Below are 57671 nucleotides of genomic sequence, written 5' to 3'. Positions count from 1 at the left end.
GGGTCGTAACCTGAGCTTCTCGTATTTTTACCAAACCGCTGTGCTGAGTGCCGCGCTTGCCTTGCAAAATGCCAATGTTACGGCCGAATCGATGGGGCTCGGAGCTGTTATTATCGGCGGAATTAACGAGGCCCTGCCTGCACTGGACGAATGGCTTGACCTGCCGGACTTCGTCATTCCTTTGGTCGGTCTTGCAGTAGGTGTTCCCGACGAGTTCCCCGAGCAAAAACCGCGGTTGCCACGGTCTGCCGTATTTTTTGAAAACCGGTATGATCCCGATCTTAAAGCAAAGGTCGAAAGATATGACCGGGAAATCGAGGAGTACTACGACGCGCGAACGAATAACAAACAAAAGGCAACCTGGTCCGGAAAATTCATCGCCATGCTGGATAAAGATTTGCCGTTGGGCGGGTATACGGAATACGTAAAAAGCAAAGGATTCGATTTGAAATAGTGAGAATTGTGTATAACGAGCATGTTGACCTTATCCTATAGCTTCTTATCCCTGAAACGCAAAATCCACAACCGGATTCGGTTGTGGATTTAACATATGTGCTTTTTATTGATTATGACTTCCGCACTGGTCTGATATACTTCCAAAACCGCTCCGGATTATGATAAAAGTAAATTATTCTACCGGGGGAAGTGTCAAAGCAGTAACCGGTGCCTGCAAAATCAAAAGTTGCCATTGCCTTTTCCATCTTATCCTCCACACTACGATTTTCCTGCTCATAATCGAATGGCCCATGTTCAAAAACAATATACTCGGCTTCGGGAACATCAATCATAAGCATTTGTGGTGGTACTTCGCCTTTATAATCAAAAGGAAGACGTGCACCATAACACTCTGTACGTGGAATACCCCAATCGCAGAGTCTGCCGTCCGGGTCGTTAATGTACGCCATAATCTGACCGCTGCTGCCGTTAGATTCGCTCCCACCATCGTCATCCAATTTGCCCTTGATACTATCAAGTAAGCCGCAAATTGTTTCGTTGTCCTGTCCCGGAATAAGACTTTGCTTTTGCCAAAAATCCCAATACCCATTACTCTCATAGTTTTTAATGTGCAAAAATTTGTGTGCGGGAATGGTTACAAAATAAATTTTAACATCGTCTGTAGATTTCATCATACCAATCTCTCCAAATCCGAATAAGTAGCGGTCGAAAGGGTTTATTTTTGTACGAAGTGCGACAGGCATAGGCTTTTTTCGGTATTCACTTGGAGTTACACCATATGTTCCCTTGAAAGCTCTGGTAAAGGCTTCATGTGATGAAAAACCATAATCAAAAGCAATATCCAACATGCTTTTTTCACTATCCCGAACCTCTTTTAGTGCAAAGGCTAATTTCCTATGCCGCAGATAATCCCTAAATTGCATACCCGATATCTCCTTGAATTTTCTCGTAGTATGAAACTCGGAATAACCCAACTTGCGAGAAAGAAACCGTAGCGTTATGGCTTCACCGTTATGATGTTTAATACATTCGTCAATTTCATCAACGATTATTTGGATTTGCTTGTGCCACTCGTACATTCGTCTGTTCACCTCGTTTCAACCACTCTATAGTCATTTTAGAGTAATGGAAATTGCATCGCTTGATCTTACTTGCGGAAAAGAGAGGATATATTTTATTCCTTAACTTGCCTAATATAAATTTTCAGCGCTTACATAATATCAAACACTAAGCACAGATAAGGAAACTACTCTGCCTTGGATAATATCAACGTTATCATTCAATGACAACTCAAACGTTTTGGTCCTAACCAAACACCAGCCCCACCTAAATAAACAAATACACTTTACTTCAAAGACTTTCCTTCCACAATGAAATAACTCTCATTGTTTCGAATTATCATATCCTATAGGCATACCTTTGCTTAGCACTATGTATACCATCAGTGACTGTCACTGGTTACATTAACAACACATGCTTCAATCCCAATCACAGCAAGACTTGTTAACCGCAATGCCCCCTGTTCCATCCTTTAAAATGAAAAAAGACACCCTCTCGGGTGTCTTCAGGCTGTCGAGAAAGTCTCGACAGCCTTCTTTATGAATTAATTATTTAAGACGACACCGCGTTAATGTTGTATAATATAGGTAACTATTATAGAACGGATGGTGTTCTGTATGCTACGTTCCAACCGAGAAAAACAACAAGTCTACGAGTTTGTTTCCATAGAAGATTTGGTCCCGCAAGATCATTTGCTGCGCAAAGTAGATAAACATATCGACTTTTCCTTTATCAATGAAAAAGTTCGGCCCTTGTACTGTGCGGATAATGGACGACCCGCGATTGACCCTGTTGTTTTGTTTAAGATGATATTTCTCGGATACTTTTATGGCATTCGTTCCGAACGCCAATTAGAACGTGAAATTCAGACCAATTTAGCTTACCGATGGTTTCTAGGCCTCGGATTAACAGATAAAGTGCCCGACCATACAACTATTAGCTGGAATCGGCGAACTCGGTTTAAAGGTACGAACATTTTTCAGGATATTTTCGATGAGATTGTCTTGCAGGGCATTTCCCACCGGATGGTTGGCGGACGTGTTCTGGTGAGTGACTCTACCCACGTGAAAGCAAATGCGAATAAACACCAGTACACAAAACAGCAAGTGCTGCAAAATACCAAAGATTACGTGGACGAGCTAAACGCCGCCGTTGCAGAAGACCGGAAAGAGCACGGAAAAAAGCCCTAAAACCTAGAGAGGAAGTGACTGAGGACAAAGAAATTAAAGTAAGCAAGACGGATCCGGACAGCGGATATATGATTCGGGATGGCAAACCAGAGGGCTTCTTTTATCTGGACCACCGCACGGTGGATACAAAGTACAATTTTATTACGGACGTGCATGTCACACCGGGAAATGTCCATGATTCTGTTCCCTATTTGTCGCGTTTGGACCGTCAGCGAGAACGTTTTAAATTTGAGGTCGAAGCTGTTGCATTAGATTCAGGTTATTTAACTACGCCAATTTGTCGAGGTTTACAAAGCAGAAATATTTTCGCGGTAATTGCTCACCGAAGATTTCATCCGAAGCAAGGTTTGTTTCCGAAATGGAAATTCACGTTTGATGCAGAGCGAAATATTTACGTCTGCCCTGCAAGCCATGAATTGGGTTACCGAACCACAGATCGCAAGGGTTATCGGCAGTACGCGTCCGATCCAGAGCATTGCAAGAACTGTCCCTTGCTGGACCAATGTACGCAATCCCGAAACCACCGGAAGGTGGTAACCCGACATGTTTGGGAAGACAGCAAGGACTGGGTACGGAATAACCGGCTCAGCAAGTCCGGCAAACAGTTATACCGTAAACGAAAAGAAACGATAGAGCGAAGCTTCGCGGATGCTAAAGAGCTCCATGGGTTTCGCTATTGCCGTTTGCGAGGGCTACCAAACGTCAGAGAACAAGCACTGATGACGGCAGCCGTACAGAATATGAAGAAGATGGCGATCCACCTGGATCGCCTGGAGTACCGGGTTTAAACCCCTAGTTTCCCGATTTTATATCTGCCAAAATAAAAAGAGAAACCCGATGTCATGAAAATGACTGGGTTTCTCGACAAGCTGAAGACACCCTCTCGGGTGTCTTTTCTGTGTGCTCCATATGGAGGCGAGGGGAGTCGAACCCCTGTCCACAAAAAATTGGATAATCTTAACTGATACCTCTTCTTGTTAAAACAGCTTATTTCGTAAGGTTTTTTTACAATTTATTTATTAATTCATGTTATATGTTGTTACCCATTATTATGCTTTATTATGTCTTTTGTCTACGAAGTGTCTACAGAAATCGGACAGGAGTTTTGTACAAGAAACTATATATTATTGAGTCATTGCACAAGATAATTATCCTATATAGATTATAACAAATCTAGTATCTCATAGTCATCCTTATTAATCAGCCGACTTGTACATTTTTACGGCGTTCTTAAGGCCTGACTCATTGCACTGATAGTATTCTTGTGAGTTTTGTCAAAAACATGTGTATAAATCCTATTAGTTGTACCTATATCTGAATGCCCTAACGCTTCTGATATTGCCTTAAGATCTACTCCCTCAGCATACAATATACTTGTAAATGTATGACGAAGCTCATGAAATCGTATTCTCCTTAAATTATTTTTTTCCAGGAAGTCTTTAAACTGTTCTGTCACTGTGTTTACTCTATATGGCTTTCCATTCTCATGGACGTATATATAACCTGTATTGTGGTACCCTTCTCCAAAGACTTTTTTGAATTCTGATTGCTTTTCTTTACATGCTTGTAGAAGTTCAAGTAACTCATCTTCGATATATAACGTTCTCCTACTTTTCTCTGTTTTTGGTGCCTTCACAATAACATTTTTACCCGCAGATGTTCTTACTTCTTGTATATGTATTACCCGCTGATCAAGATCTACATATTTCCATTTTAGCCCAACAATCTCTCCTCTTCTTAATCCCATATATCCTGCTAAAAATATAGGTAATTCCAATCTCGTTCCTTTTACAAGCTGTAAGAGTTCGCGTAACTGTTCCTTTGTGTAAGATTGACCTTCAAACCTCTTTCTGCGTGGAAGCGACACACCATCTGCCACATTTCTATATACAAGCTGCTGTTTCAAAGCATATGATAGTGACTTTTTAGCACATGCATGATGTTTATGAACAGTATTTGGTGATAACTTTTTGGTTTCCATCAAATATTTATAATATTCCTGCAAATGACCTGACTGTAGCTTCTGTAACTCTACTTGACCTATATGGTCCTTCATATGTTTCAAAATATTTTTATATCCATACACAGTAGTCTCTTCACAATTATATTGAACGTAATTGTCCATCCAGTGATCCAAAAACTCAGAAAATATCATTTGACTAGACTCAACTAACATGCCCCTCTGTTGATTATACTCAAATTCAGCTAGGACCTTTTTCGCTTCTGCCTCTGAGGTGGCTGTTACATAAGTGCGTTTGCGCTTGCCACTAAAGTCTTTACCTGTTTCCATTGTTATTCTATATTTGTTACCTACCTTTTGTATGCTCCCTGCCATCTGTGCAGCCCCTTTCTGCTATCTTTATAAGAGGAATGAGTAGTCCTTCTCATTACCCCATATCCTTGGTCTAATGGAGCATCCTGAATGTTATTATTCTAGACGTTAATATCCTCTCCATCATTTCCATCGAAGTTTTCTAACCATTTTGTAAAACCTAAAGCCGGAATCAATATTCTATTCCCAATTCGCTTCTTCGGAAAGTCCTCACTATTCACCAGCTTATATATTGCATTTCTTCCCAAGGGCAACATTTCATATAAATCTGAGACGGTATAGCAAATATCACGATCCCTTAACACCATCTTCTTTTCCTCCTTCTAGTAATAATATATATTTTCAATATGAGCTTAAACGTAGCACCATGAAGCCTTAATGTAGACACCACTGTCTACGTTTGAACTAACACAATTCCTTTAAAATAGGCTTGTTTCTCCCAAACGTAGACAATGTAGCCATCTAATCTCACTCTTCTTATATATTTTATAAGAATCCTCTTTGTCGCCTTGGAACTACTATACTTAAAGCCTTCTGGACCAGCTATTTAGTTTTATGAGGTACTAACTTAATCCCCTTATACCCTATTAATGGATTGCCACCAAGGCGAAATTTTGCCTGTAATACTCCCAGTTTCTTGATTTCAACATAGAACTCTTCTTTTGTAACAACTCTTGAGCCATCGCTTCGAGTATGATAAACATATGCGTCATAAAGATTTTTTCTATGAATGCTATAGGCGTGGTTTCCAGGGTCAACAATGCATCTCTCTCTAATAAACTCTGAAACACTGTTTAGTTCCTCTGAGTATGATTCTTTAAACCGTATGGCATCCTCACTTTCTTCAAAAACCAAATCATTATCAAGAAGATCATACATACCCTGAACCGCCCACTTCACTATAAAATACTTTTCTTCAAGTAGTTTCTCCATCAGTCTCTTATCTCTCTTTTCTTCTGGAATTGTATTATTGAATGTAAGAAACAATAAACGATCAATAAAGGCTGAGGTACCATCCATCTTACTAAGTAATGGCATACTATTCCCACATGCTACAAGCTTTGTCTTCGCATAAAAGCGGAAGGGGTGCTCACCTTTCCGTTCCGCTGTTAACAAGTCTCCGCCAGTCACTGCTTTAATTATGTCTGTCCCTTTAAGGGCCGAACTTTCATCCATCTCAGCAGTTACATTAAGCTTAGATTTGAACAACTCAGCTGTCATAAACCTATTCTCTCCTAGCTGTTTGAGGCTCATGGCTGTTGTATGATTTTCTCCAATCAGCATTCTATATAGCCAAAGCCAGACACTTTTCCCAGTGTGCGGAGCTCCTACTAAAACAAAGAATTTTTTTGCCCTCCACTCATTACTAATGATATAGCCCATTACTTGCTGTAACGACCTCTGCTTTCTATGATCCCCTTCTGTACAATCATCTAGAAATTTCAAGAAATTTCTGCCCTCAGCTCTTTTGCCACTTGCATAAATTCTTAATCCAGAGGTTTCTTCAAAATCAGCATCAATATAGCTAGTAAACATAAACTCAGAGCTATGAGCGAGCACCTCCCTCTTCTGAACGTCCAAGACACAATCCCTAAAGTTGATCAGATCCATATAACTATCAAAAGAATTAAATTCAACGTGCAAGTCTGGATTGCTCCTCAGGCGATGAATAACCTCAATTATTTTATTTTTTGATAATTTCATATCAATTTCTGGAGGTAGTGTTTTTCGAATAGCAACGTATACTTGAGATTCATTTATTTCCTTGTAGTATCCATGCTTTTCATCATAAATGTAAATTGTATCGTTGAAGCATTTAATTACATTCTCATTGATGAACGTTTGCGTCACCACATAATCTAGTGGAACGCTTTGCTGGGATTCCTCTTCATTTTTTAAGGGTTTCTCTTCATTTGCCTTTTCAATTAATTCCTTTGCCTCATTCTTACCTAGTGTATTCGTAGTTGATATCTCCCCAAAATGTCTACTTTGATTACTTAAAAAGGAATCAGAGGCGCTCCCGCCTCCTAAAGACAATTGCATTTCCTCAGCAAGGGTATCCATATTATGAGATCTAGCGTAATCTTCATCTAATGAGCCTCTCGTAAGCTTTTGAATTTCTTCATATTCATTGCTAAAAGGCAAATCCTTCTTTGTTAAATAAGAATCACTTAACTCACGACTTGACGGGAACTCGAGCTTAGCATACTCTAATGAATTTACACGCTCTTGACTTTTCATTTTTGCCGACTTTCCATTTGACGCAAGCCTTGTGGAAAATGTTTAAAGTTATGAGTTAATATGCTATATGCAAGTGTCCTTATAGGACCTTTCATTTTATCCGAGGTCAAAAAAATATGGCTTATTTTGTCCCTTATAAGAAATCCATTATAAAGAGAAAGTTGGCAAAACTTGGGCGTCTCAATAAATATTATTAATTGCGCCTCATCGCTACTATCACTAGTAAGTCTATAGTTTTCCCCTTGACAATTAACATGGAACTTAACCGATCCTGGCTTTCTTAAATCCGTAAATACCCGCAAGAACTGTGGATCATTATCCAATTCCTCGTTTCCCACGGAGAAATGCTCTTCGCCGTATATACCATTGCAAATGCTCTTGTTGTTGTTTATGAAGGCCACAAATAGATTTGCTTGTTCAATTTCTTTGAAATCTAAGCAAACAATAGACTCTACAGAATCACAAGCAACCATTTGAATATCCTCATGTTCCTTCATCAGAATCAGCATTTTTTCTTCCTTCTGCGTTAATTGATTCAGTAGTCTTTGTTTCATCTTTCATATCTCCTTTGTGAGTTTATTTGGTAGGGCATAGGGCGCCTCTGTGATTAAGAATACTCAAAGGAGGAATTAACAAATAGATAAAAAACGATATGTAAAAAAACCTCTTTTAACCTTACTTTTTTTTTGAAAATATGATAAAATGAATATTTTTTATACGTCTTACAAAAAAATATAAGGAATGATTTCAGTATACTGAAATCATTCCTTAACTTAGGTTCGCCTACAACTAATAAATAGAGTAATTCCAAAAATCAAACTTTTCCGTGGTAGCATCAGATATGTCAGGAATTAACCCTCTAGACTCATCAAGGTATATATCAAACTTATCAATATTACCACCATTATTAACTAAATATTTGTAAGGGTCTTTATATACATGCATTAAGTCATTTTTGTATATTTTGTCTATTTTTCCGATTACCTCTAGAATCCTCTTCATTTTTATAAAATTTGGATCTAAAACACCTACCCTATTATTTAAAGAATATGAAGGCTTCACATCTATAATAGCTTCTGCTTCTGCTTTTGCTTCTTTAATAAAAGAATCCGCCTTTATGTTTCTGAAGTTTCGTTCACTTTCCAACCTTATGAAGTAAGATTCCATAACTGGAATAGTAATAACCGCCATTTGAATTATTGACTTCATCATATCTTGCAATAGGACTAATCTCTTTGAAGATTCACAAGTTAGTAAATATGAATGAATTAATCTAGCTAAAAGTGTACGTCCATTAATATTAGGAAGTAAAGCTGTCACGCATAACAAATCCGTATATTTCCCCCAATACTTTTCTTCATTCTTTACTTCTACAGGAATCATTTTTATAGCATCATTTCCAATTCTAGAGATCTCAGAAGCCAACCCCAAATTATACTCTCTTTCAAATAAGAGTAGGTTAATCGACTTATTAGGGTCTTCCATACTGTTTAGTACAGACACAAAATTGTTGTAATAATTAATATGAAATCGTTCATTTAATTCCTTGGTTAAACTGTTAGTTTCTAAGTCTTTATCCTTTTCAAGTTTAGTTTTTTCAATCATATTCGAGGTATGCTTTATGGTTTCTTCCCATTTTCCTTGTTCTTTTTTTATTATTGAGTCCAAATGATCCCTTTTCCCCCCCTTCAAAAACGTATGCGAGCCATAATTTATAGCTACGTACCCTATCATTGAGGATATGCATTTGGGACAATTGCCACTCTTCAAACTCAAAAAGTCGCCATTTCCATCCAAGTCGTAAAGAAGTTCCTTAATACTTATTTTAGTCTGAATTTTAGAAAGTCTAGTGTCTAAAGAATTTTCTAAAATGGATCTTAAAAATTTATTATCTACAGTCACTCGTTCACCCATTTTACATTCTGAAACCATAATTGAATTAACCAAAATATGATCCCTCAAATCCTTAACAATAATCTTCTTTAATGAGCTGCCTGTAAATTTCGAGCCCTCTTGATTCCATGCTCCTTCTATCATAGTTCTTATCTTCTCGGGGATAAGATGATTTGTTTCTTTTACAACAAAATCTGCTAATTCTTCAAGAGTGTCTATGCTACTCGGACACTCTGTGGTGAGATTATACACTTTTAACATTTCTGACTCTAAAGCATTTGAATTAATATGTAGCATACTAAGATTATCCCCCTGTAAAGTTCTTATACTAATCAATTCTTTAACTGACTATTCTTCTTTATTATAAAATCTACAATTGCACTCCGTTGAATACGGTAAGAATTTTTGATTTTGAATGATTGGATTTCACCAGAGTTAACCAAGCCATAAGCGGTATTCATTCCTATGCGTAAATACTCAGCAAGTTCTTCCACGGTAATTATCTCATTATATTCGTCATACATACTGTTTCACCAACCTTTATTTAGATTAGTTCATTGTTCACCTTTTGTCTTTATTTTACTTTACATGAAATTATATAGACTTATTTAATCGTAATAATAAACTCAATATAACGAGAATTAGTACAGAATATACCTGGTATTCTGCTCACATATAAAAAAAGAGTAGGCGTAATTTTATTATGCCTACTCTTGATATTTAGTTTTTCGCAGTCAGCTTCTCCAGTACATACCTAATTTCATTGTTATTCTTCGTCTTTATAACTACTGCCTCAACCTGCCCCCGTAATTCTGCTGTATCATCTTCAGGATTATAAAGTTTCCCACTCAATCTAAGCTTATTCTGCCCTAAGTCATATACCGTTTCTACTTTCACATAATTTATTTGTGCTCCATCGGCTCCGTCAAATATATAGCCTTTTCCATTATATTCATATCTATCTACCGACTTATGATTTATAAACTGAATATTGAAGTACTTATAGATGGAATCTTCTACATTCTTTTTCGAAATAAATAATAATCCATCTTTCGCACTACTTATTCTTGTATCGTAATTATTCATATAATTATGCCAGATTCCAAAATGAATTAGATCCGTACTATTAATCTTCTTTGAATCAAATCTATCCAAAAATACCTCTGTAAAATTACTTAAAAATACGCCCATCTTTTTAGATTCTGTTGATGTTACCTTTATTTTTTTATAGAGCTTAAACGTTCCATTAGGGAAAGAATATTCCGAAGAATCATTCCCTTTCCACGTTATCTGAATATAATCTTTCTGTAACTGAATGTTCATTTTTCCTTTATTATAGTCATCTTTAAAGTTAAACGATGCTTGGCCCTTTGTATTAAAATAGACACTACCATAAACTACGTGACTACGCATTTTACCAATCCCATTTAAATAACTCTCTCTTGTATCATCTCGTGGTATAAAAGTATCCTCAGAAGCCTCAACACTCGCCTTTTTTCCATTATCCTTTATGGTAAGTCTCATTTCATCCATACCATAATTCCCAATATCACTATAGTTACTCCACTCCCCACTATAGTTAGTTGCTGCAATTACTTTAGTGTTAGTAGTAACCTGTATTAAAAGCATCATGAGACAACATAGTATAGCAATTCGCTTTTTCAATATCCTTCTCCTCCATCTCTTTATTCGAAATGACTACCAACACATACCACCCAATAAATGGTATTCAGGCTATTCTAACCTATCGGCTATTAACTGCACAACAAGAAAAAAAGTATAGCATCAGCAGTAAACGTCTACTGTACTACACTCTTTCACTATTACTTTTTATTTTTTGCAATAAGAAACCCAATACCCGATAACAGCGCTGTGATTGATCCAATGATAGCTGCTATACCAATATCACCTACCATCATACCACCTAATACTATTCCAATAACTCCAAGAATCAACAACAATATCCCTATAACCTTCATTTTTACCTCCAATAATGAATTATTTCATAAGTTCAATAGCAACTGCATCTACTTGTGGAATTGTAATATTCCCACCTATGGTTGCCTCATATGTAATCAAACCTTTTGATTCTCCCCAAATTGTGACTATATCATCTTCAAGAATACGAGACTCATCTTTATCTCTCTTATAGAATACGTAGATAGTATCTTCATATCCAAATTCATTACTAGTAACATTTATTCTGTATTGCGCCTTATTACCCGATTCCATAACTTGAACTACTTGACCAACAAAGACCAACTTCTTATCCAAATACTCTTTTGGGTTTCTAGCCAACTCTTTATAAGGATATTGTTCCGCCTCCAATTTAAAATCCTCCAAATTGAACGGATTTTCTGTTGGTTCAGTGATCTTTCTCTCCCCATTTGACTGGGAAGTAGCTTGTTGTGTTGATTCATCATCCCCAGCAAATATCCCAATTAACAAGAAAATCACAAAAAGTGCACCAATAACAATGAGCAAAGACTTTAAGCAACCACCCTTTTTCTCCTTTTTCGGGATTGAAGCATTTATTTCTTCAACTCCACCTGAGTGTAAAGATAAGCTTGATCCGCAACTGTTACAAAATTTTGCGGTATCGTCGTTAAGCGAATGACACCTTGGACAGTTCAATATACCCCCTCCTCCTTACCTATATTCTTCCAAAATAATTATATCTGTAGTCGTCGAATTATGTCAATTACTATAGTAACTATTAAAAATATATACTATTGTGCGTTGTTGCCATTTGCTTTACCACATATGGTTTCCATAGTGACATGGTTATTGTAGGAGGGAAAGAATGTGAGTAATATTTCCATTACCGTCGGGGAGAAAATCCGTGAATTGCGTCAACAACGAGGATTCAGTCAAGAAAAACTTGCATTTAAGGCAGGAATAACCCCGTCTTATATGGGTCAAATTGAACGTGGTGAAAAAAGCCCAACAATAGATACTTTAGATAAAGTAACAAGGGCTTTAAATATCGAACTCTCGGATCTATTTGTTTTTACTTCAAATGAAACTAGTGATTTGGAAACTACGCATATTGATAAAATAACTTATCAACTATTAGGACGTACTCCTTATGAGCAAGAAGAAATTTTTAACTTTATTAAGCGACTGCTTAAATTTAGAGATAATAAAAACTAAGTACACCTTAGTGTATTATCACATTAGACTATTTTCTTTTAGACTATAAAAACTATGGCCTCCTATAATTAGATGATCAAGTAGCTCAATTCCTATTATACTTCCAGCCTCAACAAGACGTTTAGTCATATCAATATCTTCTGTACTTGGCTGCGGATCGCCTGAGGGGTGGTTATGCACAGCTATTATAGAAGCACTGCATCGTTTAATTGCCGCACGAAACACCTCCCTCGGATGAACTATTGCTGAATTTAAAGATCCTATTGAAATGACCTCTTTAAAAATCAGATGGTTCTTTGTGTTTAGAAATAAACATATGAAATGCTCCTTCTGTAGGTATCTAACATCTGGCTCTATTAACTCAAAAACATCACTGGGACTTCTAATTACAGTACTATTATTAGAAGGTACTACACAGGATTTTGCAAGTTTGAGTAATGCAATGATTTGTCTAGCCTTTCCCCTTCCGATCCCCTTTATTTGTATAAGTTCTTGCTCCGTCACATCCATCAACTCATTAGTTACTGGGAATCTCGAAAATAACTCTTCAATGATGTAGCTACCTTGTTTTTCACATAGAGAATCAGTTAACAGGGTTCTTAATTCGCTATTATTAGTGTAGCCCATATTTAATACCCCTCCTTATAATAATTTGACAGCTAGAACAGTTCATCATCTGATACCTCTTCATCCTTAAAGATTGAACTTGTAACTATCACTATCCAAACAATAGATACTACCCACCTTGAGACTTTATTTAGAATAATATTCAATACGCATCGCTCCCTAAATTACATAGAAAAGTCGAGAGTATTTATACTCTCGACTTTTCTATGTGTGAACTGACTCTCATGAGGACTACCTATCAGCATAAGTATCACATGTATAATATAGATTTATATAGCTTAAAAAAACCAAACTATTTATTAGTACATAATCACTGAACCATCATTCAACTCCACTAATACTGTCAAAAGGAAGTCCATTCAATATCATAGAGCTTCTAGAGTGAACATCTTCACACTGTTGAATAGGAATATATTTAACCTCCCTTGGTATTCAAAATCCTTAATTGGGAAAGTTATCTTATTCCTCTACTACTCACCGAAATCTCTGATATGTACTTGTAGTTTTCCAAACCCCACCTTTATAATTTCCGAAGAAGATCCTTTTAGCTGCCATTATAATTACTCCTCTATATTAAATATGATGATATGAGTGAATATACTGTTTATTTTCAGTATAATAAAGAAAAGAAGTAACAAAGGAGATTTCAATGATGGGCTATCAATCTGAAGCACAACTCGAAAAAAATTTACATACACAGCTCGTTAATCAAGCCTATCAACCTGTAAAGATTGCAGATTATGATGCACTCCTTGCAAACTTTAAAAATCAACTAAATCAATTTAACGAACATAAACTAGATGGGCAATCATTAACTGATATTGAATTCAAACGTATTTTAACGCTAATCGAAGGCAAAGGTATATATGATTCAGCGAAGATTTTGCGCGATAAGTTATTGATTGAACGTGAAGATGGTACAGAGTTATATATAGAACTCATGAATACAAAAGACTGGTGCAAGAACTTATTCCAAGTAACGACGCAAACATCAATGAAAGGCACATATACAAATCGTTATGATGTCACTATTCTTATTAATGGTTTGCCGCTTGTACAAATTGAACTGAAACGTCGCGGTTTAGATTTTAAAGAAGCGTTTAATCAAATTCAACGTTATCGTCGTCATACATTTACTGGTCTGTATCGATTCTTACAAATCTTTGTCGTAAGTAACGGAGTAGATACGAAGTACTTCTCCAACTCAGATTATGACATTCAGTTTGGCTTTACGTTTTTCTGGACAGATGAAAACAATGAACTCATTACAAACTTACAAGGTTTTGCGAGCACATTCCTAAAACCATGTCACTTAGCAAAAATGATTAGTCGCTATATGGTCATTAACGATACAGACAAAGCCTTAATGGTCATGCGTCCTTATCAAGTGTATGCAGTAGAAGCATTGGTACAACGTGCAACGGAAACGAATAATAACGGCTACATTTGGCATACAACCGGTTCTGGTAAAACCTTAACCTCTTTTAAAGCTGGGCAAATTTTGGCCGATGAGGAAAACATCAAAAGGGTATTCTTTCTTGTCGATCGCCAAGATCTAGACAGCCAGACGATTGCAGAGTTCAACAAGTTTCAAAAAGGCGCGGTTGACCGTACAGACAAAACCGAAATCCTTATTGAACAAATACAAAATCCAATGAAGCGGTTCATTGTGACAACGATTCAAAAAATGAATAATGCAGTTAAAAATCCTAAATATGCAAATGTCATGGAACCATACAAACAAGAACATGTTGTGTTCATAATTGATGAATGTCATCGCAGCCAATTTGGTGATATGCGAAAGGAAATCGATCAACATTTTCAAAATGCACAGTATTTCGGATTTACGGGAACGCCACGATTTGTCGAGAACAAGAGTCAAGATGGACGTACAACTGCCGATTTATTTGAGAAGTGCCTGCACCATTACCTCATTAAAGATGCGATTCGTGATGGGAATGTACTTGGATTTTCTGTAGAATACATTCGTACTTTCAATGCCAAGATTGACGAAAGTGATGATACAAAAGTACAAGCGATTGATACAGATGAAGTATGGCATGATGAACGACGGTTAAATCTCATAGCTGACCATATTATTGATAATCATCTACGACGTTCGAAGAGTAAAGGTTATTGTGCATTGTTCGCAGTGGACTCCATTCCAACATTAATTAAGTATTACGATATTTTTAAATTGAAGAATCCCAACCTAAAAATTGCAGGTATTTATTCATATGGGCAAAATGAGGAAAGTGATGGAACAGGTGAACATTCTCGTGAAGCATTAGATCGTATGATTGCAGATTATAACAAAATGTACGACACAGACTTCTCGACAGAAACAGGGGATCGTTATTTTTCTGATGTATCAAAAAAAGTAAAAATTGCCCAAGTTGATATTTTACTTGTCGTAAAAATGTTCCTAACTGGATTCGATAGTAAGCCACTCAATACACTCTATGTAGATAAGAACATGGTGTATCACGATTTGTTGCAAGCATACAGCCGTACAAATCGTGTAGAGAAAGCGACTAAGCCATATGGTAATATTGTTTGCTATCGAAATTTAAAAGACAATACAGATGATGCAATTAAGTTATTCTCTAGAACAGACAATGTGGATACCGTTCTAATGGGTAGCTACGATGAATACTTAAAAGCGTTCAAAGAAGCTGTGAAAAATTTACGAGCAATTACAGTCATTCCAGAAGAAGTAGACGAGCTAGATAGAGAAGAAGATAAACGTCAATTTATCATTGCGTTCAAAAATGTGACGAAATTGCTTCAACGTTTACAGTCGTTTTCTGATTTTGAGTTTGATGAAACAGAGCTAACGATTTCACAGCAATCCTATGAAGATTTCAAGAGCAAATACTTCAAGTTATACGAAAATTTTAAGCGTAGCGAACTACCAAAAGAATCGATATTACATGACATCGACTTTGAGTTGGAGCTAATGCACACAGACAAGATTAATGTCAGTTACATTTTGAATCTGATATCGAGCCTTAACACAACAAATGAAAAAGAACGTGACAAAGAGATTCGTTTCATCAAACAAGAATTAGACCATGCCTCTGATCCGAAGTTACGTCTCAAAATTGAATTGATTAAAGGTTTTTTAGATAAGGTTGCACCAACGTTAGCGCCTAATGAATCTGTTATAGATGCATACAATCGTTACGAAGAAGAAATGAGTGAGCAGGAACTCTCAACCTTTGCGAAAGAAGTAAATATTGAAGACAGTGTATTACGTGAACAAGTATCAACGTATGAGTATTCCAATTTAATCGAAAAAAATGCAATCATGGACTCTTTATCAGGATCATTCTTGAAAAAAAACAAAACAATCAAAACCATTACATCATTTATACGTGACTTTACCGAAAAGTATGGTGCATAAACTTTATTTCAATAGATTAAAGAGCGCTAATCCAGCGCTCTTTCTTGTTATTTTATAAAATATCAAATAAACATCCATTAAAGTATTGATATTTTTTGAAATATCAATTATATTTAACTTTTATAATGTGATATATTAAAAAATATCAGGGAGATTTGCAATGAAACTATATCAAATTGCTGAATTTACACAAGGTGCATTTACAAACCGCTTAGAAACTTTATCTTCTGATATTGAAACAGCAAAAGTTAAACCCCTTTCATTAAAGGAATTTAACGAGACACTTGGTTTAGCTTATCGAATTTCAAATGAAAAAAATGTGGAAATTTCTGTACCGAAAGAAAAATTGCTACCACAACTGCTAACTGACACAAACAGTCTTATCCTACACACGCATACACAAAAGGTTGCCTTGTTACCAAAGAAGTATAGTGGGTTATTGTTAACAAATAACTTTATTAAAATTCAATTAACAAGTGATGTAGATGATGCCTTTTTTGAATGGTACTTTAATGAACATCCAACTATTCAAAAACAGTTGACGGTACTAAGTGAAGGGACAGTCATTTCATTATTGAAACTATCCCATTTAAAAGATTTAGAAATTGACTTACCACCTATCCAACAGCAAATTATTATAGGAAAAATCGTTCAGCTTAAAAAGAAAAAAGAATCATTGATGGCTGAAAAAAGTGAATTACAGCAGCTGTATATTAAAAAAAAAATAATTCAAAGTATTAACATCAGGAGGAAATAACGATGACAACAAGTGAAAAACAACGTCAACAACAAGCTGAACTGCATAAAAAATTATGGGCAATGGCAAATGACTTGCGTGGTCAAATGGATGCCAGCGAATTTAAAGATTATATCTTAGGGTTAATCTTCTACCGTTACCTTTCGGAAAAAGTAGAAGCACGCGCAAACGTATTACTAAAAGAAGATAAAATTTCATTTGCAGATGCATGGAAAAATGAAGAATACCGTGAGGAATTATCCGGGTACCTAATTGATGAATTAGGTTATGTCGTAGAGCCACAATTCCTTTTCTCTCACTTCCTAGAAGAAATCGGAAAAGGAGCGAATGGTAGCTTCGATGTTGAAATGCTACAAAACGGTGTCAAGGCCATTGAATCTTCTACTTTAGGAACAAACAGCCAAGACGATTTCCAAAATCTATTTGATGATATGGATCTCACTTCATCACGTTTAGGTCGTACAGTAAAAGACCGTACGAACTTAATTAGTAAAGTCATCATCAATATTGCAGACATTCCATTTTTACAAGACGATGTAGAAATCGATATTTTAGGTGATGCTTATGAATATATGATTTCTCAATTCGCAGCAAATGCTGGGAAGAAAGCTGGCGAATTCTATACACCACAACAAGTATCGAAAATCTTAGCGAAAATCGTCACTGCTGAGAAAACTGAAATTCGTGACGTATATGATGGTACTTGCGGTTCAGGTTCATTGCTACTGCATGTTGGTAAAGCTGCGAAAGTGTACAAATATTACGGTCAAGAAAAAGTATCAACAACATATAACTTAGCTCGCATGAACATGTTGCTGCATGACATTCCATACCAACGCTTTGATATTCGTAATGCGGATACATTAGCAGATCCTCAACATATCGACCAACGATTTGAAGCGATTGTTGCGAATCCTCCATATTCAGCAAAATGGAGCGCAGATGATAAGTTCAAGGAAGATGAGCGTTTTAGTGCCTATGCAAAGCTTGCGCCAAAATCAAAAGCAGATTTTGCCTTCATTCAGCACTTTATTCATCAATTAGATGATAATGGGACAATGGCTGTCGTATTACCACACGGTGTTCTATTCCGTGGCGCAGCAGAAGCAACAATCCGAAAGTATCTAATCGAAGAAAAAAATTACTTAGATGCAGTAATCGGATTACCAGCAAACATTTTCTACGGAACAAGCATTCCCACATGTATTTTAGTATTCAAAAAATGTCGTAAAAACGATGATAATGTATTATTCATTGATGCATCGAATGATTTTGAAAAAGGGAAAAATCAAAACCTATTATCCGATGAACATGTTGAAAAAATTATTGCGATATTCCTAAGCCGTGAAACAATTGATAAGTATTCATATGCAGCAACATTGGAGGAAATCAAAGAGAACGACTATAACTTAAACATCCCTCGCTACGTCGATACATTTGAAGAAGAAGAATCGATTGATTTACATGCAGTTGCACAACGTCTGACAGAAATTGATGAGGAAATTACTGAAGTGGATCGTGAGTTACAGAAGTACTTTAAAGAGTTAGGGGTATAAAGGATGAATTCACCTAAAGTTAGATTCAAATACTTCACAGAAGATTGGAAAATCATTAAACTAAATAGCTTGATGTCATTTAATAATGGCATTAATGCTGAGAAAGACAGTTATGGACATGGACGAAAATTCATTAACGTATTAGATATTTTAAATAATAATTTTGTAAAATATAACGATATTATCGGTTCTGTATCTGTTTCTGAAAAAGTTGAAAAAACAAACAAAGTTGAATATGGAGACTTATTATTTTTGCGTAGCTCTGAGACCAGAGAAGATGTAGGTAAAAGTTCTGTCTATTTAGATGAAGATGAGTCTGCTTTATTTGGTGGATTTGTTATACGTGGAAAAAAACAAGCTGATTATCACCCATATTTTTTAAAGCTCAATCTAGAATCACCTGAAGTACGTAACCAAATTAGTTCCAAAGCGGGTGGTAGTACACGTTTTAACATTAGTCAATCTATTTTAAGTTCTATTGAAATTAGTATTCCTAGTCAAAATGAACAAGAAAGAATTGCTGAATTCATAAGTCATTTCGATAAAAAAATCCAACTTCAACAAGAGAAAACCGAATTGCTGAAAGAACAGAAAAAAGGCTATATGCAAAATATTTTTAATCAGAAATTGAGATTCAATTCGAATTCTCCCGAATGGACTTACTCCAATTTAGGTGACATTTCTTTAATAGAAAAAGGTAATCAATTAAATAAAGACAGTTTATCCAAATTAAATGATAATAAAAATCCTTTTCCTGTATATAATGGAGGAGTATCTCCTTCAGGATATACAAATAAATTCAATCGTCAAAAGGATAATATAATTATTTCTGAGGGTGGAAATTCATGTGGCTATGTGAATTTTATCAATCAACCATTTTTTAGTGGTGGACACTCTTATACAATAAATATTTTAAATGAAACTAGTATAGACAAATATTATTTATATAGCTATTTGAAATATATGCAAAAAAGAATCATGGATTTGAGGGTAGGAAGTGGATTACCTAATATTCAAAAAACCGCTTTGACTAAATTTCAGGTTTTAATCCCACATATTAATGAGCAAAAGAGGATATCAGAATTTCTTACAGTTTTTGATAAAAAAATTAAACTTGAGATGAAAAAGTTAGACTCTTTAGTCTATCAAAAACAAGCCTTCATGCAACAAATGTTCATTTAACAAAAACAGCACTTTCTCTATACTGACCTGTGACCCGTAAGATGGAAACTTTGAAGAAAGTGACCCTCTTACGGGTCATTTGTGTTTTAATCGAACTATTGAAACAAAACTCTGGAAGAACTCATGAATAATACGAGAGGTGATTCAAGGATGTTCAACGAAAATGAGATTAAACAGCTAGAGGGGAATCCAAATGTCGAGAACGTGACGGAGAAGAGTATTACGTATTCAGCTAAGTTTAAACTTAGAGCAGTTAAGGCCTATAAAGAGGGACAAACCCCAAACCTCGATGGAGACATTCTTCGGTCATATGAAGGATGAGTTAGAGTATAAAGCGTGCACGACCATTCAGGAATTAAGTGTTCGAGTAAATGACTATATGGAATATTACAATAAGGACGTTACCAGTGGACATTAAAACAGATGACTCCTGATGAACTCAGAAGTCACCTGTTGGCTGCCTAACCAAAGGCCCCTTTTCAAAACTGTCTACAAATAAGGTTACAGTTCATAACTAATGGGAGAGGTGCTGTCTCTATTTTTTGAAAAAACCTCATTTACTTATAGTATGGTTAACTTTAACAAATCCCACACACAGCAATGATTAATTACCTGTAGACAATTGGTCTTCAAGAATCCTCAAAATTAACCTTTTATAACCCTCTCGTCTACAATTCCACCATAAAAATGACAAAAATCCGCTATATCAGCGGGTTTTCAGTATGGAGGCGAGGGAAGTCGAGCTGTTGTCCTCAAGTTTTTATCTGGTTATTAAATGAATTATTAAATGATAGAAATTTGGAACTGAATATTTTATCGAATAAAAAAGATTGAAGCGGTAGCAGGAATTGAAATAACACATAATAATAATTCTTTGTATTGAGCAAATCTCCTGTCCGATTGTTGTAGACGTAAGGGTTGAAACAAGAAAAACTACCATAAACCGGATAAAACTAGACAATAAGCGAATTGACGAAAACTCTTATAATGAAGTCTTTATGCACTCAAGGATTGCTTTTTTGTATTCAGCCTTATGAAATCCAAGATCCATTCCGCCATAACCACTAAACATACTCACGACACTATATGGAGTATTTCCGTTCTTTTTTTTCATTTTTTGCCCTCCTAGTTACATCACTTTCTATTCTGGTTGGTCATTCGAATATTAAGCAAGCATTATATAAATATAATAACAAGCGAACATTTGTTTTACAAAGGTGATTACAAGAAAAAATGCTAAGAATGAACTTACTGCTACATTCTTAGCATTCCTAATAATCAAGAGTTTTTCTATGGCATCATAGATTTTGCTCGATCAATAGAGTCAAAATATTTTTCTATTGCACTAAGCAGTTCGCCCTTTCTTATATTAGAACGGGGTGGAGATGAGTATAAAATATTGTACATATATTTATATTCTTCTACTGAGTAGGTTTTCAGACGTTCCTCTTTCGCGTTTATATCGCTATGATCATACACTAAGTTCTCTAAATAAAACCTCTTCATATCCTCTTCATTGCTCAAAGCTAATATAGAATCTTTAAGCGTAACGGTTTTATCATTTGTGGGTAACGACTCTTGTTTAATTAAGAGTTCTTCAAATTCCTTTATAACCTCTTCAGGTGTATATTTAAAGTAAGAATTTCTAAATATTTCTCTAACGTTATACATATCTTTGTAAAGCGTCAAAACTGCTTGAATTATTTCATGTTTTCTCTTGCTCATAATTTACTCCTTATACTAAATTTACCAAGGCTTCCGCAACCTGAACATATTCATCGTGTATTTCTCCATTACTAATGGTAATTGGAATGCCATAGTTATTTGGATTGGAGCGATTATCTAGATGTCTTATAAACGCTTTAAAAATATGATTTCTATTTTCAGCTACATATATTGTGCCCGTTACTTTAGATTTTACTCCTATAGCAGTAATAGACTTATCCAAAGTTTCTAATACATTCAGATTAGCTGGCGAAGGTCTGCGTGACTTATAAATAGTTTCTAAAACACCTATTAGCTCAGGTTTTTGCCCAAAATATTTTTTTAGCAAAAGCCCCCCTACATTATTATCATACGCGTACTTTAAATAAGTACTTTCAATTTCAGTTATATAATCTGCTACACCATCACTACTTATCTCATCGCCGACAGTAGGTATTAAATAGTAGTCACTTGCTAAAAATACACTTTGAATGAGAATATTGCTAGTCGGGGGACAATCAAATAGTATATAATCATATTCATTGTTTTTATCTATATCATTCAAAAACTTTGCAACAATCATAACATTCATTGCCTTTTCTGAGAGCCTATCGGATATATCGTTCAACCTACTATTCTTCATATCCAAAACCGTTGGAATATAGTCTAGTCTTCCACCTCTTTTAGAATAGTTAGCTATATTCTTAATAGAAGCCTTAACTGTTTCAAAATTTGTATTAACCTTATCTTCAAGAAAGTCTAATTTTGTAGAGATATTTACATATTCACTGTATAACTCTATAGCAAAATTGAGTGTTTCTTCTACGTTTAGTTGAGCTAGTTTAACATTACTCGTCTTAGCACATATTTTGCTTAGAGAGCACTGAGGGTCTAAGTCAATCAGCAATACTGTTTTATTATGTCTTTCAGCTAAAAGAGCACCCAATTCAAAAACTGTTGTTGTTTTTGCAACGCCGCCTTTATAATTCCCAAAAAATATTTTTTTAGACAAAGTAACTCCCCCTTGAGATTAGACGAAAAATATGTACTATGTATATATTCTACAGTAGTGCTATAAAACCTCTATTAGTTATATACATTTAACTCTAGACTCTCTGTCTACAGCTTAAATAAAAATAAATAAAGGCTCCTATTCCAATTGATCGTGATAAAGACTGGGCGAAAGTATATGAAGGTTCACATCATAATACTACAGCTATTAAAAAGAATGGCACAATTCTCGGGGTCAAGAATGCTTCACAATTAACTTCTTCTCATCTGTAGACATTATGTCTACAATATATACTAAATACAGAGCCTCAATTATATAATGTCTACATTTGGTCTACAATTTTGTCTTTAAAAATGACAAAAACCCGCTCAAAGAGCGGGTTTTCAGGATGGAGGCGAGGGGAGTCGAACCCCTGTCCGAAGGCAACGCCACAAAGGTGTCTACGGGTGTAGTCACGGTTTTGATGTCACCCGAGTATCGCCCCGTAACCGGCTATACGTTGGGTCAGCCTGATTATCTTCTTCAGCTCACCGCAGGCGGAGATGAGACAGCGTATTCCACTATATGTTAGCCCCTATCCTAGTCACATGGACGATGCTAGGTAGAAGCACGCCAACAGTTTCTTAGGCTGCTAAAGCGTAGTTTGTTTGTTGTTTGCCATTTAATAGGCTTTAGCGTTGATAAAGTGGACGCGTCCCCACTACCCGCTACCCCTGCTCGAACTACCCCCGTCGAATCCATAAACGCCCCCTAAATAAAAAGGGTGTAGGATTAGTCGGATCATCAAGCAAGATGATCTGTTTCTTACATGAATTAGTATACCACATTTTCAAACCTTAATGCTTGTAGACTTACTGGAAAATGAGGCAATCTAAGCTGTTCAGCTCAGTTTCAACCTATCGAGCCACTTTTTGCTTCTCACGCAACACACGTTGAATATCGCGCTGAGCATCCCGTTTAGCAGCAGTTTCACGCTTATCGTACTGTTTCTTCCCTTTACCAAGACCTAATAATAGCTTGGCATAACCATTACGGATATAAATCTTAAGCGGTACGATGGAATATCCTTCTTGCTTGGACAAACCAAGCAACTTGTGGATCTGTGCCTTGTGCATTAGCAGTTTACGCGTACGAGTTGGATCACTCGGATTACTCCGGTTACCCTGCTCGAACGGACTGATGTGCATATTATGGATGTGGATCTCACCATTCCGTATAGTCGCAAAAGCATCACCAATATTAGCTCTCGCGTTACGGATCGATTTGATCTCCGTACCTGTCAGCACCATGCCTGCTTCAAAGGTGTCTTCGATAAAGTAGTCATGGGAAGCTTTCTTGTTCTGTGCCAATACCTTATTACCATCATTCTTCTTCGCCATGTTCATCCTCCTCGTAAACGATCCTTCACCGAGCGTTACGCTCCAGCATATCAGAGACTTATTGTACCAAACTTAGTCATGCAAAATCAAGGAATACGCGCACTGATTACGATTCCTGGGACCGGCCATCCAAAGACGAGAGGTTGTGTGATGAGAAGAACTCAATCACACAACCTCTCCCGATGGTCCTACTTATCTTTAGGCTTTATCCTTAGGTACGAACACGGATGGCTCGTTGCCACCGCCACCTTTACCCTTACCACCCTTGCGCTTCTTGCGCACTGGTGGTGTTTCACCCCCGACGGGGCTACCGCCACCGCCGATAAAGATCCCGCTCGGCGACGTCTTCTTCTTGCGCCGATTCTCACCACTGCCACCCGGAGGGGTGTTACCGTTTCTGCTAAGTGATGCCGGTCCTGGGGCGTAACCGCCCTTGCCCGAACCAAAACCAAAGCTCACCGCTGGCGCCGCAGACTCTGTCGCTCTACCTTTGCCGGCCCCGCTCCGCTTGCCGCGCTTACCGCCGCCAGTTGGCGCTCCGCTCTTAACATCTACTCCGCCTTCAGCTACCGCTCCTACTATACCATCAGGTCTGCCAGCCCGTGCTTTACCTGGCTTACCGCTTTTGCCATCAGGTCCAGCCTTGCTGAATTTGCCGCCTTTTCCATCCGTCATTGCCTTATCGAACTTCTTCCCTTTGCTCTTACTGCTAATGCCAGGTTTGCCCCCTCGGTCAGCTTTGCCATATTTACCGGCCTTGCCACCCTTGGCTTCTGACTTGCCATCTCTGGCACCGCCTTTTCCAGACTTCCCACCACCAGGACGCCCGCTAGCAAAACCACCACGTACGTTGCCACCGCCATGTGGTCCGTCCTCACGACGACGCGGCTTCATATCGAGCATTTCGAAATCAATCGTATGATCATCCATATTTACACGAGCGACACGTATCTTCACTTCATCGCCGATCCGATAAATCTTCGAAGTACGCTCGCCTACGAGCGCCATATGTTGTTCATGGAAATGGTAATAATCATCGGTCATGGCACTAAGACGAATCAAACCTTCGACCGTATTATCCAGCTCAATGAACATACCAAAGCTCGTTACACTGCTGATTATGCCGGTAAATTCCTCGCCGACCTTATCCAGCATGAACTCCGCCTTCTTAAGCTGCTCGGTATCGCGCTCTGCTTCCACGGCAACCCGCTCCCGCTCAGAAGATTGTTTCGCAATATCTCCCATACGACTAGCTAGATATTCCTGCCGTTTCTGACTTAGCACACCTTTGTTCTCAATTACCTCACGAATCACACGGTGGATAATCAGATCTGGATATCGACGAATAGGGGATGTGAAGTGAGTATAGAACTCCGCTGCAAGACCAAAATGTCCCGTGCTCTCCGCATCATATTTCGCCTGTTTCATCGAACGTAACATCATAGTGCTAATAACCGTTTGTTCCTTCGTACCTTGGATATCCTCCAATAACTTCTGAAGTGCGCGTGGGTGTACCTTGTCGCCTTTTCCGCCTTTTACCTTATGTCCAAAATTAGCTGCGAATGCCATAAAGTTCATCAGCTTCTCTTGATCTGGGTCCTCGTGAATCCGGTATATGAAAGGCACTTTAAGCCAGTGGAAATGCTCTGCTACGGTTTCGTTGGCTGCTAACATAAATTCTTCAATGATCTGCTCCGCTATCGACCGTTCACGTTTCACGATATCTATCGCTTTACCATTCTCGTCCACGATCACCTTCGATTCCTCGAAATCAAAATCGACAGCTCCGCGGCGCATCCGGTTCCCGCGTAGTCTCAATGCCAGCTCCTTCATCTCTTTGAACATATCAACTAGATCGCCATATCGTTCAGTAACCTCGGGATCCTCATCTTGCACAATTTTGCGGACATTAGTATACGTCATCCGTTCCTTTGTCCGAATCACACTCGAAAAGATATCATGATTCACGATCTTCATATCTTCGTCGAATTCCATCTCACAAGACAACGTGAAACGATTGACCTGCGGATTCAAAGAACATATTCCGTTAGACAATCTATGCGGAAGCATCGGTATAACGCGATCCACTAAATAAACACTACAACCACGGTTGTAAGCCTCTTGATCTAACTCCGACTTCTCCCGAACATAATAACCAACGTCAGCGATATGAACACCCAGAATGGTATTCCCATTCGGTAATTTCTCAATATGGACCGCATCATCTAGATCCTTCGCATCTTCACCATCGATAGTCACAATGACCTTATCACGAAGATCACGCCGTCCCGACTCGACAATCTCTGCCTCTTCAATCACATCAGGTGCAGCAAGCGCCTCTTCCATTACCTCTTCCGGAAAAGCTTCCGGCAACTGATGCTTACGAATAATAGATAGAATATCAACACCTGGGTCATCCTTATGACCTAGGATCTCAATAACTTCACCTTGAGCCGCAGCACGGCCTTCAGGATACTGTACAATGCGTACAACGACTTTATCACCGGTCACAGCACCTAGAAAAGCCTCCTTCGGAATAAGAATATCCCGATTGATTCGCTTATCATCTGGCACAACAAAACCAAACGATTCTTGATTCTGAAACACACCCACAATCTGAGTCACTGCCCGATTAACAATTCGAACAACTTCACCTTCGAGCTTACCGCCTCCGGCACTCTTCGAACTAACGCGGACTAATACCGTATCCCCATTCATAGCACTCTTCAAGTCGTTCGCATGCACATAAACATCAGGATGCTCTTTATCCTCGGGAATTAGAAATGCAAACCCCTTAGCATGTACTTGCAAGCGCCCACGTACCAGGTCCATTCGCTCAGGCACTCCATAGCGCTCCGTTCTCGTCAGAATAATCTGACCTTCCTGCTCCAAACGTGTAAGTAACTTAAGAAATTCCTTAAATTCCACAGCATCAGAAATTTGAAAATGTTGTTCTAGCTCTTGATACGTCATTGGTTTATAAGCGGTCTCCCGCATAAAGGACAATAGTTCGGTTTCCTTAATCATGATCTCACCTCTGCCGACTTGTTCCCAAGCCAGTATATATTTTTTCAATTAAATAATTTCCACGAATAACCTTCCCATATACCACTAGTATACACGAAATTCACTAAGTACATCCGTTTCAGACAAAATGACGTCGCCTTATCAGCGCCCATTTTTCTTATTACCCACAAAAAACTAAAACAAAAAAGCCCCCGTTCCTTAAAGGAAACGAGAGCTTTACTTATTAGCCTACTTCAATACGACCGCAACAACGATCGACAAAATAAAGAATCCCGACGCAAGACCAACTGTTACTCGTTCCAAAACGAGTTCCATGCCGCGAGCTTTTGATTTACCGAAAAGATGTTCCGCCCCTCCGGAGATGGCACCGGAAAGACCCGCGCTCTTCCCTTTCTGCAGTAGAACAACCGCAATTAGACCGATAGAGAAAATAATGAGCAACACTTTCAAAAAGATATCCATTCAATCCACCTCCTAAGACGGAACTTACTCAATCTATTGATTACACAAACAATGATTAAACTATTCAAAAACAGCACTATTATTGTACCATGCCTACCAAGGAATAACAACATGCTTCCTATAATTTGAAGGATATTTCGCGTAATTACCTCTTCTTTATCGTCACCAAAAATCCATTTTCACCCAAAAAAACGTCATATGTATAAGAAAAAACCCGGTCACCTAAGCGACCGGGTTCTGATTAAACCGTTCTAATTAAGAACGTTTCAAGTTGTAGAAAGATTTCAAGCCGTTGTATTGAGCAAGTTCTCCCAATTGGTCTTCGATGCGAAGCAATTGGTTGTATTTAGCAACACGGTCTGTACGGGAAGGAGCACCCGTTTTGATTTGACCAGCGTTAGTCGCAACTGCAATGTCAGCGATAGTGCTATCTTCGGATTCACCTGAACGGTGAGAGATAACTGCTGTGTAACCAGCGCGTTTAGCCATTTCGATAGCATCGAAAGTTTCAGTCAATGTACCAATTTGGTTAACCTTAACCAAGATGGAGTTACCGATACCTTTTTCGATACCTGTTGCAAGACGCTCAGTGTTTGTAACGAACAAGTCGTCACCAACCAATTGGACTTTGTCGCCCAATTTTTCAGTAAGCAATTTCCAACCATCCCAGTCGTCTTCGGACATACCGTCTTCGATTGTAATGATTGGGTATTTTTCAACCCATGAAGCAAGAAGGTCAACATACTCAGCGGAAGTGTAAGATTTACCTTCGCCAGCAAGTGTGTATTTACCGTCTTTGTAGAACTCAGTGGAAGCAACGTCCATACCCAAGAATACGTCAACACCTGGTTTGTAACCAGCTTTTTCGATAGCCTCGATGATTGTAGTGATTGCTTCTTCATTCGAACCAAGGTTCGGCGCGAAACCACCTTCGTCACCTACAGCTGTGTTCAAACCTTTAGAACTGAGTACGGATTTCAAGTTGTGGAAGATTTCTGCTCCAATACGAAGAGCTTCTTTGAAGCTTGGAGCTCCTACAGGAAGAACCATGAACTCTTGAACGTCGATATTGTTGTCAGCATGCTCACCACCGTTGATGATGTTCATCATTGGTACTGGAAGAACTTTAGCGTTGAATCCGCCAAGGTATACATACAACGGAAGATCCAAAGCGTCTGCAGCTGCGCGAGCTACTGCCATGGACACAGCAAGGATTGCGTTCGCACCCAATTTACCTTTGTTATGTGTACCGTCCAAAGCGATCATCAATTTATCGATGCCCACTTGGTCAAGTGCGTCCATACCAATAACTTCAGGAGCGATTAGCTCATTTACGTTCTCAACAGCTTTAAGTACGCCTTTTCCAAGGTAACGGGCTTTATCGCCATCACGAAGTTCAACCGCTTCATGGGCACCGGTAGATGCACCGGAAGGAACGATTGCGCGTCCGATTGCGCCGGACTCCAGATATACTTCAACTTCTACAGTTGGGTTACCGCGAGAGTCAAGGACTTCGCGAGCATATACGTCAGAAATAATTGTCATTTGTATAGTCTCCTTTTATGGTCATTATTTTGTGAGTTAACTTAGCTAAGTTTGTTTGAGTGAAAAGTGTTAAATATTACGCTTTACGGCTGGCAATCATAGATACACCAGTCATTTCAGCGGGTTTTGGTAATCCCATCAAATCAAGAAGTGTTGGAGCCACGTCGGCAAGAATTCCGCTTTCGCGAAGCACAACGTTCTCGTCCGTCAAGATAAATGGAACTGGGTTAGTCGTATGTGCAGTAAATGGACGGCCATTCTCATCGAATACCATGTCAGCATTACCGTGATCAGCGATAATGATAACAACTCCGCCCTTAGCAGTTACAGCGTCTACAACCATACCAACACATTCATCGGTTACTTCAACTGCTTTCATTGTTGGCTCAAGCATACCGGAATGACCTACCATGTCCGGGTTCGCAAAGTTAAGAATGATAGCATCATGGTTATCTGCTTCAATCTCCTTCACGCAAGCTGCAGCCACTTCATAAGCACTCATCTCAGGTTGCAGGTCATACGTAGCAACCTTTGGTGAATTAATCAATATCCGCGTCTCACCCGGAAGCTCGACATCACGTCCACCACTGAAGAAGAAGGTAACGTGTGGATATTTCTCGGTCTCTGCAATCCGAAGCTGCTTTTTGCCATTTTGTACAAGGACTTCACCAAATGTGTTATCCAGGTTCTTAGGCTCGTAAGCTACATAACCATCAACTGTCTCTGCGAATAGAGTCAAGCAGACGAAATGTAAGTTTTGTGGGAATTTAGGTCCACGATCAAAGCCATGGAAGTCTTTATTAGTGAACACGTTCGACAATTGAATAGCACGGTCAGGACGGAAGTTAAGGAATACTACCGAATCACCAGACTCAACTAATGCAATCGGTTGGTCGTGTCCATCAACGATAACAGTTGGCATTACGAATTCGTCAAATATCGATTTCTCGTACGATTCTGTAACAGCCACAATTGGATCAGTATATCTAGGGCCTTCGCCGTATACCATCGCGCGGTACGATTTCTCGACGCGCTCCCAACGTTTGTCACGGTCCATAGCATAGTAACGACCTTGTACCGTGGCAATTTGGCCTACGCCTACTTCTTCAATCTTGGCAATAAGTCGTTCGATGAATCCCTTTGCACTATCTGGAGCCACGTCGCGGCCATCCAGGAAGGCATGGATATATACATCGTTCAATCCTTCCTTCTTCGCCAGATCAAGCATTGCGAACAAGTGCTCAATATGACTGTGAACGCCGCCATCAGACAGCAATCCATACAAATGAAGCTTCTTGCCGCGGTTCTTCGCACTACGAACGGCTTCAACGAGAGTTTTGTTCTCGTAGAACTCCCCATCGCGAATCGATTTGGAGATCCGAGTGAGATCCTGATATACGATCCGGCCAGCGCCAATGTTCAAGTGCCCAACTTCGGAGTTACCCATTTGACCTTCTGGAAGACCTACTGCTTCGCCGCAAGCGGTCAAAGTAGTGTTCGGATACTGCTTCAAGTAACGGTCATAGTTCGGCTTGTTGGCCTGTGCTACTGCATTACCTTCCACTGTATTCCGAAGTCCAAATCCGTCCATAATGATCAATGCTACAGGTTTCGGAGTTGCCATCTTACTTTGCCCCCTCAACCAACTGCGTATAGGAAACAGGTTGTAGACTAGCTCCACCAACAAGCGCACCGTCGATGTCGCTTTGTCCCATATACTCTTTCACATTCTCAGGTTTAACACTACCGCCGTATTGAATGCGAACTTTCTCAGCCACATCATTGCCATACAAATCTTTAACGAGACTACGGATATAAGCAATAACTTCATTCGCATCTTGCGAAGTAGAAGATTTACCTGTACCAATTGCCCAGATAGGTTCGTAAGCAATAACTACTTGAGCTGCTTGTTCAGCTGACAAACCTTGAAGAGCCGCTTCTGTTTGTACTTTCACGACATCCTTCGTTTGACCTGCTTCACGTTCTTCGAGCTTCTCACCCACGCATGGGATCGGAGTCAAACCGTGTTTGAATGCAGCATGAACTTTTTTGTTTACAATCTCATCCGTTTCGCCAAAGTAAGCACGACGCTCGGAATGACCAATGATAACATAGTCCACGCCTAGTTCTTTCAGCATCCCCCCGCTAATTTCTCCGGTGAATGCACCTTCATCTTCGAAGTGCAGGTTTTGAGCGCCAATTTTGATCGACGTTCCTTTTGCTGCTTCAACCAAAGCTGGAAGGTTAGTGAATGGTGCGCAAATGACTGCCTCAACGCCGTCAACTTCCGCAGCTCCCTTCACTGCTTCGAAGAAAGCTTTAGCTTCGGAAACGGTTTTGAACATCTTCCAGTTTCCTGCAATAATAGGTGTTCTCATGCGGTACACTCCTTCTAGGTTCACAATAATATTCTTACTTGTCGTTCAAAGCCTCTACGCCTGGAAGTGCCTTACCTTCCATGAATTCCAGAGAAGCTCCTCCGCCTGTGGAAATGTGATCCATTTGATCAGCCAAGTTGAATTTCTCTGCTGCTGCTGCTGAATCGCCGCCGCCGATAATCGTATAACCTTCTGTTGTAGCACAAGCTTTAGCTACTTCAAGAGTACCATTTGCGAAAATATCAATTTCGAATACGCCCATTGGTCCATTCCAAACAACCAATTTCGAATTCTTAATAATTTCTGCATACATAGCACGAGTTTTAGGTCCGATGTCTACGCCTTCCCAATCTGCAGGAATGCTATCTACATCAACTTCTCTGTGATTAGCTTGCGCGCTGAAATCATCGGCAATAACAACGTCAACAGGAAGAACAAAGTTCTTACCCAATTTTTTTGCCTTTTCGATGAATCCAAGAGCTGCATCAAGCTTGGTATCATCAAGCAATGATTGACCGATTTCAAGTCCTTGAGCTTTGTAGAACGTGTAAGCAAGACCTCCACCAATCAACACATTGTCAGCAATGTTAAGCAAGTTGTCGATAACATCGATCTTGTCCTTAACCTTTGAACCACCAATGATAGCAGTGAAAGGACGTTCAGGGGTAGACAAAGCTTTGCCAAGAACAGACAATTCTTTCTCCATAAGGAGACCGGATACTGCTGGCAAGTGATGAGCAATACCTTCAGTCGAAGCATGCGCACGGTGAGCGGCGCCAAAGGCATCGTTCACGAACAAGTCAGCTAGTTCTGCGAATTGTTTAGCTAGTTCTGGATCATTTTTCTCTTCACCAGGATAGAAACGTACGTTTTCAAGCACGAGCACATCGCCGTTGTTCAAAGCTGCTACTTTCGCTTTTGCTTCTTCGCCGATTGCTTCGTCAGCTTTAGCTACAGGTTTACCGAGCAATTCGGATAAACGTTCTGCTGCTGGTGTCAAACGCATTGATTCAACAACTGCGCCTTTTGGACGTCCCATGTGGCTCGCTAGAATAACCTTTGCGCCATTTTCGATCAAATACTTGATCGTTGGAAGTGTTTCGCGAATACGGGTATCATCCGTGATTGCTCCATCTTGCATCGGTACATTGAAATCAACGCGGACAAATACGCGTTTTCCGGTTACTTCTACATCACGTACACTTTTCTTGTTCATCCCCACGTTCCTCCTAAAGTGCTATTTATGTTCTCCTAAGCGAAACTTTATCTCTATATATTGAATATTTGTGTGTGTGAATGTCGATTTAAAGCTATTAGAAGCTATTTGTACATCGTTTCAATCATGAACCAAAGAGGAGTCCTTTGGGAAGGTCGCTCCTCTTTGATGATCATGTTTGGTTTGAGAAATATTACTTAGCGATTTTTGCAAACAATTCCAAAGTACGAATCAATTGAGCTGTGTAGGACATTTCATTGTCATACCAAGCAACTGTTTTAACCAATTGTTTGTCGCCAACAGTCAATACTTTAGTTTGAGTTGCATCAAACAGGGAACCAAAAGTGATTCCTTTAATGTCTGAAGATACGATTTCATCTTCAGTGTATCCAAATGTTTCGGAATCAGAAGCGGCTTTCATAGCTGCATTGATTTCATCAACAGTTACATTCTTCTCAAGAACAGTAACCAACTCAGTCAAAGAACCTGTAGCTACAGGAACACGTTGAGCTGCACCGTCAAGTTTGCCTTTCAACTCAGGGATAACAAGACCGATTGCTTTTGCAGCACCAGTAGTGTTAGGAATGATGTTCTCAGCTGCTGCACGAGCACGTCTGAAGTCACCTTTAGCGTGTGGAGCATCCAATGTATTTTGGTCGCCAGTGTAAGCGTGAATTGTTGTCATCAAACCTTCAACGATTCCGAATTGATCTTGAAGAACTTTTGCCATTGGAGCTAGGCAGTTAGTTGTGCAAGAAGCACCGGAGATAACTGTTTCAGTACCATCAAGGATGTCATGGTTGACGTTGTAAACAACAGTCTTCATGTCGCCTGTAGCTGGTGCGGAGATAACAACTTTTTTAGCGCCTGCTTTGATGTGTTTCTCAGCAGCTTCTTTAGTTGTGAAGAAACCTGTGCACTCAAGAACGATATCTACACCAAGCTCGCCCCATGGCAATTCTTCAGGATTGCGGTTAGCTAGAACTTTTACATCCTTACCGTTTACTTTGAAGAAGCCGTCATGAACTTCAACATCGCCTTGGAATGTGCCTTGAGTTGTATCATATTTCAACAAATGAGCCAACATTTTAGCGTCTGTCAGGTCATTAATAGCTACTACTTCAATACCTTCCACGTTTTGAATACGACGGAAAGCTAGTCGACCAATACGTCCGAAACCGTTAATACCAACTTTAATACTCATTGAATAGTTCCTCCCAATGTTCGTTTTTTTTATTATTCAAGACAGACCGAATAGGCCGCCGTGAGTAAACGGTAGTTATCAAACTCATTACATTATTTAAATGATTCTGTGCTCTTGCTGTCTGTCTTTCTTCTCCAGTTCACATACGATTTCCAACGCCGCCGCCTCATCCGTAACAAGAATACTCTCATTCCCGAACTTCAGCACCGCATGTATGGCTTTCGCTTTACTCTTGCCACCTGCGATTCCAATGACGATGTCAGTCTTCATGATGTCTTCCAAGCGAAGTCCCAAAGTCAGCATTTTGTGAACAACGACGCCTTCTTCGTTAAAATAATAACCGAATGATTCCGCCAAAGCGCCTTCCTTCTGCAACTCTGTGACCATCGGAGGTTCCATCTTACGGCGTCGCGCCATTTCCATAGCGTCTCCCACGCCATGTACCACAATCCGTGCTTTACGAATCATAGCCACAATATCGTGGATATTGGGGTCGTGTACCAGCGACTGATAAGCTTCTTTACCTAATAAATCAGGTACATGCAACAGACTATAACCTGCGCCAAGTCTCTTAGCCATTCCAGAAGCAATCGTGTTGGCCTGAATCTCTAGACTTTCGCCGAGTCCGCCTCTTGCTGGCACGAACCAGCTTTGCTTCAGCACTACATTAGCGGGTGGGGTTAGTTGCTCTGCGACTTCTGCCATTGTAGATCCACCAGTGACCGCAACCACGTCACCATCTTGCATCACACGCAAAAGTGCTTTAGCACCAGCACGTCCAAGCTCCCGTTTCGTGAGCGGAGAAGTCTCACAGTCACCGGGAATAACCACTACTTTCCTCAGTCCATAGACCTTACGGATCTTCTCTTCCAAATTGGCCAGACCAAAGATGTCCTTCACTACTGGCTCCAGATTCTCCAGCAGTATCCTGCCCGAATCGCTGATTCTCATGCCTATATTCTCAATTTCAATCAGGCCCTGAGCCTTCAGGAGATCCGTTTCAGCACGCAACACACGTTCCGTCATGTTCAGTGAGGTTGCCAAGGTTCTACGGCCAATTACGTCGGATAACATGATCTGGTGAAGTATGGTGTACCTTTTCTTGAGAATTTCCATGAGATCAGGAAGAAGCTGCTGTTGCATTTCCAAAATGTTACGCATGCCTTCAACTCCTGCAAGCTTCGTCTTCTCTCGTTTCTCCTTGGTCTCAAAACGTCCCGGGTTAACTTTTTAAGTCCCACTAACATTCTAACCAATTTTTCTCTCTCTTGCAAGTCTGACGTCCGTATAATCTCCAAACTTCTTTCCTCTTATACGCGTGAATAAAGCCGGCACCATAAAAGCGTGAAATTCAGCCCTCTGCGAAGGCCTCTTCTCGCGCTGAACTTTTCCCATAACACATCACTTTTTCTATTTTATTACTATAATTAAGGCACTTCTTGCCTCTATTCGTCACAAAATTAAAGGTTAAAAATTTTCACGTCTTGCTGGTTTAATTCTACACTTTCTTGCGTCCCCCATCATATAAACATAAATTCAACAAATGAACCATCACTCTGCTCCTAGTCTACTCTGGCAGTTTTGATAGATCTTGCTTGCAATTTTCAATTCAATATCATATAATCATTTTTGCTACTCTAAATGTGCGCCCGTGGTCCAATGGATATGACGCAGGCCTCCGAAGCCTGAGATCGAGGTCCGATTCCTCGCGGGCGCGCCATTATATTTAATAAAACAACCCCGCTGAGGGGATTTTTTTTACAAGTAGTTTGACTATCTTTGACTTTCTGTTTTAATTTGTTTATTATGAGGATAATATCAATCGATTCCGTCTAATATGAGATTGATGTGACTAATTCAATACTTGATGGAGAGTGCTACAGGAGATATTCCGTATTGTAACCGGGCCTGCGATGCTTCATCCAAATTTAAGGAGGTTTTAATCGGTGAGTTATATTCCAATGGTCGTCGAACAAAGTAATCGCGGGGAGCGCGCCTACGACATTTATTCTAGACTGCTTAAAGACCGAATCATATTCCTCGGCTCCCAGGTCAATGACGTCGTCGCTAACTCCATTATCGCTCAGATGTTATTTCTGGATGCAGAAGATCCGGGCAAAGATATTAGTCTCTACATCAACAGTCCAGGTGGATCTATCACATCCGGGATGGCTATCTTTGATACGATGCAGTTCATTAAGTCCGATGTATCCACGATCTGCGTGGGACTCGCCGCTTCCATGGGAGCTTTCTTATTGAATGCAGGGGCACCAGGTAAACGTTATGCGCTACCAAATAGTGAAATTATGATTCACCAGCCACTAGGTGGAGCCGAAGGTCAAGCGTCGGATATCGAAATTCGTGCACGTCGCATCCTCAAGATGCGCGACAAGTTGAATCATATCTTAGCTGAGCGTACAGGACAGCCGTTGGAACGTATCGAGAAGGATACAGATCGCGACTACTTCATGAGTGCTGCTGAAGCGACGGAATACGGACTCGTAGACAAAGTTATCGAGAAGATCACTCCGCCACAAGGCGCATAAGAAACATAATCTAAGGCTGTCTCCCAAACAGGGTCATTACTCTGTTTGAGAGACAGCCTTTTGTTGAATCATAGGGTTTTTAGCGTTATATTATAATATTAAAATACATTTCTACATAAGATGGACTAAACAAAATATCAGTTCAGCTTATCCATAAGGAGCCCTCATACTATGAATGGAAAGAAAAGAAAACCATTATATGACGTCAGCCGAACATTATCTGATGTAGCTACAGGGAAAAGCAAAGCTGATCTCGTTATCAAGAACGGAACGTTAGTCAATGTTTATACAGGTGAGCTACTGAGCCAAATGGACGTAGCGATAGCACAAGGAAGAATTGCTTATGTCGGAGATGCTTCTCACACTATAGGTGATAACACTACCGTCATTGACGCTTCTGGACGCTTCATTAGCCCAGGTCTATTAGACGGACATATGCATGTTGAGAGTACGATGCTAACCGTGACCGAATTCGCCAAAGCAGCGTTAGCCAAAGGTACAACGGGGATATTCATGGACCCCCATGAAATCGCTAACGTATTCGGAACAGAGGGTGTCAAATGGATGCACGAAGAAGGACAGGGTCTGCCACTTAAGGTATACACAACATTCCCTTCCTGTGTTCCCGCAACGGACGACTTGGAAGATGCAGGCGCCACGCTAGAAGTATCCGATATCGCCGAAGGAATGACATGGGATGGCGTTGAAGGTCTTGGCGAAGTGATGAACTTCCCCGGGGTAGTCTTTGGTGATCCCAAGATGGCTGGAGAAATCGAAGCTACCCTGCGTGCAGGCAAAACCGTAACCGGACACTTCCCAGCTGAAGATGAGCCCATGCTACAAGCTTATATCGCCTCTGGTGCAAGTTCTTGCCACGAAACAGTAACCAAAGAACAAGGCCTACTCAAACTCCGCTTAGGAATGCACCTCATGGTACGCGAGGGATCAGCTTGGAGGGACGTCAAAGAGGTAATTAAAGTCGTGACCGAGGATCATGTACGCACTGATAATATCCTGCTTGTTACAGATGATACCTACCCTCAAACGCTGGTAGAGAAAGGTCATCTCAATCATGTTGTGCGCCGAACAATCGAGGAAGGCGTTGACCCTGTAACTGCTATTCAAATGGGAAGTATCAATACCGCGCGTTATTTCAAGTTAGACGGCGATATTGGCGGCATAGCCCCTGGTAAATGCGCTGATATCTTGTTGATCGACGATCTTCACCGTATGGAGCCATCAACCGTCATCGCAGATGGTACTGTTGTATATGATAGCGGAGAACTCAAAGTCGAATTTCCAGTCTATGACTACCCCGCTAAAGCAAAAAGTTCTGTCCATTTGGCACGGCCGTTAGAATCGCAAGACTTTCTGCTCACAAGCGTTAGTAGCCTTGACGAGACTACTGTCCAAGTTATTGATGTTATCGAGAACAGTGCTCGCACAGCCAAAACAACCGCTAAGTTACAAGTGTCCAATGGAATCATTCAACCCGACCTTGAGGGTGATGTGATTCAACTAGCCTGCATCGAACGCCATCAAGGAACAGGAGACATCTCGCTAGCTTTCGTTAGAGGCTTCAAGCTTAAGCGGGGAGCCGTTGCCTCCACCGTAGCCCACGATAGTCACAACTTGCTCGTGATGGGTACAAATCCTGATGATATGGCCGTTGCAGCCAATGAATTGGCGAAGCAAGGTGGCGGTATGATCGTCGTCCTTGATGGCGAAGTTCTAGCAGCGGTACCTATGGCTATCGCAGGTCTCATGTCTGATCAACCGCTAGAAACCGTCGTTCAGCAGGTTAGTGAACTCGAAGCGGCTTGGAAAACACTTGGTTGTCCTTTGAATGCACCGTTTATGACCTTCTCGCTGGTTGCTCTTCCGGTCATTCCAGAGATTCGTATATCCAATCGCGGACTCGTTGATGTAACACAGTTCAAACTGATTCCTGTCGAAATTACGGAATAGCGGAATCAAGACAAGAAATTGCCCCATCCATAACAACAAGCCCGGGTTGGTTACCCCGGGCTTGTTTATTTCTATATGATAGTCTGGTGTTGTTCAAGATTCAAACATTGTTACCCCTTTAGTCCTGTAGTAGAAATACCCTCAACGAAGTACTTCTGTGCAAAGAAGAACAACAATATGCAAGGTAGTACGCTGACTACAGACATCGCAAGCACCTGGTTCCATGATACTGCTGACGATGCATCAAGCGATAGCCGCAGCCCCAGTGATACGGTAAACTTCTTAACGCTACTGATGTAAATAATAGAGTTAAAAAAGTCGTTCCAGGTCCACATGAACTGAAATATTCCCACGGAGAAGAGGGCTGGTTTACACAAGGGGAGCAACACCCGAGTCAACACTGAAAATGAATTACAGCCATCGATGGTTGCAGCTTCATCCAAGTCTACAGGCAGTCCCCGAATAAACTGAATCATCATATAAACGAAGAAGGCGCCAGTTGCAAATGCTGCTGGTATAATAAACGGTAAATACGTATCCAGCCAGTTCATTTTGTTAAATAAAATATACCGCGGGATCATGATCGATGCGTTGGGTAACATTAATGTAGCGATCATGATAGAGAACAACATCGTTTTAAATGGAAAATTAAATCTCGCAAAGCCGTATGCCACTATAACGCTCGAAATAATTGTAAATACAACAGTAGGTATGACCAATTTCAATGTATTAATAAAAAAGTCCTGAAAGCCATACTGTCCTGTCCCTTGCCAACCAAGAACATAAGAATCCCATACATAGGTGCTTGGAAGTAACTTACTCGACCCGAAAATATCTGCATTAGTCTTAAACGATGAAGTAAACAACCAGATGAGCGGGTAGACCATCACAAGGCCGAGAATAATCAGAAAAGCATATCTAAGTAGTGAGTCAGTCTTGCTGTTTGATTCTCTCATGATTTATTATCTCCCGTCCTCATAGTATACCCAGCTATTGGATGTTTTGAAGATGATGGCGGTTACCACCATGATGATGAGGAACAGAATCCATGACAAGGCAGAGGCGTAACCCATTTTGAAGAACGTAAAGGCTTCTTCATATAGCTTCAAAGCGTATAAATAGGTTGATTTCATTGGCCCACCATTTGTAATGACGAACGCCCCGGTAAACTCTTGAAAAGCATTGACCATCTGCATGACCAGATTAAACAATACAATAGGTGTAAGTAACGGCACCGTGATCTTAAAGAACATACGAAATTTAGATGCTCCGTCAATGGAACCAGCTTCGTACAAATCATTAGGAATCTGTTGAATTCCCGCTAAGAACAACACCATAGATGAACCAAATTGCCACACCGTCAGTAGGCCTAACGTATACAGAGCCACATCTGGGCTACCAAGCCAATCAACAGGCCCTATGTTAAGATAGCCCAGCATATTATTGATAACCCCTTCCTTCATAAAGAGGAAGCGCCATAATACAGAAATAGCTACACTTCCTCCAAGAATGGAGGGAAGATAATAGACCGTTCTGAAGAAATTGATTCCCTTCAGTTTCGCACTGAGCAGTACAGCTATGAACAGGGCAAAGGCAAGCTTTACCGGAACCGCGAGAAGAACATAAATTCCCGTCACCTTTAGCGACTGGTAGAAGTCAGGATCAGCCGTGAAAATTCTCTTATAATTATCCCAACCTATAAATTTTGCCGAGCTCACCATGTTATAATCCGTAAATGAGTAATACAGTGATGACAGAAACGGATAGAACTGAAAGATTAGCAAACCTATAATCCATGGTGCAATGTATAGCAGTCCGATGTACTGATAGTTTTTCTTAGCTTTTATTTTTTTCTTCATGCTTTTCTGCGTCTTGCCTACTAACGAATGAGATACAGACATAGCGGACTCTCTCCCTTCCTATCACAAGAATCTATTTTTATTTTCTGTCTTTAATTTCTTTAAGCTTGGAAGTTAAGCTGGCTATAAGCTCATCCGCAGCTTCCTCAGGTGTCGATTTCCCATAGCTTACCTTCTGAATGATGTCTTCCAGTACCTTTTGTACTTCAGAATTGTTGGCTACACTATTATCCACGATTCCTGCATGACTGAGACCAAGCTCTACCGCGTTCGTAATCGCAGCATCAATTTTCCCAGCTGCTACAGCCGCCTCTTGTGAAGATTTAACCGGTGGAACGGACCGAACATCACCCAGAATAGCGGCAGCCTCTTTATCATTCATGAACCAACTTAAGAACTTGGAGGCCTCTTCCTGATGCTTGCTTTTATTGCTGATTGCAAAAAGTTGTGAAGGTCTTACCAGCACCCCCGTGTCCTTGGCATCCTTAGCAATGACGGGAAGACTCGTAACTATCTCAACACCATCAGGTAAAACGTTCTTAAGTGAGAGCAACGTACTACTCATCGATGGTGCCATTGGAATTTCCTGATTGATCCACTTCGGATTTTGATCGATCTTACCGAAGAAGAGATCACTTTCACCAATAGGCTGGTAAACCCCTGCTTCCATGGCTTTATGAAGCCACTCAAAGCTTGCTACGGCATCTTCCTTGCTAAATCCAACTGTATAATCTTCATTAACCCATTGTGCACCTGTGCGTTGCTTCAACATGGTTACGATATCCTGGCGTAAAGCTGCGTGGTCCGCGAGCAAAAGATATTTAGAGCTATCTTCCTCATGTAACTTCTTTCCTGCCTCATAAATAGAATCCCAATCCCACTCTACGTCGGTTTGAATTCCCAATTTATCTGCAAGGGTTTTATTTATAATCATGCAATAAGAATTTACCCCAGTAGGTACTGCAACAAGCTGGTCATTGTACACACCGAAATTATTCAGGAAATCCTGATCAAAGCCTGCAGCGTCGAATTCCGAACTGTTGCCTAGATCAAGAAAGAAATCTCCTTTACTTGTTAATTCCTGCAGCCAAGGCAGATCAAGCTGCATTATATCTGCTGAGGTACCACCCGCCAATTGAGTCTTAATTTTCTGTTCGTAGCCATCAAAGCCCTGATACTCCGCTTCAATCGTTACGTTTGGCGCAATCTGCTTATAAGCTTCAATAGCAGCTATGGTGGCAGCATGACGATCCTCTCCACCCCACCAACTAAATCGCAAGGTTATTTTCTCATCTGAACTAACTGTTCCACCGGTCGTGTTATTTTTTCCAGTAGCTTCTTTATTTCCCGTGGAGCAGGCACTAAAAAGTGTAAGAATCAATACAGTCACAAAGAATAATGCCCCTATTTTTCTTCTTTTCATCGTTCATTCTCCTTTGACTACATTTAATGTAAGCGCTTTTAATTATAAGCCCCAATTCCACCGTTTTTAAGGGAGCTAATCTTAGAAAAAGGTATCAAAAAACACGCTTATTCAAGAAAAGGTATCCTATTGTTGTGAAATGAATCATTATTACAGTTGTTCAAGTTATCTGCGAAATAGCTTACTATAGTATTAATTCAATCTGGTATACTCAACATTGTAAGCCTTTACATTACATCAGAGGTGAAATCATGTACAACCTGTTAATTGTTGATGATGAAGTTGAAACGAGAGAAGCCCTCTCCAGTTATTTCCCTTGGGATGAAGTCGGGTTTGATATTATCGGTCAAGTTAGTAATGGACAAGAAGCTCTCCAATTTATCGCTGGAGATGAACGCGTCGATGTTGTTCTTACAGATATAAAGATGCCTGTCATGTCAGGTATTGAACTTGCAGAGAATCTATACAAAAGCAAGCGGAATATCAAAATCGTATTTCTTAGCGGTTACCGTGATTTTGAATATGCTCAGAAAGCACTTCATTACAAAGTTACTAACTATGTGCTTAAGCCCGCCAAATACCACGTTCTTATGGATGTGTTTATCAAGGTTAAAGAAGATATCGAGACTGAGAATACGGTTAACGAGGGACCTCCAAAGCTGGAGATAGATAGGCTTAAAGGGGATGAAAGTCTCATTATCAATAAAATTAAGACTTATGTAAATGAAAATTACAGCGAAGCTTCACTTGAAGAAGTAGCCAAACAGGTTCATATGAATGCCAACTACCTTAGTTTCTTTTTCAAACAAAAAACGGGACAGAACTTCTCAGATTACCTTCTAAAAGTCAAGATGGAGATGGCAGTCCACCTGCTTCAAAATGTCAGCTATAAAACCTATGAAATTAGTGAAATGATCGGTTATAGCAATGCCAAAAATTTCACACGCACATTCAAGGGCTATTATGGGAAGACACCTAGCGAATATAGAAATGGACAAGTCGCTCCATGAGAGAGAAGTACTTTATCAAACAATTAGCCACCTTTCTTATTCCACTACTTATTCCAATCATTATACTTGGTTCTCTCTCTACCATTACGACACAGCATGACATCAAAGCTGATATTAACCAAAACAGCAGTTTCCTGCTACTCCAATCTCAAACACAACTTGAAATGATTTTAAATGAACTAGATACCCTGTATCTAGCCCTTTATGATAATGCGGATATATTTAACGAGCTGTCTATTATACTTAAAAGTCCATATTATACCTATGAGAGTTCGACCTCGAACAGGATCATTTCCAGCTTTTTGAATGCCTTTACAAGCTCAAAACCCTATATTCAATCATTTTATCTCTATGTCGACAACCCGCATAACCGATTTTTATCTTCCGTCGACGGACTGGTAACTTTGGATCATTTTTACGATACGGCATGGTATGACCAGTTTATGAACTATACTGATTCCGCAAAAAAATGGACATCCCGAAGGGATATCCGCTTTTATGAGTTTGAGACAACTCCTACACCTATCGTTACTTTCTATAATGTACTGGTCCCGCAAAAAACAGCAATTATTCTTAATATTCGGCCAAAATACATCGAGAATATTTTAGACGATATTACAACTTATCAAGGTCAGCATTTGTTTGTGTTGGATGAAGAAGACAACATCATCTTCTCCAACCAACATAAAGAGCTCTTTGAGGATAAAGATATTCAGTGGATCGCTGATCACCCTTCAGGATCGTTTGATATGACTACATCACAGGGGAAAGTCAATATCACCAAGGTTGAATCCGAACGTTATAAATGGAAATATGTCTCTGTCATTCCTCATTCCGAGTTGTATAAGACACCTTCTCGTATCCTTTACCTTACGCTTGTATTTGTAGGTATATCCGTAGTGTGTGGATTTTTCCTCACTTATTATTTAGTACGACGAAATTATAAACAGCTAAAGATGATTCGGACGCTCATCAAGTCAGCTGATGACACCCATGTCCTACCAAAGCCACCCGTAAAGGTAAGGGATGAATATACTTATATTATCCAAAATATGATCACCCATTTTATCGAGCATCGGTATATCCGAACACAACTTTTGGAGAAAAAGTATAGATTGCAGGTAATGGAACTATTAGCCCTACAATCCCAGATCAACCCACATTTTCTGTATAATACCTTGCATTCGGTATATTGGGAATCTGTAGCATTGACCGGGAAGCCTAATAAAGTCAGTGAGATGATTGAGAACTTATCCGACTTATTGTCCTACTCCTTCAGCAACCCTACTAAAACCGTAACCTGGAGCGAAGAAATAGCCAATTCCATCAGTTATATCAATATTCAAAAAAAGCGATATAAAGATAAGTTTGACGTGATCTTTGAATACGAGGAGGAAATAACTAAGCTATATACGATGAAACTACTCTTGCAGCCACTTCTGGAAAACAGTCTCTACCACGGAATTAAGGAGAAAGAAGGCCTCGGACTCATCAAAGTCAAGCTAACCCTAAAGGAAGAGCAGCTTTCTATCGTGGTCATTGATAACGGAATTGGGATCGACCCCCTAAGACTAAGTCAAATTCAACAGCGGCTGGAGTCTGATGAGGAACGAACGAAACATGTTGGCTTGTTTAATACCAACAAGAGATTGAAGTTAACTTATAACAATAAATATAATTTCCGCATCCGAAGCAAGCTCGGCTTGGGTACTATGGTTGAAATTGTAATTCCAATACGGCAAGAGCGTTATGAATGATCATAACGCTCAAATTTTACGGTCCTTACACCTTCATCAGGTCGTTATCATTCAGGTCTATTCTGCTTTCGATATTGCAGCGGTGAACGCTTCGTAATCTGTTTAAATACCCTTCCAAAGTGAGCAATGCTATCAAAACCTGTCTGCTCAGCAATTTTCGTAACCTTCCAATTAGTATCCCGCAATAAGGCCTGCGCTTCTCTAATTCGCACATAGTTAATATACTCTATAACCGTAAACCCTGTTGTCTTCTTGAAAATACGGCATAGATACGTTGCACTGATAAAAAAATTCTCCGCGATCCCCTCAAGTGTCAGCTTCTCCGCAAAATAAGTATTCAAGTATTCAATGATGCCATATACCCTTCGTTGCGTTTCATTGTCTTCAGGGAGCACAGGTTCGGGCTTCTCCTCACGTATTCGTCCGAGAATAATCAGAAGTTGAAGAAGCAAGGCCTGCAAATAGGGGGTACTCCAGAGTGAGTCCTCTTGTTGCTCTCGCAGCATCATGTAGAGTAGGTCAACAATCCTTCCTTGCTCATGAACACTAGGCCGAAGCAAAAAACTCTCTCCCTGAAACAAGGGCAACCGATTGACCCCCATCTCCACCACGGACTGAATAAATAGATCATCAAAATTGATCAATATCCTTTCATGATTGGAAGTCCCTTTACTAGTTGTACGGTGCAGTTGATTCTTATTAATAAATAGCAAATCACCCACCTGAAGTGCGTAAATACGATTGTTAATGTAATAGTAGCGTTCACCAGCCAGCAAATAATAGATTTCATAAGTTTCATGAAAGTGGTCAGAGTCCATATTAAACTGCCCTGTCCGCTTGATTTGCTCTATTTCAAAAAATGGCACTGCACTCATTAGTCATACCTCATTCTTTGAAAGGATAAAATATGCATAGTTTTTAGTGAAACGACTAGAAAAAGCTTAGATTTTCACATTTCATATACTATAAGATAGATTCAAATCAAAGTAAATGGAGTGATCACCTTGTCGAAAAAGAAATATGTCATCGTAGGTACCGGAGGTCGAGCCGAATTTTTCTATAGTGAATTGATTACAACTTATAAAGAAACTTCAGAGTTAGTAGCGATATGCGATGTCAATCAGACGAGAATGAATTATGCCAATCAACTTTTAGTGGACAAATACAACTATCATGCTGTCGCTACCTATAAAGCGGAGGATTTTGATCGTATGATCGAGGAGCATAAACCTGATTTTGTACTTGTATGTACGATTGATCGTACTCACCATAAATATATCATTCGCGCCATGGAACTAGGCTGTGACGTCATTTCAGAAAAACCTATGACCACAGATGAGGAGAAATGCAAGGAAATATTTGATGCGATCGAACGAACTGGCCAAAATCTTCGTGTAACGTTCAATTACCGCTATGCTCCTCATAATACCAAGATTAGAGAAGTTATTATGGATGGAACGATTGGCGAAATTCTCTCGGTGAATTTTGAATGGCTGCTGAATACTGAGCATGGAGCTGACTACTTCCGTAGATGGCATCGCGATAAGCGTAATAGCGGGGGATTACTTGTACACAAGTCAACGCATCATTTTGACCTGATGAACTTCTGGTTGGATTCCAAACCGGATACGGTTTTTGCGATGGGCGACCTGCGGTATTACGGCAAGGAGAACGCTGAGAAACGTGGTATCACAGATTTTTATCAACGTGCATATGGCAGTGAAGCTGCCCAGAATGATCCTTTTGCCTTACACCTTGATCAGAATGAGCATTTAAAGAGTATGTATCTAGATGCCGAGCATGAAGATGGGTACCAGCGCGATCAAAGCGTGTTCGGAGATAATATCAGTATTGAAGATACGATGAGCGTAATGGTCAAGTATAAGAACAAAACAGTGATGAACTATTCACTAAACGCTTATATGCCTTGGGAAGGTTTTATTATTGTTTTCAATGGCACTGAAGGACGTATGGAAGTACGTGTTACAGAGAAGTCCTATGTGAATTCCGGGGGCAAAAAAGAGAATGAAGGCGCGTTGGAAGGAATGAGTATTGTTATTTACCCTCATTTCAAAGAACCATATTCTGTGGAGTTTGAACAAGGGGCTGGTGGCCATGGCGGCGGCGATCCGGTTATGCTTCGTGACATTTTTGAAAAGAAGCAGGAGGATCGTTTCAATCGTGCCGCTTCCCATATAGATGGAGCGCTCTCCATTATGACTGGCATTGCGGCTAACCGCTCCATCCGTACAGGACAACCTGTGAAGATAGACGACCTCTGGCAAAATTAAGAGCCCGTACTGTTGGACATCAAGATCCTAAATTCATACCAAGCCTGGGGTAGCTTCAACTACCTCAGGCTTGTTTTTTTAGATAGTTGCGGTTGAGCACCCTATTTCCACAGAACACGCAATACGAATATTCTCAGCCGGACGATCTCGATGATTGGCCCGCCACAACAGTTGTTCAAAAGCTCTAGCACCAATATTGCTACCGTTCACCCTTACTGAAGTCAAATGATTCTTCGATTCGGAATCTTCTCCATCGCTCAGCAGATCAAAGCCAGTAACGGATACATCCACTGGTACGTGAAGCCCTTGGGACGACACCCACTTGATAACCTGTCTAGCAACTAGATCGTTCGCACATACCAACGCGCTCGGAAGCTTCGGCATTGTACTAAGCGCATCTCCCACTTCCCGAATGTCAAAATAATGGCTTGGAACATCCGCGATCGCACAGTACGACTTCTCCAGAGGCAATGCAGCATGAATTAAAGCTCTGGTAAATCCGAACCAACGTTCATTAAAGGACAAGCAATTTTGGATATTACCGATAAATCCAATGGATGTATGACCTAGTGAGATTAGATGACTTGTAAGTTCGAATACACTTTGTTCACTCTCCATCATAACCGTATCACAAATCATATCCTTCGTTTGAAAGTCCGCATGACAATCGATCAACACGGTAGGGAGACCCCATCCCTTCAAGGCATGAATATAATCCTTTGAGGTCAGCCCCGCTGCAATGACCCCATCGATCTCTCTGTTACTTAATGAATGCGGAATCTTCAACTCTTTACAGTCCTGAGGCGAAATAAAGTGTAGCACCATCGCACAGCCATAATATCTTGCGGTTTCTTCTACTCCCCTGAGCACATCCACCCAGTATCCTTGCTGCGACATCCCTATCCCAGAAGGAATAAGTAGAGCAATGGTTCGCAGCGCTCCAAGTGAGCCGTCTGATGTACCTGATCCAACTGCAGAATTTCTTCCACTTTTACCGAGGGCAGGAGTTATTTCTCGGCCATAATGTTTATAACCTATCTCAGCTGCCATATTTAACACCCGCTCGCGCGTTGATTCCGGTACCCCTTCATTTCCATTTAGAGCTTTCGAGACCGTCGTCCGCGACAAACCAAGTCGATTCGCAATATCAAGTGAGGTCATTTTCCTCTTCACTGATTTACAACCCCTTATGAATAATGTTCAATTTGTTAACTAATTGTATATTTTAATATGAAAATAGCATTTATATTTTACTTTATCTACACCAACTTTACATTATGAACAAAATAAACACAAATATAGTTTACGTTAATTTTGGACCATTGTATAATGAGGTCACTTCAAACGAAAACGGAAGGATGAAATGAACCTATGAAACTAATCCTGAATAACTGGAAATTTAAAGCATGCGACGATACAGAGTGGCTCCCGGCAACTGTACCGGGCTGCGTTCATACTGATTTGCTGGACAATGGAATTATTGCTGATCCCTTCAATGGAACAAATGAACAAAATGTACAGTGGATCGACAAGAAAGATTGGGAATATGTAGCTTTATTTGATGCGGATGAAGCTTTGTTGAATCATCGACATGTGGAGCTTATATTTGAAGGTCTCGATACCTATGCAGATGTAACTTTAAACGGTAAGGCAGTGCTGTCTGCTGATAATATGTTTCGTACTTGGAGTGTAGATGTACATAACTTATTGCACCCCCGTAACAATCAGCTTCATATCACTTTCCGGTCACCGATTGCAGAGGACTTACCTAAGCTTGAGGCTCTAGGGTACGCTTTACCAGCACCAAACGACCAGTCGGAAGGTGGAGGGTTAGCCGATAAAAAGGTCAGCATATTTGCACGTAAAGCCCCTTACCATTACGGCTGGGATTGGGGTCCACGATTTGTCACGAGTGGTATTTGGCGCGAAACCCGTTTAGAAGCTTGGTCTGAAGTGAAGATCACCGATCTGTACATGGAGCAAAAAGAGGTCACTCCTCAGCTTGCGAAATTGACTGCTGTCATCGAAGTGGAGAGCGCTCAGGCCTACTCAGGTTTAATTAAACTGTCTACCAAAAGCTTAGAATGGGAGCTTAATGTGGATCTCACCCCGGGAACCAACCACATCAATCACGGATTCGAAATAACTAACCCTGACCTATGGTGGTCACGTGGGTTAGGAGAGCCACATCTGTACGAATTCAAAGTGGAATTTAATCACGCGGGCAATTCATTAGCAGAACGGACTGTACGAACCGGTCTGAGAACCATCAACCTCATTCGGAAGAAGGATAAGAAGGGTAGTTCTTTTTACTTCGAGTTGAATGGTATTCCTGTCTTTGCTAAAGGTGCTAACCACATTCCAAATGATAGCTTTGCTTCGCGGGTGACCAAAGAAAGATACGAGCACGAAATCGCCAGTGCGGCTATAAGCAACATGAATATGCTTCGCGTATGGGGCGGTGGCATCTATGAGCAAGATGTATTCTATGAATTGTGCGATGAATACGGAATACTCGTGTGGCAAGATTTCATGTTCGCCTGCAGCATGTATCCAGGAGACGAAGCTTTTCTTCACAACGTTCAGATCGAAGCGGAAGAGAATATCAAGCGACTTCGGAACCATCCTTCCATTGCCTTATGGTGCGGTAACAATGAGATGGACTCCGCTTGGGCACATTTTGACGAGCATGCCGGATGGGGCTGGAAGCAAAGTTATAACGAGCAGCAGCGAGAGCAAATTTGGTCTGATTATGAAGCCATTTTCCATCAGTTGCTTCCCGAAGCCGTAGGCAAGTTACATCACAACGTAGCCTACTGGCCTTCCTCACCGCTGCAAGCTTTAACAGAGAATAAAGATCAGCATTCACATGCATTATCTAGCACGGGCGATATTCATTATTGGGGAGTATGGCATGCAGCGGAGCCGTTTGAGAATTACAATGCTAAAGTTGGACGGTTCATGAGTGAGTACGGGTTCCAGTCCTTCCCGGAAGAGAAATCCGTATACACCTATGCCGAGCCTTCTGATATGGAGCTGGAATCTGCTGTCATGCTGTGCCACCAACGCAATAATGATGGTAACCGACTAATCAAACAGTATATGGATATGTATTTACCGGAGCCGAAGGATTTCTCCTCCTTCCTCTACATGAGCCAAATCCTTCAGGCAGAAGCCATGAAGACAGCGATCGAAGCCCACCGCCGGAACAAGCCTTATTGCATGGGCTCTCTATACTGGCAAATCAATGATTGTTGGCCGGTAGCTTCTTGGGCGAGTATGGATTACTTCGGCCGCTGGAAAGCTGCCCAATATTATATTAAGAATAGTATGCGTGACATCATGGTCTCCATTGATAGCAGTAGCACCGAGAATTTAGATATTCATGTTGTGTCCGATGTTCTGACCCCATTGGATGGTAAGCTCGTAATAGAATCATTTGATTTGGGTGGTCAATTGCTCAAGACGTTGGAGCAGCAAATAAGTGTGGAACCAAACTCCGCGACGCTAGTTAAGTCTGTAAACAAAGCCGAGTGGATAGGAACCAGCGACAATCAGGAAGTCGTGCTTCGGGCAACCTTGGAGCAGGGCGATCAAGTACTGGATCGCAAAATGCACTTTTTCACAGCGACTCAAGAGAGTAAGCTTCCGGTTGCAAAGATTACATGCAGAGCAGATGATGAGGCTGCAGGAATCTACACGCTAGAAAGTGATGTTCTAGCCAGAGGAGTATGGTTGTCCACTCAAACTGAAGGCATCTTTAGCGACAACTTCTTTGACCTAATTCCAAGCCAACCTGTCACTGTACAATTCCAGGCAAGGGGCAAGGAAGGTAAGCCATTCTCTCCTTCAGCAGCGGAAAATCTGACCGTGTGTTCTATGGCAGATTTCATCAAATAAGTTAGATAAGATATGTCCCCATTAAACACAGAAGCTGCCTCCATGTAGAAATTCTACTTAGAGGCAGCTTCTATATTTTTTATCATCGAATAAGTCTCCTAAATGGAAATGATCTGCAGACAATTTTGTATTTCTTTGATCGCTTCTGTTCCGCTCCATTCTTTGCGATATCCTAGGCAGGCGCAGATCATCTCTGTCTCTTGCTCGGTATATCTTTTCCGATAATGGACATGTCCCATAATGCCATAGCGCACCTGATATTTGTGATACAATGTCGCATACTCATTACTTCCCAGGAAGGCGTTAAAATACTGCCACTGCGGGTGATCAATAGGTGCCTTGAAATGCGGATGAGTTAACATATGCGTCACCATAATAATCTTCTTGTTACGGTATTTCTCCAATTCATTCTCCAGATGTTGATAGAAATAGCGGTGGATTTCACGGTTACCCATGCCCCATTTGACATAAATACTATCCTGCCATGTCCGATCCATCGCATGCATCTTCTCGAAATCTTCAAAGCTGTATTTCGGCTCACCCATCGTATAATCGTACCAGCCTGAATTTCCGATTACGACCCAATCGTTGCCCAGCTCAAACGGTTTTTCATTTAGACATCTTTCAAAGGATTGAAACTGTCTGTAAATTTCCCATGTATCCATCACTCCGTTATCTTTACTCCAATAATCATGATTTCCAGGAACGAACAGCACGGGAATACCCGATCCTGCCTGAAGCATATTTAGAACAGCAATACTCCGACTTACATCATTGGAAATATCTCCAGCTATAATAAGATAATCAAGTCCACTTGAACGAACTACTTGCAGCAATATCTCTTCAATCAGTAAATCTCCGGGCTGCTCATTAAGGTCAACATGTAGATCTGATATAACTCCTATTTTCATCGGCTACTTCCGCCTCCTCATATAAATGACAGCTAACATGATGACTAGAATCATGCGGTTGTAATATTGGCGCCTCCTGCTTACACTTCTCCATCGCAAATGGGCATCTTGGGTGAAATGTACAACCCTTCGGCGGATGAATTGGATTAGGAACATCCCCTTTTAGCAGGACCCGTTCCTTCCTTTCACCTTTCACATTGGGTATAGCTGAAAATAACGCCCGAGTGTATGGATGAAGTGGTTCAGCACCTGACTCGACATCGAATATTTCTACTATTTTTCCCAGGTACATAACGCCTACCCGATCGCTCATATATTGAACGACATTGAGATCATGCGAAATAAAAAGATAGGTTAATCCGCGTTTTTGCTGTAATTCTTTCAGTAGATTCAAAATTTGTGACTGAACCGATACATCCAATGCAGACACTGCTTCATCGATGACGATAAACCTAGGGTTTAAGACCAAGGCGGAGGCAATCCCTACCCTTTGCCTTTGTCCACCACTTAATTCATGAGGGTAGCGTTTGAGATAACTTGGATCCAATCCAACCTGCTCTAACACTTCTGCCACCATTTTTTGCCGCGTTGTCTTGTCGCCAATTTTATGAATAATTAAGGGCTCTTCTAAGAGCCAGCCGATTTGTTTTTTCGGATTTAATGAGGAATAAGGATCCTGGAATACAATTTGCAGTTCCTGACGCAGTGATTTCATCGCTTTTTTCGGAATATCCGTAATATTCCGTTCACCAAAGTAGATGTTCCCCTTCGTGTGCTGCAACAGATGGACCAGCATTTGTCCTGTTGTTGATTTGCCACAGCCACTTTCACCAACTAAGCCAAAGGTCTCCCCTTGACCAATCTCAAAAGAAATGTCGTCCACAGCTCTAACATATTGTTTCTCTTCCAGCAGTCCTTGTCTTGATACCTCGTAATGTTTCGATAAGGACTTTACCCGGACCAAAGGTTCAGTCATATAACTTCACCTACTTCTGAATACAGATGGCAGCGAACACGATGAGTATCCGACACGGGTGCAAGATCAGGAACACTTCGTTCACATGTAGGGGAAGCACTTGAACAACGTCCCACAAATGGACACCCCGTTGACCGCTCGGTAATCGCCGGCACGCGTCCGGATATGGTATACAAGGGCTGACCTCTCTTCTCTATATCAGGGATCGACTGTAGCAATCCGAGGGTATAGGGATGTTTGGGCGCTTCTAATAATTCCGCCACAGGGGCGTCCTCTACGATATATCCGGCATACATCACAATCACTCGATCACATACTTCACGGATGACTCCTAGATCATGGGATATAAATATAATTGCTGTACCTGTCTCTTGGTTCATTTGCCGAAGCAGATCAAGAATCTGTGCCTGAATAGTCACATCCAGCGCTGTTGTTGGCTCGTCGGCAATCAACAGCTGCGGTTCGCAAATGAGCGCCATGGCAATCATGACTCTTTGTCTCATTCCACCGGATAGCTGATGAGGATATTCATGATATAGCTGCTCCACTCTAGAGAGGCCCACTTTGGCCATCATTTCGAGGGCCCGCTGCTTGGCCTCCTTTTTCGAGATAGCAGAATGAATCCGAACGGTCTCCTCAATCTGTCTGCCAATGGGTACTAACGGATTCAAGGCTGTCATGGGGTCCTGAAAGATCATCGATATTTGTTTCCCTCTGATCTTGCACCAGGCCTCCGCCGTCAAGTTAGTCACATCCGAGTCACCTAACACAATCTTGCCCTTTGAAATTTTAGCCGCACCAGGTAATAGCCCCATCACTGATAATGAAGTGAGACTTTTTCCACAACCGGATTCACCGACAATACCCAACACTTCTTTTTCCCGAACCTCGAATGAGATGCCCTGCAGAGCAGGATAGTCTTTCTTCCCAACGGAAAATGCCACTTCTATATCCTGCATTGCCAATAGAGCTGGCTCCACTGATCGTCCCCCCTAGCCCTTCCTGTCGTAAAGATCGCGAATTCCGTCACCTATTAAATTGAAGCCAAGAACCATGATTGTAATGACCATACCTGTAATCAAGACATACCAAGGAGCATTTATCATAAAAGGTTGTGCCTCATTCAGCATTCTGCCCCAGCTTGGATTCGGAGGTTGTACTCCAAGTCCCAAATAGCTTAATCCTGCTTCCGCTAGAATCGATCCCGAGAATCTTAGTGAAGTCGCAACAACGAGAGATGACACCATATTCGGCAGGATATGATAAAAGATAATACGCAGTGCTCCTGCCCCTTTAGCTATAGATGCTTTGACAAAATCAAATTCCTTGTACTGGATAAAGCCGCTACGGGCAATCCGCGAAAATGAAGGGATACTCATAATCCCCAATGCGATAATGGTATTATTAAGCCCGGGGCCAAATACGGATACTAGCATAATCGCCAGCAGTATACCTGGAAATGCTAGCATGGCATCGATGATGCGCATAATAATTTCGTCCAACCAACCGCCAAAATACCCCGCAATCGCACCAATCAATACCCCAAACACTAATCCAATGGCCACGGAACTAAAACCGATAAGAAATGCGGTTTGCGCCCCATTCATGATTCGACTGAAGATATCCCGACCGAAGTTATCGGTCCCGAATAAATGAGTTAGCTGCGGACCCGCCAAACGCATGCTAGGATTCATCTCGTTAGGTCCATAAGGCGTATAGAACAAACTGATAAGCATCAGCATCAGCAATGCTCCAATTAGAGAACTTCCTATCACCAACGGCTTACTTTTGAATAATTGCTTAAAGTTCATATCTTCACCTTTTCAATCGAATACGAGGATCGATGACCTTATAGAGAATATCGATGATAAAGTTAATACTGACGACAATAATTGCAATGTATAGCACCATCGTTTGTACCAGTGGTAAGTCCCTTGTACCTATTGAGGTAACGAGCAAACTCCCGATTCCAGGGAGTGCAAATACGTTTTCAACCACGATACTGCCTCCCAGTGTATCTGCAATTAATAAACCTACAATTGTAATAACCGGAATAAGTGCATTACGTAAAATATGACGATACATGATTCCCTGCTCATGTTGACCCTTACTTCTTGCAGTCCGTACATAGTCCATACGAGATTGATCTAGCAGCGTATTTCTTAAATAGCGAATCACTACGGCAATCCCCGGAATAGCCAGGGCAAGCGAAGGTAAGAACAGCGATTTGATCGCTCCAATCGAATCTTCACTCCAAGGCGTATATCCGTAGGTCGGAAATAGTTTGAGCGTTACGGAAAATAGTAAAATAAGAATAAAAGCTAACCAAAATGAGGGTATAGACACACCAAGCTGAGTAAAAAGTGATAAGAGAAGTGCCGACAATTTACCGTCTTTTCTTGCAATATAGATCCCTAGGGGAAGCCCTACGAGCAGGGTCAACCCCAGGGAAAACAAAGCTAGCGATAGCGTAACCGGAAGGTGCTCCACTAACATGTCGGCTACCGGTCTGTGATAACGAATGGAAGTCCCGAAATCACCCGATAGCGTATCCTTAATCCACGTTAGATAACGTTCTCCCGCTGATCGATCAAGTCCCATAGTTTCACGCAGGGCGGCAATCTGCTGAGGGTCTGCATCCACACCTAGAATGATTTGAGCAGGATCCCCCGGCAAGATTTGAAATACTAGAAAGGTAATAACTGAAACAAGTATCAGTGTCGAAACAAATGCAACCAGCTTTCGAATATAAAATCTCAAGGATCATTTCCCCTACTTTATTATTCTGTGTAGTACATCTCGGCAAAATTGTATTTTTGCACCGGGTACATTTTGAAGCCCTGCAAATTGCCCTTCATCGCTACGGTTCGGCTAGGGTCCATGATATAGACAGCCACTGCCTGTTCAGTTAATACGGTCTGAGCTTGCTTATATAAATCAACTCTTTTGACCTCATCGATTTCTGTCTTTCCTTGATTGACTAACTTATCAAAGTCACTATTACTAAATTTAAAGAAGTTCTTAGCATAGTTTGTTTCATATCTTCCTAATACTTCATGTGGATCAAGCTTGCCCGTTAATCCAACAATCGTAGCTTCGTACTTGGCATTGTTATATACATCCTCTAGCCAGCTACTCCATTCAACTTGCTTAATAGTGACTTTAATACCCACATTCTTCAGCTGATCTGCGATGACTTGAGCCGTATCGACATGAAATTGATAATTTGATGGAACCGTTAGTGTTAAATCAAATCCATTTTCATAGCCTGCTTCCTTTAATAGTTGCTTAGCTTTATCGATACTCGGCGTATAGTAATCTTCTAAGCCATCTTGAAAATACATCTTCATGGCAGGACTCATATTTGAACCTAATTTCGTCCCGTTTCCTTCAGCAACAGTCTGTATAATGACATCCTTATCAATGGCATAGTTAATCGCCTGACGGACCTTCACATCATTTAATGGTTTAACGGAATTATTTAATGCCATGAGTTGCACCATATTTTGTGGCCCAGATACCACTGTATATCCGTCGCCTAATTGAAGTACTCCTTGTGCCGTAATACCTGGAATCATATCGATGTCTCCAGACTGCAAGGCCAGTACGGCTGAATTTGAATCAGGCATAATTTTGAATTCAACTTTATCGAGTACTGGAGCATGCTCTTTATCATAGAAGTTTTCATTTTTCTCTAAGACAAGTTGTTGTCCTGGTTTATATTCAGAAAACTTATAAGGTCCAGCACCGATCGGTTGTTCACTCTGTTGCTCATAATCCTTGGGTACAATCGCGACGATATTGGCGGCTAGAAAGGCAGCATCCTTATCTTTCAATTGGATAACAACCGTATAATCATCAGGTGTATCTATACTCGCAATTGAAGAAAATTTCGATGATAGCGGCTCTTGGCCATTAAGACCCGATAATTTAGCGTAAGAGTAGTACACATCCTCAGCAGTAAGCTCAGAACCGTCATGGAATACAATGCCTTGTTTCAAGGTAAAGGTATAAGTCAATCCGTCATCTGACACCTGATAGGACGATGCAATGGCTGGAATCAGGTCACTGTTCTCACCCGCTTCAAACAATCCGTCAAATACATTGTCCATCATAGATTGGGTATCCGTCGCAGCGGATAGATAAGGATCAAGATTGTCCGGCTCGGTCGTCATCGCAACACGTACCGCGCCACCCGCCTTAGCCTGGCCAGCCGTATTCTGTGCCTGATCCGTATTGGTTTGACTCTCAGCCGATGCACCATTCGAAGTGTTTGTTGACCCCATGTTACTACCGCACCCCGAAATGATGATTGCCAGAATAGAAAGCGTTGATATACCAAGAGCAAATTTTTTCCTGAATGTTGTCAAGATTAAGAACCCCTTTCTAAATTAAATAGTCAGTTTCATACCGCAATAAGCTAATTGAATCTGTCTGTCGTAATGGCTAGAGGCTTCAACTACCAGTTGGTTATGGTCTCCATAATGAGGAAGATGCGTTAGTATCAATTGTCCTGTCTGAGCGATAGCAGCAATTTCCCCTGCTTCTCCAGCCGTCAAATGACCATTATTCAGACCCTTTTGGATATTGTAGAAGCTGCTTTCCAGCACTAGTACATCCGAACCTCGTGAAAACTCAACAATGCTCTGGCAATACCCTGTATCACCGGAATAAACCAGACATTTTCCATCCTCGGAATTGACTTTAACCGCACAACTTGGAACATCGTGAACATTCTCAGCAAATGTAAAGGTCATTTCCCCTATAGCTACAGTTCGTTGAAGATCAATGGGATGAACATTCACATATTCCGGATAACAAAAATCAAGCTTGGTCAGATCCTGACAATAAACATAGATATCCAGTGGTAAGGCACGCTTTCCTATCTGCATTAGAATCAGGGTGGCAAATTCCAAACTATACATATCTGCAATATGATCTGCGTGCAAATGAGTAATGAATACCGCATCCAAATCCTCAAGCATTACATAATTTTGCAGCCCTGAAAGTACACCACTCCCGCAATCCAACAAAATTTTTCTTCCCTGATGCTCTATTAAATAGCCTGATGTGGCTTCATTTTTCTCGGGGTATGCTCCCCAATGACCGATAACTGTTAACTCCATCGCAATGTCCTTCCCCCTGGATCACTTCGTTCTACTCATCCACTCGAAATTATCCTGGAACTCCTGAAACATAAGCTCCATCTTTTCAATGTTGTGTTTCACCCGATCTTTTTCCAAATACGAAA

Annotated in this window: 50 protein-coding genes, 1 tRNA gene, 1 other RNA gene and 1 pseudogene (2 of these 53 running past the window's edge); 16 read left to right on the top strand and 37 right to left on the bottom strand. The window is 40.5% G+C overall.

Annotated elements, in window-relative coordinates; all coding sequences use genetic code 11:
• Positions 1-454: the 3' portion of an NADPH-dependent oxidoreductase gene (locus NST85_RS01345; RefSeq protein ID WP_341188324.1), read on the top strand. It extends 290 nt beyond the left edge of the window; the window shows 454 of its 744 coding nt (coding positions 291-744); its start codon lies beyond the left edge, outside the window; the stop codon is at positions 452-454.
• A 112-nt stretch (positions 455-566) separates the two neighbouring features.
• On the opposite strand, the gene NST85_RS01340 is transcribed toward NST85_RS01345, so the two are convergent.
• Positions 567-1535, bottom strand: coding sequence for a helix-turn-helix transcriptional regulator (locus NST85_RS01340; RefSeq protein ID WP_341188323.1), 969 nt, complete (start codon positions 1533-1535; stop codon positions 567-569).
• A gap of 597 nt (positions 1536-2132) precedes the next feature.
• On the opposite strand from NST85_RS01340, the gene NST85_RS01335 reads away from it, so the two are divergent.
• A protein-coding gene (locus NST85_RS01335) for an IS1182 family transposase (protein ID WP_341188322.1) occupies positions 2133-3493 on the top strand; the annotation gives its coding sequence in 2 pieces (ribosomal slippage) (positions 2133-2703 and positions 2703-3493; 1362 coding nt in all).
• Positions 3494-3924: 431 nt separating this feature from the next.
• Here the strand turns inward: NST85_RS01335 and NST85_RS01330 are convergent.
• The 9 genes from NST85_RS01330 to NST85_RS01290 form a co-directional block, all read right to left on the bottom strand.
• Positions 3925-5040, bottom strand: coding sequence for a site-specific integrase (locus NST85_RS01330; protein ID WP_341188321.1), 1116 nt, complete (start codon positions 5038-5040; stop codon positions 3925-3927).
• 98 nt (positions 5041-5138) lie between these two features.
• Positions 5139-5345, bottom strand: coding sequence for a helix-turn-helix domain-containing protein (locus NST85_RS01325; protein WP_341188320.1), 207 nt, complete (start codon positions 5343-5345; stop codon positions 5139-5141).
• A 235-nt stretch (positions 5346-5580) separates the two neighbouring features.
• Positions 5581-7278 (bottom strand): DNA primase family protein, encoded by a 1698-nt coding sequence (locus NST85_RS01320; RefSeq protein ID WP_341188319.1) that lies wholly within the window; start codon positions 7276-7278, stop codon positions 5581-5583.
• Complete coding sequence (locus NST85_RS01315) at positions 7275-7832, bottom strand: hypothetical protein (RefSeq protein ID WP_341188318.1); 558 nt, start codon at positions 7830-7832, stop codon at positions 7275-7277. Before NST85_RS01315 ends, NST85_RS01320 begins: the two co-directional genes overlap by 4 nt.
• A 235-nt stretch (positions 7833-8067) precedes the next feature.
• Entirely contained in the window at positions 8068-9468 is a 1401-nt protein-coding gene (locus NST85_RS01310) for a hypothetical protein (RefSeq protein WP_341188317.1), read from the bottom strand.
• Positions 9469-9503: 35 nt separating this feature from the next.
• On the bottom strand, positions 9504-9695 hold the full coding sequence (locus NST85_RS01305) for a helix-turn-helix domain-containing protein (RefSeq protein ID WP_341188316.1): 192 nt from the start codon (positions 9693-9695) through the stop codon (positions 9504-9506).
• Positions 9696-9891: 196 nt separating this feature from the next.
• Positions 9892-10836 (bottom strand): hypothetical protein, encoded by a 945-nt coding sequence (locus NST85_RS01300; protein WP_341188315.1) that lies wholly within the window; start codon positions 10834-10836, stop codon positions 9892-9894.
• 158 nt (positions 10837-10994) lie between these two features.
• Entirely contained in the window at positions 10995-11150 is a 156-nt protein-coding gene (locus NST85_RS01295; RefSeq protein ID WP_170220309.1) for a hypothetical protein, read from the bottom strand.
• 19 nt (positions 11151-11169) lie between these two features.
• Positions 11170-11805 (bottom strand): zinc ribbon domain-containing protein, encoded by a 636-nt coding sequence (locus tag NST85_RS01290; RefSeq protein ID WP_341188314.1) that lies wholly within the window; start codon positions 11803-11805, stop codon positions 11170-11172.
• A 171-nt stretch (positions 11806-11976) separates the two neighbouring features.
• Between NST85_RS01290 and NST85_RS01285 the strand changes: the two genes are divergently transcribed.
• A complete protein-coding gene (locus NST85_RS01285) occupies positions 11977-12324 on the top strand; it encodes a helix-turn-helix domain-containing protein (RefSeq protein WP_341188313.1) in 348 nt (115 codons plus the stop codon).
• Positions 12325-12342: 18 nt separating this feature from the next.
• On the opposite strand, the gene radC is transcribed toward NST85_RS01285, so the two are convergent.
• The gene (gene radC, locus NST85_RS01280; RefSeq protein ID WP_341188312.1) at positions 12343-12951 is read right to left on the bottom strand and encodes a RadC family protein; all 609 of its coding nucleotides are present in this window, start codon (positions 12949-12951) and stop codon (positions 12343-12345) included.
• A 640-nt stretch (positions 12952-13591) separates the two neighbouring features.
• Here radC and NST85_RS01275 point away from each other — a divergent pair.
• From NST85_RS01275 to NST85_RS01250, 6 genes and pseudogenes are all read left to right on the top strand, one after another.
• Positions 13592-16357: pseudogene (locus tag NST85_RS01275) on the top strand (type I restriction endonuclease subunit R); the annotation flags it as partial.
• A gap of 160 nt (positions 16358-16517) precedes the next feature.
• Positions 16518-17114: a restriction endonuclease subunit S gene (locus tag NST85_RS01270; protein WP_341188311.1), complete on the top strand. Its 597-nt coding sequence runs from the start codon at positions 16518-16520 to the stop codon at positions 17112-17114.
• Between the two features lie 2 nt (positions 17115-17116).
• Positions 17117-18670, top strand: coding sequence for a type I restriction-modification system subunit M (locus tag NST85_RS01265; RefSeq protein ID WP_341188310.1), 1554 nt, complete (start codon positions 17117-17119; stop codon positions 18668-18670).
• A gap of 3 nt (positions 18671-18673) precedes the next feature.
• The gene (locus tag NST85_RS01260; RefSeq protein ID WP_341188309.1) at positions 18674-19852 is read left to right on the top strand and encodes a restriction endonuclease subunit S; all 1179 of its coding nucleotides are present in this window, start codon (positions 18674-18676) and stop codon (positions 19850-19852) included.
• Positions 19853-20002: 150 nt separating this feature from the next.
• Positions 20003-20173 (top strand): hypothetical protein, encoded by a 171-nt coding sequence (locus tag NST85_RS01255; RefSeq protein ID WP_341191187.1) that lies wholly within the window; start codon positions 20003-20005, stop codon positions 20171-20173.
• Positions 20142-20270, top strand: a complete 129-nt coding sequence (locus NST85_RS01250) for an IS3 family transposase (RefSeq protein WP_341188308.1) — start codon at positions 20142-20144, stop codon at positions 20268-20270. Before NST85_RS01255 ends, NST85_RS01250 begins: the two co-directional genes overlap by 32 nt.
• A 564-nt stretch (positions 20271-20834) precedes the next feature.
• Here the strand turns inward: NST85_RS01250 and NST85_RS01245 are convergent.
• The 13 genes from NST85_RS01245 to NST85_RS01185 form a co-directional block, all read right to left on the bottom strand.
• Positions 20835-20966 carry a hypothetical protein gene (locus NST85_RS01245; RefSeq protein ID WP_341188307.1) on the bottom strand — a complete coding sequence of 44 codons (132 nt, stop codon included), beginning with the start codon at positions 20964-20966 and terminating at the stop codon, positions 20835-20837.
• Positions 20967-21142: 176 nt separating this feature from the next.
• A complete protein-coding gene (locus NST85_RS01240) occupies positions 21143-21577 on the bottom strand; it encodes a hypothetical protein (protein WP_341188306.1) in 435 nt (144 codons plus the stop codon).
• Between the two features lie 10 nt (positions 21578-21587).
• Positions 21588-22568 carry a ParA family protein gene (locus NST85_RS01235; RefSeq protein WP_341188305.1) on the bottom strand — a complete coding sequence of 327 codons (981 nt, stop codon included), beginning with the start codon at positions 22566-22568 and terminating at the stop codon, positions 21588-21590.
• A 386-nt stretch (positions 22569-22954) separates the two neighbouring features.
• Positions 22955-23319, bottom strand: a transfer-messenger RNA (tmRNA) gene (gene ssrA / locus NST85_RS01230).
• Between the two features lie 145 nt (positions 23320-23464).
• Entirely contained in the window at positions 23465-23947 is a 483-nt protein-coding gene (smpB, locus tag NST85_RS01225; protein WP_127195013.1) for an SsrA-binding protein SmpB, read from the bottom strand.
• A 198-nt stretch (positions 23948-24145) separates the two neighbouring features.
• The gene (gene rnr / locus NST85_RS01220; RefSeq protein ID WP_341191057.1) at positions 24146-26974 is read right to left on the bottom strand and encodes a ribonuclease R; all 2829 of its coding nucleotides are present in this window, start codon (positions 26972-26974) and stop codon (positions 24146-24148) included.
• Positions 26975-27202: 228 nt separating this feature from the next.
• Positions 27203-27436 (bottom strand): preprotein translocase subunit SecG, encoded by a 234-nt coding sequence (gene secG / locus NST85_RS01215; RefSeq protein WP_127195012.1) that lies wholly within the window; start codon positions 27434-27436, stop codon positions 27203-27205.
• 255 nt (positions 27437-27691) lie between these two features.
• Positions 27692-28981, bottom strand: coding sequence for a phosphopyruvate hydratase (gene eno, locus NST85_RS01210; RefSeq protein ID WP_127193233.1), 1290 nt, complete (start codon positions 28979-28981; stop codon positions 27692-27694).
• A gap of 76 nt (positions 28982-29057) precedes the next feature.
• The gene (gene gpmI / locus NST85_RS01205; protein WP_341188304.1) at positions 29058-30605 is read right to left on the bottom strand and encodes a 2,3-bisphosphoglycerate-independent phosphoglycerate mutase; all 1548 of its coding nucleotides are present in this window, start codon (positions 30603-30605) and stop codon (positions 29058-29060) included.
• A gap of 1 nt (position 30606) precedes the next feature.
• Positions 30607-31359: a triose-phosphate isomerase gene (gene tpiA / locus NST85_RS01200; protein WP_127193231.1), complete on the bottom strand. Its 753-nt coding sequence runs from the start codon at positions 31357-31359 to the stop codon at positions 30607-30609.
• A gap of 34 nt (positions 31360-31393) precedes the next feature.
• Positions 31394-32575: a phosphoglycerate kinase gene (locus NST85_RS01195; protein WP_127193230.1), complete on the bottom strand. Its 1182-nt coding sequence runs from the start codon at positions 32573-32575 to the stop codon at positions 31394-31396.
• Positions 32576-32768: 193 nt separating this feature from the next.
• Positions 32769-33779 (bottom strand): type I glyceraldehyde-3-phosphate dehydrogenase, encoded by a 1011-nt coding sequence (gene gap, locus NST85_RS01190; RefSeq protein WP_127193229.1) that lies wholly within the window; start codon positions 33777-33779, stop codon positions 32769-32771.
• A 96-nt stretch (positions 33780-33875) separates the two neighbouring features.
• The gene (locus NST85_RS01185; protein ID WP_127193228.1) at positions 33876-34940 is read right to left on the bottom strand and encodes a sugar-binding transcriptional regulator; all 1065 of its coding nucleotides are present in this window, start codon (positions 34938-34940) and stop codon (positions 33876-33878) included.
• Between the two features lie 484 nt (positions 34941-35424).
• On the opposite strand from NST85_RS01185, the gene NST85_RS01180 reads away from it, so the two are divergent.
• The 3 genes from NST85_RS01180 (at position 35425) to ade (ending at position 38293) form a co-directional block, all read left to right on the top strand.
• A tRNA-Arg gene (locus NST85_RS01180) sits at positions 35425-35499 on the top strand.
• 226 nt (positions 35500-35725) lie between these two features.
• Positions 35726-36325 carry an ATP-dependent Clp endopeptidase proteolytic subunit ClpP gene (gene clpP, locus NST85_RS01175; RefSeq protein ID WP_127193227.1) on the top strand — a complete coding sequence of 200 codons (600 nt, stop codon included), beginning with the start codon at positions 35726-35728 and terminating at the stop codon, positions 36323-36325.
• 171 nt (positions 36326-36496) lie between these two features.
• Positions 36497-38293 carry an adenine deaminase gene (ade, locus tag NST85_RS01170; RefSeq protein WP_341188303.1) on the top strand — a complete coding sequence of 599 codons (1797 nt, stop codon included), beginning with the start codon at positions 36497-36499 and terminating at the stop codon, positions 38291-38293.
• A 110-nt stretch (positions 38294-38403) separates the two neighbouring features.
• Here the strand turns inward: ade and NST85_RS01165 are convergent, their stop codons facing one another.
• The 3 genes from NST85_RS01165 to NST85_RS01155 are packed head-to-tail and all read right to left on the bottom strand — an operon-like array spanning position 38404 to position 41575.
• Complete coding sequence (locus tag NST85_RS01165) at positions 38404-39249, bottom strand: carbohydrate ABC transporter permease (protein ID WP_307400766.1); 846 nt, start codon at positions 39247-39249, stop codon at positions 38404-38406.
• Positions 39250-39255: 6 nt separating this feature from the next.
• On the bottom strand, positions 39256-40194 hold the full coding sequence (locus NST85_RS01160; protein ID WP_307400764.1) for a carbohydrate ABC transporter permease: 939 nt from the start codon (positions 40192-40194) through the stop codon (positions 39256-39258).
• 37 nt (positions 40195-40231) lie between these two features.
• Complete coding sequence (locus NST85_RS01155; protein ID WP_341188302.1) at positions 40232-41575, bottom strand: ABC transporter substrate-binding protein; 1344 nt, start codon at positions 41573-41575, stop codon at positions 40232-40234.
• A 251-nt stretch (positions 41576-41826) separates the two neighbouring features.
• On the opposite strand from NST85_RS01155, the gene NST85_RS01150 reads away from it, so the two are divergent.
• Positions 41827-42585, top strand: a complete 759-nt coding sequence (locus tag NST85_RS01150; RefSeq protein ID WP_127193222.1) for a response regulator transcription factor — start codon at positions 41827-41829, stop codon at positions 42583-42585.
• Complete coding sequence (locus tag NST85_RS01145; RefSeq protein ID WP_127193221.1) at positions 42582-44342, top strand: sensor histidine kinase; 1761 nt, start codon at positions 42582-42584, stop codon at positions 44340-44342. Before NST85_RS01150 ends, NST85_RS01145 begins: the two co-directional genes overlap by 4 nt.
• A gap of 47 nt (positions 44343-44389) precedes the next feature.
• On the opposite strand, the gene NST85_RS01140 is transcribed toward NST85_RS01145, so the two are convergent.
• Positions 44390-45217: a helix-turn-helix transcriptional regulator gene (locus NST85_RS01140; protein ID WP_341188301.1), complete on the bottom strand. Its 828-nt coding sequence runs from the start codon at positions 45215-45217 to the stop codon at positions 44390-44392.
• A 129-nt stretch (positions 45218-45346) separates the two neighbouring features.
• On the opposite strand from NST85_RS01140, the gene NST85_RS01135 reads away from it, so the two are divergent.
• The gene (locus NST85_RS01135) at positions 45347-46633 is read left to right on the top strand and encodes a Gfo/Idh/MocA family protein (RefSeq protein WP_341188300.1); all 1287 of its coding nucleotides are present in this window, start codon (positions 45347-45349) and stop codon (positions 46631-46633) included.
• A gap of 78 nt (positions 46634-46711) precedes the next feature.
• On the opposite strand, the gene NST85_RS01130 is transcribed toward NST85_RS01135, so the two are convergent.
• Complete coding sequence (locus tag NST85_RS01130; protein WP_341188299.1) at positions 46712-47806, bottom strand: LacI family DNA-binding transcriptional regulator; 1095 nt, start codon at positions 47804-47806, stop codon at positions 46712-46714.
• A gap of 198 nt (positions 47807-48004) precedes the next feature.
• On the opposite strand from NST85_RS01130, the gene NST85_RS01125 reads away from it, so the two are divergent.
• On the top strand, positions 48005-50533 hold the full coding sequence (locus tag NST85_RS01125; protein WP_341188298.1) for a beta-mannosidase: 2529 nt from the start codon (positions 48005-48007) through the stop codon (positions 50531-50533).
• Positions 50534-50631: 98 nt separating this feature from the next.
• On the opposite strand, the gene NST85_RS01120 is transcribed toward NST85_RS01125, so the two are convergent.
• The 8 genes in view from NST85_RS01120 to NST85_RS01085 are tightly spaced (at most 21 nt apart) and all read right to left on the bottom strand, a layout consistent with a single transcriptional unit that may run on beyond the window.
• Positions 50632-51444, bottom strand: a complete 813-nt coding sequence (locus tag NST85_RS01120; protein ID WP_341188297.1) for a metallophosphoesterase — start codon at positions 51442-51444, stop codon at positions 50632-50634.
• Positions 51410-52420, bottom strand: coding sequence for an ABC transporter ATP-binding protein (locus tag NST85_RS01115; protein WP_341188296.1), 1011 nt, complete (start codon positions 52418-52420; stop codon positions 51410-51412). Before NST85_RS01115 ends, NST85_RS01120 begins: the two co-directional genes overlap by 35 nt.
• Positions 52417-53400 (bottom strand): ABC transporter ATP-binding protein, encoded by a 984-nt coding sequence (locus NST85_RS01110; RefSeq protein ID WP_341188295.1) that lies wholly within the window; start codon positions 53398-53400, stop codon positions 52417-52419. The genes NST85_RS01115 and NST85_RS01110 overlap by 4 nt, the downstream gene beginning before the upstream one ends.
• A gap of 12 nt (positions 53401-53412) precedes the next feature.
• Positions 53413-54231: an ABC transporter permease gene (locus NST85_RS01105; protein ID WP_127193213.1), complete on the bottom strand. Its 819-nt coding sequence runs from the start codon at positions 54229-54231 to the stop codon at positions 53413-53415.
• A 4-nt stretch (positions 54232-54235) separates the two neighbouring features.
• A complete protein-coding gene (locus NST85_RS01100; protein ID WP_341188294.1) occupies positions 54236-55180 on the bottom strand; it encodes an ABC transporter permease in 945 nt (314 codons plus the stop codon).
• Between the two features lie 20 nt (positions 55181-55200).
• Positions 55201-56790 (bottom strand): ABC transporter substrate-binding protein, encoded by a 1590-nt coding sequence (locus NST85_RS01095; RefSeq protein WP_341188293.1) that lies wholly within the window; start codon positions 56788-56790, stop codon positions 55201-55203.
• A 21-nt stretch (positions 56791-56811) separates the two neighbouring features.
• On the bottom strand, positions 56812-57546 hold the full coding sequence (locus NST85_RS01090) for an MBL fold metallo-hydrolase (protein WP_341188292.1): 735 nt from the start codon (positions 57544-57546) through the stop codon (positions 56812-56814).
• A 21-nt stretch (positions 57547-57567) separates the two neighbouring features.
• Positions 57568-57671 carry the end of a MurR/RpiR family transcriptional regulator gene (locus tag NST85_RS01085; protein WP_341188291.1) on the bottom strand. 754 nt of this gene lie beyond the right edge of the window, so 104 of the gene's 858 nt are visible here — the last part of the coding sequence; its start codon lies off the right edge, out of view; its stop codon occupies positions 57568-57570.

The organism is Paenibacillus sp. FSL K6-2524, assembly GCF_038005525.1.
Classification (GTDB): domain Bacteria; phylum Bacillota; class Bacilli; order Paenibacillales; family Paenibacillaceae; genus Fontibacillus; species Fontibacillus anaericanus.
This window is presented reverse-complemented; position numbering and strand designations above follow the sequence as displayed.

Coding starts and splice junctions, on each gene's coding strand:
- NST85_RS01105 (WP_127193213.1), bottom strand. CDS start 54,231: ATGAACTTTAAGCAATTATTCAAAAGTAAGCCGTTGGTGATAGGAAGT.
- NST85_RS01265 (WP_341188310.1), top strand. CDS start 17,117: ATGACAACAAGTGAAAAACAACGTCAACAACAAGCTGAACTGCATAAA.
- NST85_RS01160 (WP_307400764.1), bottom strand. CDS start 40,194: ATGTCTGTATCTCATTCGTTAGTAGGCAAGACGCAGAAAAGCATGAAG.
- NST85_RS01145 (WP_127193221.1), top strand. CDS start 42,582: ATGAGAGAGAAGTACTTTATCAAACAATTAGCCACCTTTCTTATTCCA.
- NST85_RS01150 (WP_127193222.1), top strand. CDS start 41,827: ATGTACAACCTGTTAATTGTTGATGATGAAGTTGAAACGAGAGAAGCC.
- NST85_RS01185 (WP_127193228.1), bottom strand. CDS start 34,940: ATGCGTAACATTTTGGAAATGCAACAGCAGCTTCTTCCTGATCTCATG.
- NST85_RS01240 (WP_341188306.1), bottom strand. CDS start 21,577: ATGAGCAAGAGAAAACATGAAATAATTCAAGCAGTTTTGACGCTTTAC.
- NST85_RS01090 (WP_341188292.1), bottom strand. CDS start 57,546: ATGGAGTTAACAGTTATCGGTCATTGGGGAGCATACCCCGAGAAAAAT.
- gap (WP_127193229.1), bottom strand. CDS start 33,779: ATGAGTATTAAAGTTGGTATTAACGGTTTCGGACGTATTGGTCGACTA.
- eno (WP_127193233.1), bottom strand. CDS start 28,981: ATGACAATTATTTCTGACGTATATGCTCGCGAAGTCCTTGACTCTCGC.
- NST85_RS01305 (WP_341188316.1), bottom strand. CDS start 9,695: ATGTATGACGAATATAATGAGATAATTACCGTGGAAGAACTTGCTGAG.
- NST85_RS01120 (WP_341188297.1), bottom strand. CDS start 51,444: ATGAAAATAGGAGTTATATCAGATCTACATGTTGACCTTAATGAGCAG.
- NST85_RS01195 (WP_127193230.1), bottom strand. CDS start 32,575: ATGAACAAGAAAAGTGTACGTGATGTAGAAGTAACCGGAAAACGCGTA.
- NST85_RS01125 (WP_341188298.1), top strand. CDS start 48,005: ATGAAACTAATCCTGAATAACTGGAAATTTAAAGCATGCGACGATACA.
- NST85_RS01270 (WP_341188311.1), top strand. CDS start 16,518: ATGAAACTATATCAAATTGCTGAATTTACACAAGGTGCATTTACAAAC.
- NST85_RS01115 (WP_341188296.1), bottom strand. CDS start 52,420: ATGACTGAACCTTTGGTCCGGGTAAAGTCCTTATCGAAACATTACGAG.
- NST85_RS01340 (WP_341188323.1), bottom strand. CDS start 1,535: ATGTACGAGTGGCACAAGCAAATCCAAATAATCGTTGATGAAATTGAC.
- radC (WP_341188312.1), bottom strand. CDS start 12,951: ATGGGCTACACTAATAATAGCGAATTAAGAACCCTGTTAACTGATTCT.
- NST85_RS01245 (WP_341188307.1), bottom strand. CDS start 20,966: ATGAAAAAAAAGAACGGAAATACTCCATATAGTGTCGTGAGTATGTTT.
- NST85_RS01325 (WP_341188320.1), bottom strand. CDS start 5,345: ATGGTGTTAAGGGATCGTGATATTTGCTATACCGTCTCAGATTTATAT.
- NST85_RS01255 (WP_341191187.1), top strand. CDS start 20,003: ATGTTCAACGAAAATGAGATTAAACAGCTAGAGGGGAATCCAAATGTC.
- NST85_RS01295 (WP_170220309.1), bottom strand. CDS start 11,150: ATGAAGGTTATAGGGATATTGTTGTTGATTCTTGGAGTTATTGGAATA.
- smpB (WP_127195013.1), bottom strand. CDS start 23,947: ATGGCGAAGAAGAATGATGGTAATAAGGTATTGGCACAGAACAAGAAA.
- ade (WP_341188303.1), top strand. CDS start 36,497: ATGAATGGAAAGAAAAGAAAACCATTATATGACGTCAGCCGAACATTA.
- secG (WP_127195012.1), bottom strand. CDS start 27,436: ATGGATATCTTTTTGAAAGTGTTGCTCATTATTTTCTCTATCGGTCTA.
- NST85_RS01330 (WP_341188321.1), bottom strand. CDS start 5,040: ATGGCAGGGAGCATACAAAAGGTAGGTAACAAATATAGAATAACAATG.
- NST85_RS01250 (WP_341188308.1), top strand. CDS start 20,142: ATGGAGACATTCTTCGGTCATATGAAGGATGAGTTAGAGTATAAAGCG.
- rnr (WP_341191057.1), bottom strand. CDS start 26,974: ATGATTAAGGAAACCGAACTATTGTCCTTTATGCGGGAGACCGCTTAT.
- NST85_RS01310 (WP_341188317.1), bottom strand. CDS start 9,468: ATGCTACATATTAATTCAAATGCTTTAGAGTCAGAAATGTTAAAAGTG.
- NST85_RS01260 (WP_341188309.1), top strand. CDS start 18,674: ATGAATTCACCTAAAGTTAGATTCAAATACTTCACAGAAGATTGGAAA.
- NST85_RS01165 (WP_307400766.1), bottom strand. CDS start 39,249: ATGAGAGAATCAAACAGCAAGACTGACTCACTACTTAGATATGCTTTT.
- gpmI (WP_341188304.1), bottom strand. CDS start 30,605: ATGGCAACTCCGAAACCTGTAGCATTGATCATTATGGACGGATTTGGA.
- NST85_RS01140 (WP_341188301.1), bottom strand. CDS start 45,217: ATGAGTGCAGTGCCATTTTTTGAAATAGAGCAAATCAAGCGGACAGGG.
- NST85_RS01155 (WP_341188302.1), bottom strand. CDS start 41,575: ATGAAAAGAAGAAAAATAGGGGCATTATTCTTTGTGACTGTATTGATT.
- NST85_RS01320 (WP_341188319.1), bottom strand. CDS start 7,278: ATGAAAAGTCAAGAGCGTGTAAATTCATTAGAGTATGCTAAGCTCGAG.
- tpiA (WP_127193231.1), bottom strand. CDS start 31,359: ATGAGAACACCTATTATTGCAGGAAACTGGAAGATGTTCAAAACCGTT.
- NST85_RS01315 (WP_341188318.1), bottom strand. CDS start 7,832: ATGAAACAAAGACTACTGAATCAATTAACGCAGAAGGAAGAAAAAATG.